General features: G+C 70.8%; 64 protein-coding genes and 5 pseudogenes (1 of these 69 cut by a window edge). 48 read left to right on the plus strand and 21 right to left on the minus strand.

Features of this window, described 5'->3' with window-relative positions; translation table 11 throughout:
- Positions 1–134: 134 nt before the first annotated feature.
- From ACSIH6_RS19420 to ACSIH6_RS19430, 3 genes and pseudogenes are all read left to right on the plus strand, one after another.
- Positions 135–602: a MarR family winged helix-turn-helix transcriptional regulator gene (locus ACSIH6_RS19420; protein ID WP_150251661.1), complete on the plus strand. Its 468-nt coding sequence runs from the start codon at positions 135–137 to the stop codon at positions 600–602.
- A gap of 64 nt (positions 603–666) precedes the next feature.
- The gene (locus ACSIH6_RS19425; protein WP_435109720.1) at positions 667–1,095 is read left to right on the plus strand and encodes an organic hydroperoxide resistance protein; all 429 of its coding nucleotides are present in this window, start codon (positions 667–669) and stop codon (positions 1,093–1,095) included.
- A gap of 108 nt (positions 1,096–1,203) precedes the next feature.
- Positions 1,204–2,316, plus strand: a pseudogene (locus tag ACSIH6_RS19430) (IS701 family transposase); the annotation flags it as partial.
- Between the two features lie 522 nt (positions 2,317–2,838).
- On the opposite strand, the pseudogene tnpA reads toward ACSIH6_RS19430, so the two are convergent.
- Positions 2,839–3,099: pseudogene (gene tnpA / locus ACSIH6_RS19435) on the minus strand (IS200/IS605 family transposase); the annotation flags it as partial.
- Between tnpA and ACSIH6_RS19440 the strand changes: the two are divergent.
- Positions 3,098–3,503: pseudogene (locus ACSIH6_RS19440) on the plus strand (RNA-guided endonuclease InsQ/TnpB family protein); the annotation flags it as partial. The pseudogenes tnpA and ACSIH6_RS19440 sit on opposite strands and share 2 nt — an antisense overlap.
- A gap of 284 nt (positions 3,504–3,787) precedes the next feature.
- On the opposite strand, the gene ACSIH6_RS19445 reads toward ACSIH6_RS19440, so the two are convergent.
- From ACSIH6_RS19445 to ACSIH6_RS19460, 4 genes are all read right to left on the minus strand, one after another.
- Positions 3,788–4,798, minus strand: coding sequence for a hemolysin family protein (locus tag ACSIH6_RS19445; RefSeq protein ID WP_435109721.1), 1,011 nt, complete (start codon positions 4,796–4,798; stop codon positions 3,788–3,790).
- Positions 4,795–6,177: a hemolysin family protein gene (locus ACSIH6_RS19450; RefSeq protein WP_435109722.1), complete on the minus strand. Its 1,383-nt coding sequence runs from the start codon at positions 6,175–6,177 to the stop codon at positions 4,795–4,797. Before ACSIH6_RS19450 ends, ACSIH6_RS19445 begins: the two co-directional genes overlap by 4 nt.
- A gap of 237 nt (positions 6,178–6,414) precedes the next feature.
- Positions 6,415–6,975, minus strand: a complete 561-nt coding sequence (locus tag ACSIH6_RS19455; RefSeq protein ID WP_150251657.1) for a TrmH family RNA methyltransferase — start codon at positions 6,973–6,975, stop codon at positions 6,415–6,417.
- Positions 6,976–7,098: 123 nt separating this feature from the next.
- Positions 7,099–7,773, minus strand: a complete 675-nt coding sequence (locus ACSIH6_RS19460; RefSeq protein WP_435109723.1) for a class I SAM-dependent methyltransferase — start codon at positions 7,771–7,773, stop codon at positions 7,099–7,101.
- Positions 7,774–7,913: 140 nt separating this feature from the next.
- Between ACSIH6_RS19460 and ACSIH6_RS19465 the strand changes: the two are divergent.
- The 3 genes and pseudogenes from ACSIH6_RS19465 to ACSIH6_RS19475 form a co-directional block, all read left to right on the plus strand.
- Positions 7,914–8,081: pseudogene (locus ACSIH6_RS19465) on the plus strand (DUF1918 domain-containing protein); the annotation flags it as partial.
- 60 nt (positions 8,082–8,141) lie between these two features.
- Positions 8,142–8,420 carry a DUF1876 domain-containing protein gene (locus ACSIH6_RS19470; protein WP_435109820.1) on the plus strand — a complete coding sequence of 93 codons (279 nt, stop codon included), beginning with the start codon at positions 8,142–8,144 and terminating at the stop codon, positions 8,418–8,420.
- Positions 8,421–8,839: 419 nt separating this feature from the next.
- A complete protein-coding gene (locus ACSIH6_RS19475; protein ID WP_435109724.1) occupies positions 8,840–10,111 on the plus strand; it encodes an APC family permease in 1,272 nt (423 codons plus the stop codon).
- A 127-nt stretch (positions 10,112–10,238) separates the two neighbouring features.
- Here the strand turns inward: ACSIH6_RS19475 and ACSIH6_RS19480 are convergent, their stop codons facing one another.
- Positions 10,239–11,018: a TioE family transcriptional regulator gene (locus tag ACSIH6_RS19480; protein WP_435109725.1), complete on the minus strand. Its 780-nt coding sequence runs from the start codon at positions 11,016–11,018 to the stop codon at positions 10,239–10,241.
- A 58-nt stretch (positions 11,019–11,076) separates the two neighbouring features.
- On the opposite strand from ACSIH6_RS19480, the gene ACSIH6_RS19485 reads away from it, so the two are divergent.
- A complete protein-coding gene (locus ACSIH6_RS19485) occupies positions 11,077–12,342 on the plus strand; it encodes an erythromycin esterase family protein (protein ID WP_435109726.1) in 1,266 nt (421 codons plus the stop codon).
- Between the two features lie 38 nt (positions 12,343–12,380).
- Here the strand turns inward: ACSIH6_RS19485 and ACSIH6_RS19490 are convergent, their stop codons facing one another.
- From ACSIH6_RS19490 to ACSIH6_RS19510, 5 genes are all read right to left on the minus strand, one after another.
- A complete protein-coding gene (locus ACSIH6_RS19490) occupies positions 12,381–13,148 on the minus strand; it encodes an NUDIX hydrolase (protein ID WP_435109727.1) in 768 nt (255 codons plus the stop codon).
- Entirely contained in the window at positions 13,145–13,879 is a 735-nt protein-coding gene (locus ACSIH6_RS19495) for an HAD family hydrolase (RefSeq protein WP_435109728.1), read from the minus strand. The genes ACSIH6_RS19490 and ACSIH6_RS19495 overlap by 4 nt, the downstream gene beginning before the upstream one ends.
- A 140-nt stretch (positions 13,880–14,019) precedes the next feature.
- Positions 14,020–14,967: a VWA domain-containing protein gene (locus ACSIH6_RS19500; RefSeq protein WP_435109729.1), complete on the minus strand. Its 948-nt coding sequence runs from the start codon at positions 14,965–14,967 to the stop codon at positions 14,020–14,022.
- 82 nt (positions 14,968–15,049) lie between these two features.
- Positions 15,050–16,018 (minus strand): DUF58 domain-containing protein, encoded by a 969-nt coding sequence (locus tag ACSIH6_RS19505; RefSeq protein WP_435109730.1) that lies wholly within the window; start codon positions 16,016–16,018, stop codon positions 15,050–15,052.
- Between the two features lie 4 nt (positions 16,019–16,022).
- The gene (locus ACSIH6_RS19510) at positions 16,023–17,084 is read right to left on the minus strand and encodes an AAA family ATPase (RefSeq protein WP_013152988.1); all 1,062 of its coding nucleotides are present in this window, start codon (positions 17,082–17,084) and stop codon (positions 16,023–16,025) included.
- 150 nt (positions 17,085–17,234) lie between these two features.
- Between ACSIH6_RS19510 and ACSIH6_RS19515 the strand changes: the two genes are divergently transcribed.
- The 5 genes from ACSIH6_RS19515 to ACSIH6_RS19535 all read left to right on the plus strand — a co-directional run bounded on the left by ACSIH6_RS19515 (position 17,235) and on the right by ACSIH6_RS19535 (position 23,390).
- Positions 17,235–17,954 carry a protein kinase family protein gene (locus tag ACSIH6_RS19515; protein WP_435109731.1) on the plus strand — a complete coding sequence of 240 codons (720 nt, stop codon included), beginning with the start codon at positions 17,235–17,237 and terminating at the stop codon, positions 17,952–17,954.
- Between the two features lie 356 nt (positions 17,955–18,310).
- On the plus strand, positions 18,311–19,078 hold the full coding sequence (locus tag ACSIH6_RS19520; protein ID WP_435109732.1) for a HipA family kinase: 768 nt from the start codon (positions 18,311–18,313) through the stop codon (positions 19,076–19,078).
- Positions 19,075–19,512: a DUF3037 domain-containing protein gene (locus ACSIH6_RS19525; protein ID WP_013152991.1), complete on the plus strand. Its 438-nt coding sequence runs from the start codon at positions 19,075–19,077 to the stop codon at positions 19,510–19,512. Before ACSIH6_RS19520 ends, ACSIH6_RS19525 begins: the two co-directional genes overlap by 4 nt.
- 144 nt (positions 19,513–19,656) lie before the next feature.
- The gene (locus ACSIH6_RS19530; RefSeq protein WP_435109733.1) at positions 19,657–20,982 is read left to right on the plus strand and encodes a multidrug effflux MFS transporter; all 1,326 of its coding nucleotides are present in this window, start codon (positions 19,657–19,659) and stop codon (positions 20,980–20,982) included.
- A 278-nt stretch (positions 20,983–21,260) separates the two neighbouring features.
- Entirely contained in the window at positions 21,261–23,390 is a 2,130-nt protein-coding gene (locus ACSIH6_RS19535) for an AMP-binding protein (RefSeq protein WP_435109821.1), read from the plus strand.
- A 266-nt stretch (positions 23,391–23,656) separates the two neighbouring features.
- On the opposite strand, the gene ACSIH6_RS19540 is transcribed toward ACSIH6_RS19535, so the two are convergent.
- From ACSIH6_RS19540 to ACSIH6_RS19550, 3 genes are all read right to left on the minus strand, one after another.
- On the minus strand, positions 23,657–24,304 hold the full coding sequence (locus ACSIH6_RS19540) for a LuxR C-terminal-related transcriptional regulator (protein ID WP_017567411.1): 648 nt from the start codon (positions 24,302–24,304) through the stop codon (positions 23,657–23,659).
- Complete coding sequence (locus ACSIH6_RS19545) at positions 24,256–25,590, minus strand: sensor histidine kinase (protein ID WP_435109734.1); 1,335 nt, start codon at positions 25,588–25,590, stop codon at positions 24,256–24,258. The genes ACSIH6_RS19540 and ACSIH6_RS19545 overlap by 49 nt, the downstream gene beginning before the upstream one ends.
- Positions 25,591–25,767: 177 nt before the next feature.
- Positions 25,768–26,715: a hypothetical protein gene (locus tag ACSIH6_RS19550; protein ID WP_435109735.1), complete on the minus strand. Its 948-nt coding sequence runs from the start codon at positions 26,713–26,715 to the stop codon at positions 25,768–25,770.
- 147 nt (positions 26,716–26,862) lie between these two features.
- Here ACSIH6_RS19550 and ACSIH6_RS19555 point away from each other — a divergent pair, with 147 nt between their 5' ends.
- From ACSIH6_RS19555 to ACSIH6_RS19570, 4 genes are all read left to right on the plus strand, one after another.
- Positions 26,863–27,306 (plus strand): SMI1/KNR4 family protein, encoded by a 444-nt coding sequence (locus ACSIH6_RS19555; protein WP_013152997.1) that lies wholly within the window; start codon positions 26,863–26,865, stop codon positions 27,304–27,306.
- A gap of 20 nt (positions 27,307–27,326) precedes the next feature.
- Complete coding sequence (gene def / locus ACSIH6_RS19560; RefSeq protein WP_435109736.1) at positions 27,327–27,986, plus strand: peptide deformylase; 660 nt, start codon at positions 27,327–27,329, stop codon at positions 27,984–27,986.
- Between the two features lie 216 nt (positions 27,987–28,202).
- Positions 28,203–28,676: a ribonuclease HI gene (rnhA, locus tag ACSIH6_RS19565; RefSeq protein ID WP_150251642.1), complete on the plus strand. Its 474-nt coding sequence runs from the start codon at positions 28,203–28,205 to the stop codon at positions 28,674–28,676.
- A gap of 179 nt (positions 28,677–28,855) precedes the next feature.
- Complete coding sequence (locus ACSIH6_RS19570; RefSeq protein WP_435109737.1) at positions 28,856–29,284, plus strand: hypothetical protein; 429 nt, start codon at positions 28,856–28,858, stop codon at positions 29,282–29,284.
- A 182-nt stretch (positions 29,285–29,466) separates the two neighbouring features.
- On the opposite strand, the gene soxR is transcribed toward ACSIH6_RS19570, so the two are convergent.
- Together soxR and ACSIH6_RS19580 are read right to left on the minus strand one after the other, a co-directional pair.
- Complete coding sequence (gene soxR / locus ACSIH6_RS19575) at positions 29,467–29,934, minus strand: redox-sensitive transcriptional activator SoxR (protein WP_435109738.1); 468 nt, start codon at positions 29,932–29,934, stop codon at positions 29,467–29,469.
- A gap of 4 nt (positions 29,935–29,938) precedes the next feature.
- Entirely contained in the window at positions 29,939–30,649 is a 711-nt protein-coding gene (locus ACSIH6_RS19580) for an ABC transporter ATP-binding protein (protein WP_435109739.1), read from the minus strand.
- 195 nt (positions 30,650–30,844) lie between these two features.
- On the opposite strand from ACSIH6_RS19580, the gene ACSIH6_RS19585 reads away from it, so the two are divergent.
- The 3 genes from ACSIH6_RS19585 to ACSIH6_RS19595 all read left to right on the plus strand — a co-directional run bounded on the left by ACSIH6_RS19585 (position 30,845) and on the right by ACSIH6_RS19595 (position 33,610).
- Entirely contained in the window at positions 30,845–31,792 is a 948-nt protein-coding gene (locus tag ACSIH6_RS19585) for a GlxA family transcriptional regulator (RefSeq protein ID WP_435109740.1), read from the plus strand.
- A 54-nt stretch (positions 31,793–31,846) separates the two neighbouring features.
- Entirely contained in the window at positions 31,847–32,488 is a 642-nt protein-coding gene (locus ACSIH6_RS19590) for a DJ-1/PfpI family protein (RefSeq protein ID WP_435109822.1), read from the plus strand.
- A 135-nt stretch (positions 32,489–32,623) separates the two neighbouring features.
- Complete coding sequence (locus ACSIH6_RS19595; protein ID WP_435109823.1) at positions 32,624–33,610, plus strand: DUF2332 domain-containing protein; 987 nt, start codon at positions 32,624–32,626, stop codon at positions 33,608–33,610.
- Positions 33,611–33,662: 52 nt separating this feature from the next.
- Here the strand turns inward: ACSIH6_RS19595 and ACSIH6_RS19600 are convergent, their stop codons facing one another.
- Both ACSIH6_RS19600 and ACSIH6_RS19605 read right to left on the minus strand, forming a co-directional pair.
- Entirely contained in the window at positions 33,663–34,652 is a 990-nt protein-coding gene (locus tag ACSIH6_RS19600; protein WP_435109741.1) for an adenosine deaminase, read from the minus strand.
- Positions 34,653–34,805: 153 nt separating this feature from the next.
- Positions 34,806–35,120 carry an SHOCT domain-containing protein gene (locus tag ACSIH6_RS19605; RefSeq protein ID WP_435109742.1) on the minus strand — a complete coding sequence of 105 codons (315 nt, stop codon included), beginning with the start codon at positions 35,118–35,120 and terminating at the stop codon, positions 34,806–34,808.
- 305 nt (positions 35,121–35,425) lie between these two features.
- Here ACSIH6_RS19605 and ACSIH6_RS19610 point away from each other — a divergent pair.
- Both ACSIH6_RS19610 and ACSIH6_RS19615 read left to right on the plus strand, forming a co-directional pair.
- A pseudogene (locus ACSIH6_RS19610) lies at positions 35,426–35,596 on the plus strand (response regulator transcription factor); the annotation flags it as partial.
- A 59-nt stretch (positions 35,597–35,655) separates the two neighbouring features.
- On the plus strand, positions 35,656–36,822 hold the full coding sequence (locus ACSIH6_RS19615; RefSeq protein ID WP_435109743.1) for an aminotransferase class V-fold PLP-dependent enzyme: 1,167 nt from the start codon (positions 35,656–35,658) through the stop codon (positions 36,820–36,822).
- Between the two features lie 10 nt (positions 36,823–36,832).
- Here the strand turns inward: ACSIH6_RS19615 and ACSIH6_RS19620 are convergent, their stop codons facing one another.
- From ACSIH6_RS19620 to ACSIH6_RS19630, 3 genes are all read right to left on the minus strand, one after another.
- The gene (locus ACSIH6_RS19620) at positions 36,833–38,605 is read right to left on the minus strand and encodes a site-specific integrase (protein ID WP_435109744.1); all 1,773 of its coding nucleotides are present in this window, start codon (positions 38,603–38,605) and stop codon (positions 36,833–36,835) included.
- A 106-nt stretch (positions 38,606–38,711) separates the two neighbouring features.
- Positions 38,712–38,990, minus strand: a complete 279-nt coding sequence (locus ACSIH6_RS19625; RefSeq protein WP_435109745.1) for a hypothetical protein — start codon at positions 38,988–38,990, stop codon at positions 38,712–38,714.
- Positions 38,991–39,136: 146 nt separating this feature from the next.
- Positions 39,137–39,664 (minus strand): helix-turn-helix domain-containing protein, encoded by a 528-nt coding sequence (locus ACSIH6_RS19630; RefSeq protein WP_435109746.1) that lies wholly within the window; start codon positions 39,662–39,664, stop codon positions 39,137–39,139.
- 186 nt (positions 39,665–39,850) lie between these two features.
- Here ACSIH6_RS19630 and ACSIH6_RS19635 point away from each other — a divergent pair, with 186 nt between their 5' ends.
- The 26 genes from ACSIH6_RS19635 to ACSIH6_RS19760 form a co-directional block, all read left to right on the plus strand.
- Positions 39,851–40,126, plus strand: coding sequence for a hypothetical protein (locus ACSIH6_RS19635; RefSeq protein WP_435109747.1), 276 nt, complete (start codon positions 39,851–39,853; stop codon positions 40,124–40,126).
- Positions 40,126–40,452 (plus strand): hypothetical protein, encoded by a 327-nt coding sequence (locus tag ACSIH6_RS19640; protein WP_435109748.1) that lies wholly within the window; start codon positions 40,126–40,128, stop codon positions 40,450–40,452. Before ACSIH6_RS19635 ends, ACSIH6_RS19640 begins: the two co-directional genes overlap by 1 nt.
- 71 nt (positions 40,453–40,523) lie before the next feature.
- Positions 40,524–40,910: a hypothetical protein gene (locus tag ACSIH6_RS19645; protein WP_435109749.1), complete on the plus strand. Its 387-nt coding sequence runs from the start codon at positions 40,524–40,526 to the stop codon at positions 40,908–40,910.
- Positions 40,910–41,191, plus strand: coding sequence for a hypothetical protein (locus ACSIH6_RS19650; RefSeq protein WP_435109750.1), 282 nt, complete (start codon positions 40,910–40,912; stop codon positions 41,189–41,191). The genes ACSIH6_RS19645 and ACSIH6_RS19650 overlap by 1 nt, the downstream gene beginning before the upstream one ends.
- Positions 41,188–41,814, plus strand: a complete 627-nt coding sequence (locus tag ACSIH6_RS19655) for a hypothetical protein (protein ID WP_435109751.1) — start codon at positions 41,188–41,190, stop codon at positions 41,812–41,814. Before ACSIH6_RS19650 ends, ACSIH6_RS19655 begins: the two co-directional genes overlap by 4 nt.
- Complete coding sequence (locus ACSIH6_RS19660) at positions 41,811–42,182, plus strand: hypothetical protein (protein ID WP_435109752.1); 372 nt, start codon at positions 41,811–41,813, stop codon at positions 42,180–42,182. The genes ACSIH6_RS19655 and ACSIH6_RS19660 overlap by 4 nt, the downstream gene beginning before the upstream one ends.
- Entirely contained in the window at positions 42,179–42,760 is a 582-nt protein-coding gene (locus tag ACSIH6_RS19665; RefSeq protein ID WP_435109753.1) for a hypothetical protein, read from the plus strand. Before ACSIH6_RS19660 ends, ACSIH6_RS19665 begins: the two co-directional genes overlap by 4 nt.
- A complete protein-coding gene (locus ACSIH6_RS19670; RefSeq protein ID WP_435109754.1) occupies positions 42,760–43,281 on the plus strand; it encodes a WhiB family transcriptional regulator in 522 nt (173 codons plus the stop codon). Before ACSIH6_RS19665 ends, ACSIH6_RS19670 begins: the two co-directional genes overlap by 1 nt.
- Positions 43,259–43,621, plus strand: coding sequence for a hypothetical protein (locus ACSIH6_RS19675; protein WP_435109755.1), 363 nt, complete (start codon positions 43,259–43,261; stop codon positions 43,619–43,621). Before ACSIH6_RS19670 ends, ACSIH6_RS19675 begins: the two co-directional genes overlap by 23 nt.
- Positions 43,618–43,893: a hypothetical protein gene (locus ACSIH6_RS19680; protein ID WP_435109756.1), complete on the plus strand. Its 276-nt coding sequence runs from the start codon at positions 43,618–43,620 to the stop codon at positions 43,891–43,893. The genes ACSIH6_RS19675 and ACSIH6_RS19680 overlap by 4 nt, the downstream gene beginning before the upstream one ends.
- 96 nt (positions 43,894–43,989) lie before the next feature.
- Entirely contained in the window at positions 43,990–44,211 is a 222-nt protein-coding gene (locus tag ACSIH6_RS19685) for a hypothetical protein (RefSeq protein ID WP_435109757.1), read from the plus strand.
- Entirely contained in the window at positions 44,204–44,965 is a 762-nt protein-coding gene (locus ACSIH6_RS19690; RefSeq protein ID WP_435109758.1) for a hypothetical protein, read from the plus strand. Before ACSIH6_RS19685 ends, ACSIH6_RS19690 begins: the two co-directional genes overlap by 8 nt.
- Entirely contained in the window at positions 44,965–45,120 is a 156-nt protein-coding gene (locus ACSIH6_RS19695; RefSeq protein ID WP_435109759.1) for a hypothetical protein, read from the plus strand. The genes ACSIH6_RS19690 and ACSIH6_RS19695 overlap by 1 nt, the downstream gene beginning before the upstream one ends.
- Positions 45,117–45,350 carry a hypothetical protein gene (locus ACSIH6_RS19700; protein WP_435109760.1) on the plus strand — a complete coding sequence of 78 codons (234 nt, stop codon included), beginning with the start codon at positions 45,117–45,119 and terminating at the stop codon, positions 45,348–45,350. The genes ACSIH6_RS19695 and ACSIH6_RS19700 overlap by 4 nt, the downstream gene beginning before the upstream one ends.
- The gene (locus tag ACSIH6_RS19705; RefSeq protein ID WP_435109761.1) at positions 45,350–45,574 is read left to right on the plus strand and encodes a hypothetical protein; all 225 of its coding nucleotides are present in this window, start codon (positions 45,350–45,352) and stop codon (positions 45,572–45,574) included. Before ACSIH6_RS19700 ends, ACSIH6_RS19705 begins: the two co-directional genes overlap by 1 nt.
- A gap of 71 nt (positions 45,575–45,645) precedes the next feature.
- Complete coding sequence (locus ACSIH6_RS19710) at positions 45,646–46,632, plus strand: phosphoadenosine phosphosulfate reductase domain-containing protein (protein ID WP_435109762.1); 987 nt, start codon at positions 45,646–45,648, stop codon at positions 46,630–46,632.
- The gene (locus ACSIH6_RS19715) at positions 46,629–47,192 is read left to right on the plus strand and encodes a DUF6248 family natural product biosynthesis protein (protein WP_435109763.1); all 564 of its coding nucleotides are present in this window, start codon (positions 46,629–46,631) and stop codon (positions 47,190–47,192) included. The genes ACSIH6_RS19710 and ACSIH6_RS19715 overlap by 4 nt, the downstream gene beginning before the upstream one ends.
- Entirely contained in the window at positions 47,189–47,788 is a 600-nt protein-coding gene (locus ACSIH6_RS19720) for a hypothetical protein (protein WP_435109764.1), read from the plus strand. The genes ACSIH6_RS19715 and ACSIH6_RS19720 overlap by 4 nt, the downstream gene beginning before the upstream one ends.
- Before the next feature lie 54 nt (positions 47,789–47,842).
- On the plus strand, positions 47,843–48,421 hold the full coding sequence (locus tag ACSIH6_RS19725; protein ID WP_435109765.1) for a hypothetical protein: 579 nt from the start codon (positions 47,843–47,845) through the stop codon (positions 48,419–48,421).
- Between the two features lie 824 nt (positions 48,422–49,245).
- A complete protein-coding gene (locus ACSIH6_RS19730) occupies positions 49,246–49,815 on the plus strand; it encodes a helix-turn-helix domain-containing protein (RefSeq protein WP_435109766.1) in 570 nt (189 codons plus the stop codon).
- Positions 49,812–50,183: a hypothetical protein gene (locus ACSIH6_RS19735; RefSeq protein WP_435109767.1), complete on the plus strand. Its 372-nt coding sequence runs from the start codon at positions 49,812–49,814 to the stop codon at positions 50,181–50,183. The genes ACSIH6_RS19730 and ACSIH6_RS19735 overlap by 4 nt, the downstream gene beginning before the upstream one ends.
- Positions 50,180–50,572 (plus strand): hypothetical protein, encoded by a 393-nt coding sequence (locus tag ACSIH6_RS19740; protein WP_435109768.1) that lies wholly within the window; start codon positions 50,180–50,182, stop codon positions 50,570–50,572. Before ACSIH6_RS19735 ends, ACSIH6_RS19740 begins: the two co-directional genes overlap by 4 nt.
- Positions 50,556–50,954, plus strand: coding sequence for a hypothetical protein (locus ACSIH6_RS19745; protein WP_435109769.1), 399 nt, complete (start codon positions 50,556–50,558; stop codon positions 50,952–50,954). Before ACSIH6_RS19740 ends, ACSIH6_RS19745 begins: the two co-directional genes overlap by 17 nt.
- A complete protein-coding gene (locus tag ACSIH6_RS19750; RefSeq protein ID WP_435109770.1) occupies positions 50,951–51,613 on the plus strand; it encodes a nucleotidyltransferase domain-containing protein in 663 nt (220 codons plus the stop codon). Before ACSIH6_RS19745 ends, ACSIH6_RS19750 begins: the two co-directional genes overlap by 4 nt.
- Positions 51,614–52,519 (plus strand): phosphatase domain-containing protein, encoded by a 906-nt coding sequence (locus tag ACSIH6_RS19755; protein ID WP_435109771.1) that lies wholly within the window; start codon positions 51,614–51,616, stop codon positions 52,517–52,519. It abuts the gene before it with no gap.
- A gap of 65 nt (positions 52,520–52,584) precedes the next feature.
- A protein-coding gene (locus ACSIH6_RS19760) for a hypothetical protein (RefSeq protein WP_435109772.1) crosses the window boundary here: on the plus strand, positions 52,585–53,005 show its start. It continues 521 nt past the right edge of the window; the window shows 421 of its 942 coding nt (coding positions 1–421); it begins with the start codon at positions 52,585–52,587; its stop codon lies off the right edge, out of view.

Below are 53,005 nucleotides of genomic sequence, written 5' to 3' on the forward strand. Positions count from 1 at the left end.
CCGGCGGGACGGGCTGTGGCACCCGGCCCCCGCGCGACACATCGAAAAAGTTGCACGCGATCATGTTGTGTGCAACTGAATTCTGTTACGGTGGTGCCGACCGAACGGTCCCGCACGCGGCAGGAGGGAACACCGTGGCCGAAGAGCAAGGGGAGAATCCCCTCGCCCTGGACAACCAGCTGTGCTTCTCCCTCTACGCGGCCTCCCGGGCCATGACCGGGCTCTACCGGGAACTGCTGGGCGACCTGGAACTGACCTATCCCCAGTACCTGGTCATGCTCGTGCTCTGGGAGCGCGGCACGCTCACCGTCAAGGAGCTCAGCCGGGCCCTGCACCTGGACTCGGGCACGCTCTCGCCGCTGCTGCGCCGCCTGGAGTGCGCCGGACTCCTGACCCGCGAACGCAGCGCCACAGACGAGCGCGTCGTCGAGGTCTCGGCCACCCCGAAGGGCGACGAGCTGCGCGCACGCGCCGAGGAGGTCCCCGAACGGGTCCTGTGCTCGGCCGGACTGCCCCGGGAGCGGGCCCAGGAGTTGCAGGAGGCGCTCGGTCTGCTCACGCGCTCGGTGGAGACCGCCTCCCGCAGGCGCAGCCCGTGCTGAACGGGGCCGCGGACCTTCGCCGGACCACCACACCGATCACGGAACACGAACGAAAGAGGCAACCATGGCCTACGACGTGATGTACACCGCCAACGCCACCGTCACCGGTGAGGGCCGCAAGGGCAACGGCCGCACCGACGACGGCCGCCTGGAGGTCGACCTGTCCGTGCCCAAGGGCATGGGCGGCGACGACGGCCCCGGCACCAACCCCGAGCAGCTCTTCGCCGTCGGCTACGGCGCCTGCTTCCACGGCGCCCTCAAGGCCGTCGCCCGCAAGGAGAAGGTCGACGTCGACGGCTCCACCATCGACGCCCAGGTCAGCCTGGGCAAGGCCGACGACGGCATGACCCTGGCCGTGGCGCTCACCGTCACCATCCCGGGCGTGGAGCAGGCCAAGGCCGAGGAGCTGGTCGAGGGCGCGCACCAGATGTGCCCCTACTCCCGCGCCACCCGCGGCAACATCGAGGTGACCCTGACGGCCAGGACCGCCTAGTACTACAGCGGTACTTCGTTCTGCTGGTCACGATCAGGTGAAACCACGCATGACAAACGGCCGCCACGTGCATCCTTCGCAGGTGTGAACCAAAGCGAGAACAACGACGTGGCGGCCGCACCGGCCACTGTAACCCCCCACCCCACACCTGCGGGCCTGAACGAGCTCACCTCACGGATCGCGCCCCTGTTCAGCCGCCGAGAGCCCCGCCTGACCGCCAACGCCTACATCACCGCTCTCCTATCGGACCTGGAACGCAAGAACGGTTGGAGCGTGGCCGAATTCGCCGGGAACTCCACCCCTGACGCCGTCCAGTGCCTGCTCAACCGCGCTGTGTGGGACGAACACACCGCAGCCGACCACCTACGCGACTACGTCACGCACCACCTGGGCCACCCCGAAGGGGCGCTCATCGCCGACGAGACCGGTTTCCTCAAGAAAGGCCGGGCCTCAGCCGGAGTGCAACGCCAGTACTCCGGCACCGCCGGGCGGGTGGAGAACTGCCAGATCGGCGTGTTCGTGGCCTACGCCTCCCCCCGAGGACACGCACTCATCGACGCCGAGCTGTACATGCCCGACAAGACCTGGATGGCTGATCAGGCCCGCTGCGCGGCGGCCGGGGTGCCCGCCCAGCGCGACTTCGCCACCAAAGGCGAGCTGGCGCGGCAGATGATCGAGCGTGCCTTCGAGGCGGGAGTGGCCTTCGCCTGGGTGCTGGGCGACACCGTCTACGGCGAGTCTGCGCACCTGCGCGTCTGGTTGGAGGAGCACGGTCTGCGCTACGCGCTGGCCGTTCCGCGCACGTGGAGGGTCCGCCCGGCCCAGGGCACCGGCCCCCGCACCGCTGATGAAGCGGCCCAGGGCCTGGAGAAAGCGACCTGGCGCAGGTTGTCGTGCGGGGCCGGGTCCAAAGGTGAGCGGTTCTATGACTGGGCCACCGTTGAGCTCGAGGGCGGGGCGCACCAGCTGGTTGCGCGGCGGCGTATCAGCGACGGCGAGGTCGCGTTCTTCCTGGTCTTCGCTCCGGATCAGGTTTCGATGGTGCGCGTGGTGCGGGCGATCGGGATGAGGTGGCCGATCGAGGAATGTTTCCAGCGGGCCAAGAACGAGGCTGGGCTGGACCACTACCAGGTGCGGCGTTATCGGGCGTGGTATCGGCACGTGGTGCTGTCGATGCTGGCCGCGGCGTTCCTTGCGGTTGCGGCCGCGGCCGCACGACGAACGTCGAGCGGTGGTGGCGTGTGCATCATGGCGGGCGTCGCAGAGGCCGGGATGATCGCGCTGACGTGCGCGGAGATCCGGCGTATGGCGGCCCGGTCCTGGAACCGTTCTCGTCATCTGGACGCCCACCATGACCGATGGTCGCGGTGGCGAAGGCGTCACCAGTACATCGCCCGCCGCTGCCACTACAAGCGCCGAAACGAAGTACCGCTGTAGTACTAGGCGACACCTTTCCGGGGGGGAGGGCGCGCACCGCGTCCTCCCCCCTTCGCGTGTCCACGGACCCCGGCGTTCGCGTTCGGGCCGCGCGACGGGACCCCCTCAGGCTGGGGACCGAGGGCCCACCCCCCGACTCCGAATGGTTCTTGTACCTGCAAGTGAACATGGCACGTGCGGGCTCAGTGGCCACCTCGGACGAAACGGCTTTCCGTGCCCTGAGACCCGGGTCCGCGGCTTCGTGCCCTTCTCCTCCCCGGTCCTCACGCGGCCGGGAGGAATCGCTTCCCTCACACGGCCGGACGGTCAGCCCGGGCGTTTTTGCTGGTCGATGTACTCCGCGATCACCGACAGCGGTGCGCCCCCGCACGAGGCGGCGAAGTAGGACGGCGACCAGAAGTGGTCGCCCCACAGGAACCGTCGCACGTGGTCGGGAAACTGCTTGCGCAGGTAGTGCGCCGAGGTGCCCTTGAGCCGGTTGACCAACGTCGAGACAGGGAGTTTGGGCGGGTAGTGCACGAGCAGATGGACGTGGTCGTCCTCGCCGTCGAACTCGCGCAACCATGCCAAGGACGTTAACCACCGCATTTCCAAGCAGGATCGTGACCGAGGCTCAACGCCCCTCACGGGGTGTCGCCCTGGAAGACCTGGGCGGCATCCTCAAGAGGGCACGGCTACGCAAGCCCCAGCGGGTCACACTGCACTCCTGGTCCTTCGCCCAACTGGGCGATTACATCGCCTACAAGGCGAAACGGGCCGGGGTGCCGGTGGTGTACGTGGACCCGGCCTACACCTCCCAGGGGTGTAGCGCGTGTGACCACGTCGACAAGAGGAACCGGCCGAACCAGGCCACTTTCCGACGCACGTCGTGCGGCTTCGCTGAGCACGCCGATGTGAACGCAGCCCACAACATCTCCTCCAGGGGTGTGGCGGGCTGGGCAGTGAGTCACGCTGCCGACGACGCGGCCTGAAGCACACCTGCCAGGTGCGTGGAAGAGCTGCAAGCTCGGCCCCCTTCAGGGCCGAGAAGCTGACTGGTGACCATGATGCGTAGAACGTCATCCACCGCCGTCGTCGCCGCTGCCGTCACCGTCGTGCTCGCCGCTCTCACGTCGTGTTCCTCGGATTCTCCGGTGTCACGGAGCGGCGGAGGCCGAGCGTTGGACCCTCCGCGAGGACCACCGGGACCCCGCGACGCACGAGGGGCCGGGAGGGGACGTGCCCCTCCCGGCCCCTCACGGCCTCACGGCCCCGGTCAGGCGGCCGTGTCCAGCAGCAGCAGGCGGTCCAGGATGTCCTGGAGGGTGACCAGCCCGATCACCTCGCCGTCCGACTCCACCAGGGACAGGTGGCTGCGGCTCTCCCGCATGATGCCCATCGCCGCGTACATCGGCGTCTCCGAGGCCAGGGTGAGCACCGGCCGCATCAGGTCGGCCGCGGTGGTCCCCTCCGGGCTCGTCAGCGCCTCGCGCACGTGCAGCACGCCCACGGGCTCGCCCCCGTCCATCACCACCAGGCGCAGGTGCGTGGTCTCCCGCGACACCTGCTTGATGTCGTCCACCGTCGAGTCCGGGGACACCGACGCGATCTCCTCGCGCGGCGTGACGATCTCGTTCAGCGGACGGGAGTTGACCTCCAGCGCGGTAGCCAGCTGGGCGCGGCGCTCGGGGTCGAGCGCACCGGCCTTGGCCGAGTGCTCCACCAGTTCGCGCACGTCGTCGGGGCCGTGCCCGGACGACATCTCGTCCACCGCCTCCACGCCCAGCCGGTGCAGGCACCAGTTGGCCATGCCGTTGAGCATCAGCAGCAGCGGACGGGTGAACCACATGAACGCCCGCATCGGCACGGCCAGCATGATCGCCGACTTCTCCGGGTGCGAGATCGCCCAGGACTTGGGCGCCATCTCACCCACCACCAGGTGCAGGAAGGTCACCACGATCAGCGACAGCACGAAGGAGACCACGTAGCCGACCGCCGCCGGCAGGCCGCCGAACAGCGGCTCCAGCAGGTGGTGGACGGCGGGCTTGGAGATCGCGCCCAACGCCAGTGCGCACAGGGTGATCCCCAGCTGGGATCCGGCCAGCAGCAGCGACAGGTCGCGGGCGCTCTTGACCGCGGCCCGGGCCGAGAAGCTGGACTCGGCGGCCTCCTCCAGCCGGTAGCGGCGCGCCGCCACCAGGGCGAACTCGATCGCCACGAAGAAGGCGCTCAGCGCGATGATCACGGCGGTCAGCGTGAGCGCCACCCACACGTTCATGTCACTCATGCCGACGCCTCCTGCGACTCGTTGCCCTGGGTCTCGTACAGCCGCAGCTCCACGGTGTGCGGAACGTGCCTCTGCACCGCGCTGACGACCATGGTCAGCCCCATGTCGGGATCCTCGTCGTGCGCGCTGGGCGGACGGGGCAGGGCGATGGAGACCGTGTCACCGGCCTTGGGGAGCCGGTGCAGCTCGTGCACGACCAGACCGCCCAGGGTCTCGTAGTCCCCCTCGGGCAGGTCGTGGCCGAGCAGCCGCTCGACCTCGTCGATGTGCAGCGCGCCCGGGACCAGGTAGGAGCCCTCGCCCTCCAGGTAGGAGGGAGACTCCTCCGCGGGGCTGTGCTCGTCGGCGATCTCGCCGACCAGCTCCTCGGCCAGGTCCTCGGTCGTGATGACCCCGGCCAGGCCGCCGTACTCGTCCACCACGCAGGCGAACTCCTCGCCCGCCTCGCGCAGCTGGCCCAGCGCGGAGGGCAGCGGCAGCGACGCGGGGAGCATCACGGTCTGCCGGGCCACCTCGCTGACCTTGGTCTGGGTCAGGTCGCGGTCGCCCATCGCGAGCACGTCGCGCAGGCAGATGACACCGACGATGTCGTCCACGCCGTCACCCAGCACCGGGAAGCGCGAGTGGTCGGAGGCCATCAGCTCCACGACCCGGCTGACCGGGTCGCCCTCCTCCACCGTGGTCACCTCGGGGCGGGGGATCATGGCGTGCCCCGCGGTGCGCTCGTGGAAGTCCAGGGTGCGGTCCAGCAGGGTGGACAGCTCCGGCGGCAGGTCGCCGCTGGCCTTGGACTCGGCGATGATGCTCTCCAGGTCGCGCGGGGTCGCCGCGTGCTGGACGTCCTCGACCGGTTCGATCCGCACGGCCTTGAGCAGCAGGATCGCCGCCTGGTCGAACAGCCAGATGACCGGGCCGAAGATCTTCAGGTAGATCCCCGTGGACAGCGCCAGCCAGCGCGCGACCGGCTCGGGCCGGGCGATGGCCAGGTTCTTGGGGAAGAGCTCTCCGAAGACCATCTGCACGACGGTGGAGAACAACAGGGCCAGGGCGATGCCGATGGCCACGCCCACTCCCGTGGGGACCCCGGCGAGGCCGAGCAGCTCACCGACGCCCTCGCCGATCATGGGCTCGGCCACGTAACCCACCAGCAGGGCGGTCACGGTGATGCCCAGCTGGGCACCGGAGAGCATGAAGGACGTCCGGTTGGTGATGCTCAGGGCCCTCTCGGCCCCGGCGTCCCCGGCTGCGGCCTTCGCCCGCAGTCGCGAGCGGTCCACGGCCATGTAGCCGAACTCCTGGGCGACGAAGTAACCCGTCGCCACGGTGATCAGGAAGACCACCAGGACCCCGAAGGCGATACTGAGGATGGTGCTCATCATCGGGCACACACCGCCTGGTTCCGCTTCGGGCTCGGACTCCTACGAGGGTGCGCACCCTTCGTAGAAGGGGGCTCGTCGTCTGTGTCACAGCATCCGTTCAGGACGCTGCCGGTACTTCGGGACGGGTCCACTGTTCCTCTCTCTGCGCCTTTTGCGCGTTGTGGTGATATGGAACTACTGGGGTAAGGACGATCGGCCTGGGGCGATTGTTCCCCGGCGGCCGGTGTTTCCGGGCGGTCAGCTCCCGGCGGGGGCGTCGGCCTCCCCGCCGAGCCCGGCCCACTCCCGGCGGCGGGCCTCGGCGAGCGCGATCGCGGTGGCCACGGCCACGTTGAGCGATCCCACCCGTCCGATCTGGGGAACGTAGGTGACGGCGTCCGCGCCCGCCAGCAGGGCGGGGGAGCAGCCGTGGTCCTCGGCTCCCACGGCCAGGCACACGTCGGGCTCCAGGGGAGCCGCGTGCAGCGGGAGCGCGCCGGAGGCCAGCTCGACCGCGACCACCCGGTACCCGTCCGCGCGCGCGGCGGCCAGGGCATCGGCGGTGGAGGCCATCCGGGTGTGCTCGACCTTGGCGGCGGTGCCCAGGGCGGTCTTGCCGACCTTGGGATCGTCCGGGTCGGCGCTGTTGCCGGTCAACCAGAGCCGGTCGACACCGAAGGTCGCAGCCGTGCGCAGGATCGAGCCCAGATTGTAGGGCTGGGTGACCGATTCGACGAGAAGGGCGAGTCGCCCCTCGGTGCGCCTGCGCCACTGGCGGTTCAGGCGTTTGACGTCCGTGGGACGCAACTGCGTGCTCAACTGCGGTGTTTTCCTCGGCGGGTGTTCCCGGGCTGGTCCCGGAGGCCATCTGTTCGCCACAGAGTACAGGTCACCGTGCGTGGGCGCACGCATGACCCGTGACACATCGCGGCAAAAGCCGCCTCAAGCCACGGAACGCCGCACCGCGAGCACCCGGAAACCCGCCCGGGAGGACACCCGCTCGGCGGGCAGTCCCTGCTCGTCCAGCCACTTCTGCAACGAGTCCGAACCCAGGTGGCGCTGGACCACGAGATGGGCGACGCCCTCGGGGGTGAGCCGCCCCAGCCACGTGCGCAGCATGGCGTGCAGCACGCCCTTGCCGACCCGGATGGGCGGGTTGGACCACACCGCGTCGAAGGGTCCCAGCAGGTCCTCGACGGAGACCGCGCCCTCCTGCGCCTGCGCGCCCTCTCCGGCCGGGCCCTGCTCCACCGACAGCCCGCCCCCGGGTCCCACCACCGCGAACCGCGCGTTGCCCAGCCCGTGCTCGGCGGCGTTGCGCCGCGCCAGCCCCACGGCCCGCGCGTTGACGTCCACGCCCAGCACCCGCGCCCCCGGCGCCCGCGAGGCCATCGTCAGGGCGATGGGACCGTAGCCGCACCCCAGGTCGAGCAGGCGCCCGCCCTCGGGAGGAGCCGGGACCGACTCCAGCAGCACCCGCGTGCCGAGGTCGACCTTGTCGGGGGAGAACACGCCCCGGTCGGTGCGCAGCCGCAGGTGCAGGTCCGGCAGGACCAGGTCGGCGGTGGAGGGGCGGCTGGCGGCGCCCGGATCGGAGTCGAAGTAGTGCTGAGCCACGCCGTGACGCTACCAGGGGCGGCCCCGACCACGGCACACGGCAAAAACCTCCCAGCCCCACGCCAACAAAGGGCCAACCCCGGCGCCCCCCGGCGCCGCAGTGCCGAAGATGGAGGTATCCGACGTTTGCGGGGGAATCCATGCGAGCACACGTAGGGGACCGGTTGGTGGTCGAGAGCCCGTGCGCCGAAGCCCACCGCAGGACGGGCGTCGTCACCGGGGTCGGGGGGCCCGGCGGGGCGCCCCCGTACCGGGTGCACTGGGCCCACGCCGAACAGGGCCACGACGACCTGGTCTACCCGGGACCGGACGCGCACATCGAACACCCGCCCGGCGGCACGGGCGCGAACGCAGAGGGGGCCGATGCCATGCAGACGACGAAGCGCTGGAACGTCGACGTCGTCGTCGCCGAGGAGAACGAGGGCGACAGCGCACGCACCTGGGCCGAGGTCGGCCTGGTCGCCGACGACGGGACGGCGCTGCGGGGACACGGGATGGCCCGCAAGCACCCCACGGACCTGGACATTCCCGAGATCGGCGAGGAGCTCGCGGTCTCGCGCGCCCTGTCCGACCTCTCGCGCCAGCTCCGCCAGGTCGCGGCCGAGGACATCACCGACAACACCGGAACGCCCTGGCGCCCCACCTGAGCCGGTGGCGGCCCCGCGGCCGACCGCGGGGGACCAGGAGTGGCCGCGGGCCCGGACCGGACAGCCGGTCCGGGCCCGCCGCGCTGCGCCGGGGCGGCCCGCGCCACCGCGTGGACACCGTACGGACCGGTACCGGCCACCTTCGTCATGGCGGGACTGCTCCCGGTGGTCACCGGGATCGGGCACACTCGGAAGTCGGACACGACCGCCGCCCCGGCGGCGTGGCGACGTTTCGGCCCCCGAAGGGCCGGGACCTCCGTCGTGTCCGGTCAGGCCGCGACGGAGGAGGGTGCGCCAGCCGGGCACACGAGGTCCGCCGTCACGTCCCGAGGTACCGCTGTGCTTTTACCGGAGGCGTCCGGGGAAGGGAGCGTTGCCGCCCGGCGCGAGCCGGGAGTACTCACGCAAGGGAGACCCCGTTGACCACCTCCTCCTCCGGCCCCCAGGCCAGACCCGCCCGCGTCCTGGGCACCGTCGACGCCGTCGCCATCGGCGCGGGCGCGATGCTCGGCGCCGGGGTGTTCACCGTCTTCGCCCCGGCCGCGCTCGGCGCGGGCGCCTGGCTGCCCGTGGCCATCCTCATCGCGGGGATCGTCGCCTACTGCAACGCCGTCTCCTCGGCCAGGCTCGCCGCCCGCCACCCCGAGTCCGGCGGCGCCTACGTCTACGGCCGCGAGCGCCTGGGCGAGCTGTGGGGCTACCTGGCGGGCTGGTCCTTCGTGGTCGGCAAGACCGCCTCCTGCGCGGCCATGGCGCTGACCTTCGGCGCCTACCTCCTCCCCGGCTGGGAGAAGGCCCTGGCGGTGGCCACCGTGGTCGCGCTCACCGCGCTCAACTACCGCGGGATCCAGCGCTCCACGCTGGTGGTCAAGATCCTGCTGGCCGCGGTCCTGGCGGTCCTGGCCGCCGTGTGCGTGGCCATGCTCCTCAGCGGGCGCCTGGCCGCCGTCGCCCAGGTGGAGGGCCTGGGGCCCTGGCCAGGCTCCTTCGGCGTGCTCGGCGCCTCCGGGATGATCTTCTTCGCCTTCGCCGGATACGCCAGGGTGGCCACCCTGGGCGGCGAGGTCCGCGACCCCCAGACCACCATCCCCCGCGCCGTCCACATCTCCCTGGGCGGCGTACTGGTGCTCTACCTGGTCATCGGCACCGGGCTGCTGATCGTGCTGGGCCGCGAGCGCCTGTCCACCACCGACACCCCGATGGTCGACGCCGTCCGGGTGGCCGGGTTCGACTGGCTGGCCCCCGTGGTGGTCGTGGGCGCGGCCGTGGCCAGCCTGGGCGCCCTGCTCTCCCTCATCCTCGGGGTCTCGCGCACCACCGCCGCGATGGCCGCCGACGGGCACCTGCCCCGCTCCCTGGCCTCGGTCCACGAGCGCCACGGGGTGCCCCACCGCGCCGAGCTGCTGGTCGGCGCCGTCGTCATCGCCCTGGTCCTGGTCACCGACCTGCGCGGCGCGATCGCCTTCTCCGCCTTCGGCGTGCTGGTGTACTACGCCATCACCAACGCCTCGGCGCTGCGGCTGGGCCCCGACGAGCCCCGCCCGCCGCTGCTGGTGCCGCTGACCGGGCTGGGCGGCTGCGTCGTGCTGGCGTGCAGCCTGCCGCTGCCCACGGTCATCACCGGCATGGCGGTCCTGGCGGCGGGAGCCGGGCTGTGGTGGCTGCGCGAGCGCTTCGACCTGCGCTTCTAGCCCGCGTCGGTCAGGAGGCCGCCGCGCGCCGGAAGCGGGCCCCTGTTCGCCGCAGGTCGAAACCCTGGTGTCACGCCGGCCACGTGTCCGGCCAGTCCGGACCCGACACCGGTTGGCGGCCGGGGCCTCATCCGCGTTCGCGCAGGTACGCCTCCAGTTCGGCGGCCCCGGACAGCATCGCCCGCCCGCGTACGGACAGCCGGGCCCGCCAGTCGCGCAGCGCGCCCTCCAACGGCTCCAGCCCACCGGCCGAGCGCACCTGGGTGATCAGCGGGGCGATCTGCTCCAGCAGGTAACCGCCCCGCCTGAGCTGGTGTGTCAGCAGGGCGTCGCGCACGTCTGCCTCGTCGTAGACGCGGTACCCGGTCCTCGGGTCGCGGCGCGGGTGCACCAACCCGGCGCGCTCCCAGGCGCGCAGCGTCGCGGGCCGGATGCCGAGCCTGCCCGCCAGCGGCCCGATGAACGTGCCGCCGGGCTCCGCCGCCGCCCCGGCCTCGCCGCCGGTTCGGGAGGGCGGGGTTGCCCCGGCCCGCCCCCCGGGTTCGGGCGGCGTGCCCGACTCCAGCCTTCGCAGGGCGCCCTCCACGGCCCGCAGGGTCCGCCGGTCGTCCAGGAGTTGGGCGTGGCCCTCGTCGATGAGGCGGAACGCCTCCTCGGCCCCGTCCCCGTTCACCGCCCGCATGATCGAGGCCGCCGCCTGGTGGCCGTGTCCGGGCACCAGGGCCATGAACGCGCGCAGGGCCTGCGCGTGCAGCGGAGTGTAGGTGCGGTAGCCGTGGCGCGTGCGCTCGGCCGCCGGAAGGATGCCGTCCTCCTCGTAGTTCCTGACCGCCTGCGTGGACAGACCGTGCCCGCGTGCCAGGTCGATCGGCCTGAGCTGATCACCGCTTTGAAGGTTCTTGGCCATATCCCCGCCGCTGTAATGAAAAAGTCTCAACCGTTACTTCAACGATACCGTTGAGGACATGGTTACTGGCACCAAGAACACCGCACACACCTTCGAGGCCGCCGCCGTCATGGGGATGCTCCCGGCCCGGCCGCGACTGCTCGCCCTGGGCGAGCCCACCCACGGCGAGGACGCTCTGCTCGACCTGCGCAACGAGCTCTTCCGCCATCTCGTGGAGCGGGAGGGTTACCGGACGATCGCCGTCGAGAGTGACTGCCTGGCGGGCCTGGTCGTGGACGAGTACGTCACCTCGGGCACGGGCACCCTCGACGAGGCCATGGAGCACGGGTTCAGCCACGGGTTCGGCGCGTCGGCGGCCAACCGCGAACTCGTGCGCTGGATGCGCGCCCACAACGAGGGCCGGCCCGCCTCCGAGCGGGTGCGCTTCGCCGGTTTCGACGGCCCGCTGGAGATCACCGGCGCCGAGAGCCCCCGGCGGGCCCTGAGCGCGCTCCACGACTACCTCGCGCACTGGGTGGAGGAGGACCTGCTCCCGTGCGACGCGCGGACGCTGGACCGCCTGATCGGCGCGGACGAGCGGTGGACCAACCCCGACGCGATGCTGGACCCGGCCGAGTCGGTGGGACGGTCGGACGAGGTCCGGGAGCTGCGGATGCTCGCCGACGACCTCGCGGCGCTGCTCGACGCGCAGACGCCGCACCTGCTCTCGGCGACCTCGCGCGAGGACTGGGACCGGGCGCGCCTGTACGCGCGCACCGCCACCGGCCTGCTGCGTTACCACTTCTGGATGGCCGACACCTCCTCGCGTCACATGACGCGGCTGGAGGAGGTGGGGATGACGGTCGACACCTCACCGAGCCGCATGACGCGGCTGCTGGGCCTGCGCGACCAGATGATGGCCGACAACCTCTTCTCCCTCGCCGAGCGGGGGCCGGTGCTGCTCCACGCCCACAACGCCCACCTCCAGCGCGGCATGAGCACGATGCGCATGGGCGGACCGCCGCTGGACTGGTGGGGCGCCGGGGCGATCGTGGGCGCCCGCCTGGGGGAGGGGTACGCCTTCCTGGCCACGGCCCTGGGCACGATCCGGCACCGGGGCGTGGACGCCCCGCCCCCGGACACCGTCGAGGGCGTCCTGTACGCGCTCGGGGAGGAGTGCTGCGTGGTCGACGCGCCCCGGCTGGCCACCGTCCTCGGCGGCACGCGCCCCGCCCCCCGCGTGTCCCCCTGGTTCGGCTACGCCCCGCTCGACCCGGCCCGCCTGGCCGACAGCGACGGGATCGTGTTCGTCAGGGACCTCCCACAGGGCGCTCCCCGGACCTGACGCCGACGCCGCACGCACCGCACTGCCTGGCCGGATGCTCAGACCGTGCCGGAAGGGCCCAGGTAGGCCAGACCGCGCCGGGCCGTGGTGGACAGCCGCAGCCCGGCGACCTCACCGGGGGCGAACCAGCGCGCGTCGGCGGTCGAGCCGTTCTCCTCCAGCACCCGGGCCGGGCCCGGGTCGGACACCAGGACGCGGAAGAACGCCCACACCGCGTAGATGTCGTGGCCGCCGGAGCGCTCACGGCGGTGGCTGGACACGGTGACCAGCTCCCCGACCAGGCCGTCCTGGCCGGTCTCCTCGACCACCTCGCGGCGCAGCGCGGCCCGCACGTCCTCGCCCGCGTCCACGCCGCCGCCCGGCAGGTGCCAGGTCCCGGCGCCGGGGAATCCCTCGGCGATCAGGCTCAGCAGCACGTTCCCGCCGGGGTCGGTGACGATCCCGTAGGAGGCGAACCGGCGCAGCGGCGTCAGCCCGTTCCCGGGCGCGGCCTCCTCCTCGGCCAGCTCGGCGGGGAAGGGCCGCAGACCGGCGCCTCCGGCGGAGGGCCAGGACGCCTCCGCCCCGGCCTCGGCGAACACCACCCGGTCGATGTGCAGCGGGCCGCCGTCGGGCGCGGACGCCAGCTCGGTGAGCACGTCCAGCGCGCGCAGGGGAGCGCCCGGTGCCAGGCCGCCCAGGCCGCGGACCACCTCTGCGGGGTCCTGGCCGAACAGCACGCGCGCCCCGAGCACCGCGGGCGCACCGGCGGTGACCAGGTGCGCGGTGACGCGCCGCCCCGGAACGCCCCGGGAGGCGGCGGTCACAGCGATCCGGCTGCGGGGGCCGCGCTGGGCAGGCCCACCAGACGCAGCAACTCGTCCAGGTTGGTGATGGTGGTCACCGACTCGAAGCGCTGGTGGCCCCGGCGGTCGATCATGATCGGGCGCATGCTCGCGGCGGCGGCGCCCACACCGTCGGCCTGGATCTGGTCCCCCACGTGCCAGCACGCGGTGGGATCCACGCCCAGGCGCTGAGCGGCGGTGTGGAAGATGCGCGGGTCCGGCTTGCCCGTTCCGACCGTGTCGGTGCACACCACGGCGTGGAAGTAGGGGGCCAGCTCCATGGACTGGAGCTTGGCGTGCTGGAGGGACTCGATGCCGTTGGTGACCACGGCCAGGCGGTATCCGGCCGAGGCCAGCGCGTTCAGCGCCGGGACCGCGTCGGGGAAGACCTGCCAGGCGGAGCGGTGGGCCTCCAGGTAGAGCCGGTACAGCTCGTCGCAGTGCTGGTCGGCGATGTCGGGGTGACCGGCCTGGACGGCCAGGGCGCGGATGCGCTCGCGGCGCTGCTGCTCCAGGTTCAGGCGTCCGCGCATGTAGGAGCCGAAGGAGATCTCGGTCTGCACGTCCCACAGACTGCGGGCGGCCCCGAAGTCCGGGTGGCCGAGCCGATCCATGACCGCGCGGAGTCCCGTGGACGACGCGGCGAGATCGTCGATCAGGGTGTCGTCCAGGTCAAAGCAGATCGCCGTCGGCACTGCGGGTGTGTTCGGCATCGTTCCTCAAGTGGTGGGCAGGACAAAACATGCCAACGCTAACCCGTGGACATAACAGGAACGGTGTAAACCCCACCTAAAGGGATGTGTCCCACGTCACCCGAGGTCTGTGTGGAGGGGCCCGCGAACCCCCTCACCACTCACGGAAGACGCTGGAACCACAGGAGTGACGTCACCGCGGTGGCCATCGCCAGCACGATCGCCACCAGCACGAAACGTGTGACGATTTCCTCGTGCACCAGCTCGGTGCCCAGCGACGAACCGATGTCCTCGTAGACGTCGTCCAGCTCCGTCTCGCTCTCCGCCTCGTAGAAGTGCCCCCCGGTGTCCGAGGCCAGACCGCGCAGCGCCTCCTTGTCGATGTCGGCGGGCACCTGGTAGCCGTCGATCTCGATCATCGCCGCGCCCGTGCCGAACGCGATCGTGGACACCGGCACCTCCTGCTCGGCCGCCACCGCCACGGCCTGCGAGATGTCGCGGCCGCTCGTGTTCTCCCCGTCCGAGAGCAGCACGATCGCCGACGGCGGCGGGTCCACGTCGGCGTCCTCGTCGAAACTGCTGATCGACTCCAGCGAGGCGAACACCCCCTCGCCGATCGCCGTGCCCGGACCCAGCTGGAGGTTCTGGATCGACCCGATCACCGCCTGGTGGTCGTGGGTGGGCGAGGAGACCACCGTCGCCGTCGAGGAGAAGGCCACCAGACCCACGTTGAACCGGTCCGGCAGCGTCTCCACGAACCCCTGAGCCGACTTCTTGGCCGCCTCCAGCCGGTTGGGGTCGATGTCGTTGGCCGCCATCGACAGCGACACGTCCACCGCCACCATGATCGTCGCCCGCTCGCGCGGCTGCTGCACCGGCATCGCGGGCAGCGCCATCGAGGCGATCAGCACCCCGATCGCCATCGTGAACAGCACCGCCGGCACGTGCCTGCGCACGTCCGGTCGGTGCGGCGCCACCTGGTCCAGCAGCGCCAGGTTGGTGAAGCGCATCGTGTACTCGCGCCGCCGGGTCTGCGCGAACACGTACGCGGCGACCAGTACGACGACGAGGATCAGCCACCACAACCGCTGGGGCTCCAGGAAGGTCATGACTCAGTCCCCCGTGCCTCGGCTCTGTCCCGCGGGTCCGCGCCCGCGCCCTCGTTCGGTTCCTCGGTGGGGTCCGCCGCGCTCACCGGGGCGTCCCCGGAGTGTGGCGGGCCAGGTGGTGCGCGGTCCGCCTCTGGTGACGGACGAACCGTGCCGTGTCCAGTACCCAGTCCCGGTCCGTCCGTAGCACCAGGTGGTGCACCCCGCACCGACGCAGCGCGTCGCGCACCGCACGGCGCTGCCCCTCGGCCGCCTGACGGTAGCGCTCGCGCACCGCCCGCGTCAGCCGCACGTCGCGCACCATGCCCGTGCGGGGGTCGCGCAGCGTCACGTCGCCCACCTCGGGCACGTCCAGCTCGCGTGGATCGACCACCTCCACCACCAGCACCTGGTGGCGCGAGGCCAGCTGGCGCAGGGGGCGCTCCCAGGTGACCTCGCCGCCGAAGGCGGGGGTGTCCAGGAAGTCGGAGACCACCACGCGCAGGCCGCGCCGGCGGCGCACCCGCACCAGGTCGCCGATCGCGTCGGCCAGGGTGGCCCGGTGCGGCGAGGGCTCGCGTTCGTCACCGGTCGGCGCCGCGGCCACCGTGGCCAGCAGCGCCAGCAGCGCCTCCTTGCCCGAACGCGCGGGCCAGCGCCGGATCGTGCCCTGGTGCAGGAAGTGGGCGCCGAAGCGGTCCCCCACCCGCTGGGTGAGGAGGTTGGCCGCGACCATCGCCCCGACCGCCACCTCGCGCTTGGAGCGTAGGCCCGTGCCGAAGTCCATGCTCGGCGACAGGTCCAGCAGGGTCCAGCTCTCCAACTCGCGGTCGGCCACCAGGTCGCGCACGTGCGGGGTGTCGGTGCGCGCGGTCACCGACCAGTCCATGAGCCGCACGTCGTCCTCGCCCGGCTGGTAGAGGCGCGCCTCGGCCGCCTCCGAACCGGGACCCAGGCGCAGACCGAGGTGCTCACCGTGCAGCAGCCCCTCCAGGCGGTGCACGATGCGCAGGTCCAGGCGGCGCAGCGCGGCGCGCAGCCTGGGGTCGGTACCTATGGCGGGTGCGTTCACCGGCTCACCTCGCGGAGGCGAAGGAGGCGGTCTCCCCGCTGGGCGGCTCGTCCCAGATCACCCGCGGCGCCAGCACGGTCGACAGGATGCGGTCCACCACCTGCTCGGCGGTGATCCCGTCGGCCAGGGCGTCGAAGGTCAGCACCAGGCGGTGGGCGATGACGTCGTGGGCGAGCACCCGCACGTCGTCGGGGAGCACGTAGTCGCGCCCGCGCAGCAGGGCCAGGGCCCGCGCGGCCGAGACTAGGCCCAGGGTGGCACGGGGGCTGGCCCCCATCTCCAGCACCTGGCGCAGGTCCGGCATCTGGTGGTTCTCCGGCTCGCGCGTGGCCATGACCAGCCGCACCACGTAGTCGGCGATGAGCTGGTGGACGTGGACGCGCTGGGCGTCGGACTGCAACTCGCTCAGGGTGACGGGGTCGAGCACCTGGTGCGCGGTGGGCGGGGTGGTCGACATCCGGCGCAGGATCTCCATCTCCTCGTGCGCGCGCGGGTGGCGGACGTTGACCTTCATCAGGAACCGGTCGCGCTGGGCCTCGGGCAGCGGGTACACGCCCTCGGACTCGACCGGGTTCTGTGTGGCGATGACGATGAACGGGGAGGGGAGGGGGTGGGTGGTCCCCCCGAGGGACACCTGCCGCTCGGCCATGACCTCCAGCAGGGCCGACTGCACCTTGGCCGGAGCCCGGTTGATCTCGTCGGCGAGCACGAAGTTGGCGAAGACCGGCCCCAGCTCCACGTCGAACTGCTCGGTGGAGGGATGGTAGATGCGCGTGCCGACGATGTCGGAGGGCACCAGATCCGGGGTGAACTGCACGCGGGCGAACGAGCCCCCCGTGACCTTGGCCAGCGTGGACACCGCCAGGGTCTTGGCGATGCCGGGCACGCCCTCGATCAGGCAGTGCCCTCCCGCGACCAGGGCGATGAGGGAGCGCTCCACCATGCGCTCCTGGCCCACGATCACCCTGGACACCTCGTGCAGCGCGGCGCGCAGCAGCCGGGTCGGTTCACCCGGAGCGCTGTCCGGGCCCGCGGAGGGCGCTGAGCCGTTTCCGCTCTCTGCCATGTGCCGCCTTCCTAGCAGGGAGCCCCGACGCGGGGGCACCGGATAGGTTGTGGATCACTCACCTGTGGTGACACTACCCGTTTCGCGGGCACCAGTCCGGTACACAACGCGGCGAAGCGGACGGCCGGTGTGGAGGGCAAGGGGGATGACATGGCGGTTCCCACGATGGGGCTGAACGAGGGTGATCCGCGTCAACTGGGCGGCTACCGCCTGTTGGGGCGGGTGCGCGACTCCTCCCTCGGCGTGGTCTACCTGGGCAGGGACGGCTCCGGGAACCAGGTGAACGTCGCCGTGCTCGACTCCGGGGCCGCGGGTGACGGCGGCGCGCGCGAGCGGTTCGCCCAGGCGGTGCGCCGCAGCCCCGACGTGGTCGCGGCCCGTACGCACGGGCGCTCGGCTCTGTGGGTGGCCCTCGCCCATGACGGGTCGGGTGCCGCGGCGGAGGACTTCCTCAAGGTGGCGGCGCGCTCGGGCCGGACGGCCGCGCGCGGCCCGGTGGTGATGCCGCACTGGGCGGGCTCGCGCGGCCCCGTCTCGGTGCGGTGGGCGCCCTGGGCGGGGCGCAGGGACAGCGCCGTGGCGGCGGGGGAGAGCAACTGGTGGCTGATCGGCGGGCTGGGCCTGGTGCTGGTGCTCATCCTGCTGCTGGTGTCGCTGCTGTACTGGTGGATGCTCCAGTTCCCGCCGCCGGAGATGCCCAGCCCGGCGCAGCCCCCCGAGGCGCAGGAGAGCCCGGAGAACCCGTCGGGGCCGGTGACGGTCCCGGGCGAGGGGGACGGTGAGGACGGGGGAGCGGAGCCGACGCCGGTCGTGCCCACGCCGGGGGAGGGCGAGGGCGAGTGGGGCGACAACCCCGAGGACAACCTCTAGCGGGGGAGCGCGCGGCCGAGGGAAGCGCGGGAGGGGTCCGGTTCCGGCACTGGACCCCTCCCCTTGTACCCGTTATAAATCTACGTTGTACAGGTGGTGGTTTCTTTCTCTCAACCCAAGAAACAAGAAATAGATCGTGCGGCTACGCCGCACAGTCCTACCCATCTCCCTCTCGGGAGCGCTTCGGCGTGTCTCGGCGGACGGGGACGTTGCCTAGAACGTGTTCAGCGCCGTTTAGCGGCGACGGCGAGAGGTGGCTGCGGTGCGGCCGAGGGGCGGAGGGCCGCTGCCCTCTGCGTCCGGCTCAGCGGCGGGCCCGTCGCGGCGGCGGTGCGCGTGCGCTCCGTGCGCTGCCTATGCTGGTCCGCGTGCTGAGAAAGGTGGTCGCGACGCGGTACGTGCTGCCGCTGCGCGAAGGAGGTTCGCTCCCGGGGTTGGTCGAGGCCGACGACCTGGGAATGTACGTGGTCAAGTTCCTCGGGGCGGGTCAGGGGCGCAAGACGCTCGTGGCCGAGGTCGTCGCGGGGGAGCTGGGCCGCGCCCTGGGTCTGCCCGTTCCCGAGCTGGTCACGGCGGAGTTCGACGCGGTGATCGGCCGCAGTGAGCCCGACCCCGAGGTGCAGGAGCTGCTCAAGGCCAGCGGCGGACTCAACCTGGGGATGGACTTCCTCCCCGGTTCGCTGGGCTTCGATCCGCTGACCTTCGAGGTGGACCGGGGGTTCGCCGGACGGGTGCTGTGGTTCGACGCCCTGACCGGCAACGTGGACCGGTCCTGGCGCAACCCGAACATGCTGCTGTGGCACGGGCGCCCCTACCTGATCGACCACGGTGCGACGCTGATCTTCCACCACAACTGGACCAACGCCGAGCGGTTCGTCCACCGCGTCTACGACGCCTCCGACCACGTGCTGTCGGGTGCGTCGCCGGACCTGGCCGCCGCGGACGCGGACCTGGCGCCCTTGGTGGACGAGGGTCTGCTGCGCCGTGTGGTGGAGCTGGTGCCGGACGAGTGGCTGGTGGACGAGCCCGGGTTCGACGGGCCCGGGGATGTGCGTGAGGCGTATGTGCGGTACCTGCTGGCCCGGGTGGCCGAGCGTTCCTGGCTGCCGGAGGTGACGGGATGAGCGCCCCGAGGCGTTACAGCGACGCGGTGACGACCGGCCGTGTGGGTGAGCGGCGTGAGCGCGCGGTGTTCGAGTACGCGCTGTTGCGGGTGGTGCCGCGGTTGGAGCGCGGTGAGTGTGTGAACGCCGGGGTGATCGTGTACTGCCAGGAGCGGGGGTTCCTGGGGGCTCGTTCGGCGTTGGATGAGCGGCGGTTGCTGGCGGTGGACGCGGAGGCGGACGTGGCCGGTGTGCGGCGTGCGCTGGAGGCGGTGGAGGTGATGTGCCGTGGCGGCGCGGGGGCGGGTGCGGCCGGTCGTGAGCGCCCCGGTCAGCGGTTCCGGTGGTTGACGGCTCCGCGGAGCACGATCGTGCAGCCGGGGCCGATCCACGGTGGTCTGACGGAGGATCCGGAGGGTGAGGTCGTACGGTTGCTGGACCGGCTCGTAAGGTAACCGTCCGGGTCGTAACGGACATCACAGGCGTTCTGGCGGATAAAGAGGAGGCGATTCCCGGGGTCGGGATGTTGGGATGGGTGTGTCCATCGTCGGCGGGGCTCTTCCTCCCGGCGCTTTTCCCGTTCCTGAACTGGAGTGCCTGTGCAGTCCCCGAACTCCCCCTCCGCGACCCCTGACCAGGGGGCGGTGGGGCGGTCCACGTCCCCCGTCCCGGATTCCTCCCCGGCTTCGGCCTCCGCCCCGGCACCGGAGACGGGCGAGCGCTGGACGCCCTCGCGCAAGTCGGTGGCGCTGCTGGTGCTGGTGCTGGGTGTGCTGACGGCGACCGGGCCGTTGGCGACCGACATGTACCTTCCGGCCTTCCCCCAGATCACCCGGGATCTGGGGACGAGTGAGGCGCAGATCCAGCTGACGCTGACGGCGATGATGCTGGGCCTGGCGGTGGGCCAGCTGGTGATCGGGCCGCTGAGTGACGCCGTGGGGCGTCGAGGTCCGCTGCTGGTGGGCGTGGCCCTGTTCACGGTGACGTCGGTGCTGTGCGTGTTCGTGCCGGACGTGACGTTGTTCATCGTTCTGCGGTTCGTGCAGGGTGTGGCCGGTGCCGCGGGTGCGGTGATCGGTCGTGCGGTGGTGCGTGACCTGTTCGCGGGTGATGACGCGGTGCGGTTCTTCTCGCGTCTGGCGCTGGTGATGATGCTGGCTCCGCTGTTGGCTCCGTTGGCGGGTGCGCAGTTGTTGCTGGTGGGTCCGTGGCAGTTGAGTTTTTGGGTGCTGGCGGTGATGTCGGCGCTGAGCTTCGTTCTGGTGTTGGTGTGGTTGCCGGAGAGCCTGCCGGTGGAGGACCGTCGTCGGCAGGGGCCGCGGCAGTTGGTGGCGACGGTGGGTGGTCTGCTGCGTCAGCCGCGTTTCGTGGGTCCGGTGCTGACGATGGGGTTCAGTTTCGGGATGCTGTTCACGTACGTGTCGGCGTTCTCGTTCGTGTCGCAGACGGAGTTCGGTGTCTCGCCGCAGTTGTACGCGGGGCTGTTCGCGGTGAACGCGCTGGGGATGATGGCGGGTACGCAGCTGAACGGTTTCCTGGTGGGTCGTGTGGAGACGCTGCGGCGGCTGGGGATGGGGCTGGTGCTGGCTCTTGCCTCGGTGGGTGTGCTGGTGGTGCTGGCTCTGCTGGGTGTGGCCCAGTTGTGGATGGTCGTGGCGTTGCTGGCGCTGATGATGCTCAGTGTCGGGTTCATCATGCCGAACGCGACGGTGACGGCTCTGGACGGGCAGCCGGCGGCGGTGGCGGGTACGGCCTCGGCGTTGATGGGTGCGTTGCAGTTCGCGCTGGGCGGTGGTGTGGCGTCGCTGGCGGGGCTGACGGAGACGGGTGAGCCGTCGTTGGTGAGTATGGCGGTGGTGATGGTGTCGGTGGCGGTGCTGTCGCTGCTGGCGTATGTGTGGTCGGTGCGCACGAAGGTGCGGTGACCGTTTTCGGTGGTGTGGGCCCGGGTGCCGTGGGTGGGGTGCCTGGGGCCCTGGGGTTGTGGTGCGCTGCGGGGTGGTCGCGGTCGTGTGGTGCCGGGTCGGGTGGGTGGGCAGGTGGTGTGTGCTGGGGCGTTGTGGGTCTGCGTTCCGGGTTGCCGTGTGGTGGGGAAATGGGCACAGTAGGTCGCAATCCCCCGATTGAGGTGGGCCGGTCCGGCCTGTCTTCCGATGCGGCAAGAGGATGAGTGGGTATGGGCGATCCGAGTGTCACTCCTGGTATGTGGGCTCGGGGTCTTTCCGGGTTGAGCGACCTGGTGTACGGGGTGGCCACGGAGGAGGCCCATGCCGAGGTGTTCTCCGTGCGCGGTGAGCGCGGCCGGTGGGAGCGGGTGAAGGCCGGTGGGTTCGCCACGGAGGTGACGGCGGTCGCCAAGGGTTTGGTGGCGGCTGGTGTGGGTGAGGGCGACCGGGTTCTGGTGGTGTCGGGGTCGCACCAGGAGTGGGTGCGGTTGGCGTTCGCCGTGTGGTCGGTGCGTGCGGTGTTGGTGCCGTTGCCGGAGTCGGTGTCGGCGGAGCGTTTGGTGCATGTGGTGCGGCAGACGCGTCCGGCTGCTGTGGTGGTTCAGGGTGAGCGGTTGTTGCGCACGGTGTCGGGTTTGCAGCGTGAGTTGCCGGACCTGGGTCGGGTGTGGCGGATGGATACGGGTCTGGCGGATGTGGTGACGCTGGGTGCGTACATGGATGCGTCGTCGGTGCGGTTTCGTCGGGATGGGGCGGTGGCCGAGGACATGGCGGTGGTGCTGTATCCGGTGAGTACGGTGTCGCGGTCGACGCGGGGTGTGGTGTTGTCGCACGGGGCGTTGTTGTCGGCGGCGGCGGATGTGGTGGACCGGATGTGGCCGCGGTTGTCGGAGTTGCCTGAGGGTCGGGCGAGCACGTTGTTGGATCTGCCGTTGTCGCAGATCTCGGGGTTGGCTTCGTTGGTGGCGTGCATGGTGGGGCGTGTGCGTGTGGGGTTGGCCGGTGCGACCGGGTTGATGCGGCAGGTGGAGGCGTTCAAGCCGACGGTGCTGGTGTGTTCGGCCGGGGTGTTGCAGGGTGTCTTCGCCGTTGAGCGGGGGAGTGCGCGTTCGACGGGGTGGGACTCGTTGGGCACGTTCAACGCCGCGGTGGAGTCGGCGGTGCAGTTCGACCGGTCGCCGCGCAGGAGTGCGTGGCGGCGGTTGTCGCGGTCGATGTATGACTGGCAGTTCTCGCGGGTGCGGGAGTTGTTCGGTGGCCGGGTGCATCTGGCGGTGTGCTGGGGCGGTGGGTTGTCGGACCGGTTGGATTCCTTCTTCGGTGGTGTGGGGATTCCGGTGGTGCAGGCGTTCGGTACGGCTGAGGTGGCGGGTGTGTTCGTGGCCGGTGCTGTGGGGGATCGGGTTCCGGGGACGGTGGGGCGTGCTCTGGAGGGTCGTGAGGTGTGGGTCTCGCGTGAGGGTGAGATCCATGTGCGCGGCGGTGCGGTGTTCTCGGGGTACTGGGGTGAGGGTGAGGCCTCGCGGAGTGCGTTCCGTGAGGGGTGGTTGGCGACGGGGTACGCGGGTGAGGTGGACGCGGACGGGGTCGTGAGTGTGGTGGGCCGGTTGCGTGTGCAGGCGGCGACGGAGGAGTTGGCTGGGCGGTTCGTGGCGCGTGGGGCGGATGATGTGCGCGCGTTGGAGGGCCGTGTGTTGGAGGGGTCTGAGGGGCGGGGGCGTGCTCTGGAGGGTCGGCCGGTGCAGGAGCAGCGTGGGTCTGAGGGGCGCGGGGCTGTGGAGGGCGTGTCGCGGCGTGGGTCGGACGCGCGTGCTGTGGAGGGGCGTGCATTGGAGGCTCCGGTGGAGCAGGAGCCCGGTGCGGTCTCGGGTGGGGGTTCGGGGGAGATGTTGGCGGTGACGGCCGCGTTCGCGGCGGTGGATCCGCTGGGGGGCGGGGAGCCGGCTGTGGTGGAGCCGCAGGAGCAGCGTGTGGAGCGGGGGGATGCGGAGCTGGTGGCGGAGTTCGAGGCGCGGTTGCGCGCTCATCCGTTGATCAGTCAGGTGTTGGTGATCGTGGAGGGGCGGCCGTTCGCGAGTGCGTTGGTGACGTTGGTGCGTGACCAGTTGGAGTACTGGCGGTTGGTGAACGGTCGTCCGTTGGCGATGGCGGCGGAGGAGATCGCGGGGGACCGTGATCTGCTGCGTGAGGTGCAGGGGTTGGTGTACGAGGCTAATCGGAGTGTGCCGCGTCATCTGGCGGTGCGGTCGTTCCATGTGTTGGCGGAGGAGTTCACGGTGCAGTCGGGGTTGCTGCACGCGTCGGGGGAGTTGCGTCGTGAGGCGGTTCTGCGGGCGTTCGCGGAGGAGATCGACGGGTTGTACCGGGTGCGTCGTGAGCAGCAGTAGGTAGTAGCGGGCGGTGTTGGGGGCCGTGGTCCGGACCGGGTGGTCTGGGCCGCGGCTTTTGGTGTATGGGGTGGGGGCTCGGTGCTGGAGGCGGTGGGTGCCCGTACTGGTCGGGGGTTGCTCGGTGTGGCTGTGGCTGTGGTGGTGCTGTGGGCGCTGGACACCGTGCTCTTGGAGCGGTGCGGTGCGGGTCCGGCGTGCCCTGGCCGTCGCCGGGATCCTGGGTGTCGCGCCGAGCCCGTGTGATCGGCCGGTGGTCGCCGGGGTTACTGGCCGTTGAGGAAGGCCAGGACGGCCAGGACGCGGCGGCTGTCGTCGGAGGAGGGCGGCAGATCGAGTTTGGTGAAGATGTTGTTGATGTGCTTGCTGACGGCTTTTTCGGTGATGTAGAGGCGTCCGGCGATGGCGGAGTTGGAGCGTCCTTCGGCCATTTCGGAGAGGACCTCGCGTTCTCGGGGGGTGAGTTGGGCGAGGGGGCCGCTCTGGTCCTGGCGGGCGAGGAGTTGGGAGATGACGGCGGGGTCCATGGCGGTGCCGCCGTCGGCGACGCGGCGGACGGCTTCGATGAACTGGCCGATGTCGAAGACGCGGTCCTTGAGCAGGTAGCCGACGCCGCCGGTGTCGTCGGAGAGCAGTTCGCGGGCGTAGAGCTGTTCGACGTGCTGGGAGAGCACGAGGATGGGCAGGCCGGGGATCTGGGTGCGGGCGGCGATGGCGGCTTGGAGGCCTTCGTCGGTGAAGGTGGGGGGTAGGCGCACGTCGACGACGGCGACGTCGGGTTTGTGGTCGGTGAGGGCGGTGTGCAGGTCGGGGCCGTTGTCGACTGCGGCGACGACGGTGAAGTCGTGTGCTTGGAGGAGGCGGATCAGTCCGTCTCGGAGGAGGGCAAGGTCTTCGGCGATGACAACGCGCACGGGATCTCCAGGGTCACGATGGTGGGGCCGCCCGGTGGGCTGGTGAGGTTCATCGTGCCATCGAAGGCGTCCAGGCGCCTGCGGATACCGGCCAGGCCGCTGCCGGGGGCGGGGTTGGCGCCGCCGGTGCCGTTGTCGGTGACGGTGATGACGAGGCGGTTGCGGCCGTGGTTGATGTGGATCCAGGCGTGGGTGGCGTGGGCGTGTTTGGCGGTGTTGGTGAGGAGTTCGGCGATGGCGAAGTAGGCGGCGGACTCCACGGGGTCGGCGGGGCGGCCGTGGAGGTCGATGGTGACGGTGATGGGCAGGTGGTGGGTGAGGGCGAGGGCGTGGACGGCGCCGTGCAGGCCGCGTTCGACGAGGACGGGCGGGTGGATGCCGCGGACGAGGTCGCGGAGTTCGGTGAGGGCGTGGCGGGTGGTTTCGCGGGCCTCGGTGAGCATGGCGCGGGCGGTTTCGGGGTCTTTGTCGACGATTTGTTCGGCCATGCCGAGGTTCATGCCCAGGGCGACGAGGCGGGCTTGGGCGCCGTCGTGGAGGTCGCGTTCGATGCGGCGGATCTCGGAGGCCTGGGTGTCGATGGTGTGGGCGCGGCTGGTGGCCAGGTGGGCGACGCGGGCGGTGAGGCGGGCTTTTTCGGAAGGGGCGAGCAGGAGGCGGTTGAAGCGTAGGTAGGTGTCGGCGGCCAGGGGGATGAGGAGCCAGCCCAGGGTGATGAGGGAGAGGGCGGGGATGAGGATGATGAGTTGGTTGAGGGTGGTGGTGGGGGTGTAGGTGTCGTAGAGGGTGGGGCCGGTGAGGTTGAGGGCGAAGAGGAGTTGTTCGATGCCGTGGGCGATGAGGGTGAGGGGGATGGCGACGAGGAGGAAGCTGGCGGCTCCGGAGATGAGCCAGAGCAGGTCTCTCCAGGTGGCGGGGTCGGTGATGATGGCGGTGCCGCGGCGGGTGATGCCGGTTGGGGGGATGGGGCGGTAGGCGGAGGCGATGGGGCGGTGGAGGGGGCGGGGGGCGGGGCTGGGTAGGCCTGGGGTGGCGGTGCGGTCTCGGGGGGTTTTGCTGTTTTTGATGAGCAGGTGGCTGAGGGTGCGGCGTTGGCTGTCGGCGAGGGTGCGCAGGAGGGTGCCGGTGAGGATGACGAAGGGCAGGCCGATCCAGGTCAGGGTGAGCACGGCTGAGACCAGGACGAGGGGGAGCAGGAGGAGGGCGGCGATGTTTTGGGAGAGCAGGAGGAAGAGGTAGGCCAGGGTGGTGAGGCGGCCTGCGCGGTGGTGGGGTGCGTTGGCCATGGGTGGTTCTTCCGTTCCTGCGTGTGCGGGTGCTGGTGTCTATTGTGTCCTGTTCGTGGGTGTGGGTGCGGTGGTGAGGGCTCCCCTGTCGGGTGGTGGTGGCGCGGGGTCGCACGCACCGGTGAGGAGGGCTCCCGTGGTGCGCGGGGGCCCTCCTGTCGGGTGTGTGGGGGTCTTTCAGGGCCAGCGCATGTCGGTGGCGGGGCCCAGGTCGTTGACGCGGGTGGTGGTGTGGGCGTCCAGGGCCTTCTTGAGTTGGTCCCAGGACTGCTGGGGGGTGTTGTCGGTGTTGGTGCAGCTGCGTTGTTGGCAGGCGGTGTGCTGGGACATGGCTCCGGCGAAGCGCAGGGGGTCGTTGGCGTTGGTGTGGCCCCAGCGGCTGATGTTGGCCCACTGGGTGGCCTGGATGCCGTCGGTTCGGTAGATCTGGGGGATGACGTGGACGCGGGGGTTGCCTCCGCCGGCCATGTGGTGGACGTCGGCCAGGCTCCAGCCGTTGGCGCAGTTGCCGGAGCCGGTGGTGGGGCAGGAGTCGGCGGAGTTGGCGGCGTAGAGCGGTGTGGTGGTGGCCTTGGTGTAGGCGGTGAGCCAGTCGCGGGCCCAGGTGGGGGTGGACCAGGAGGGTTCGGCGTCCAGTGCGGCGGTGATGGTGACGGCGTCGGTGGTGGAGGCGTCCTGGACGGTGGTGACCAGGTCGGCCCAGCGCTGTCCGGCGTGGGTGCCGGTGACGCCGCCGTCATCCTTGTTGTTGACGCCCAGGGCCAGGTGGGCGCTGGCCTGGTCGGTGCGGCACTCGGTGAAGCCCTGGGCCCAGTGGTGGGCGTAGGCGGCGGCTTTGGTGTAGGCGGAGCGGGGTGTGGTGGAGTTTCCCGCTCTGCCGGGTTCTCGTAGGGTGTCGTTCTTTTCCTGGGTGCCGAAGAAGAGGATGCGCGGGCCGGTGGCGCCGGTGCGTCCTTCGGTGCATCCGGCTTGGTGGGCGTGGGTGGAGGTGGCGTCGGTGAGGGGGACGTAGCGGCTGGTGGTGTGGCCGGGGTAGGTGGCGGTGGTGGCGTGGGCTGGGACGCCCAGGGTGGTCAGGGCGGCGGCGAGTGCGGTGGTGGCGAGCAGTCGTGCGGTGGAAGCCATGGGGTCATTGTGTGGGAGAGTGACTGATTGCGCACGCATAGTGATATGGGTGGCGTGTTCGGTGTTTGTGGTGGTGCGGCGGCCGCGGGTTCGGGTTTTTGGCGCAACTCGCCGCCGACGATTTCCCGTGGGTTGCCACGACCTGTGATGATCAGGAGTGTGTGGCGTGAACTGATCCTGGAGATGTATCCCGAGGCCGATCTGAGCGATCCGGCCGATGAGGTGACCCTGGCCGAGGTGGAGAAGCACCTGATGCTGCCTTTGCCCTTCGAGTTGGCCTCGTTGCTGCGCGAGACCGACGGGGTGACCAACGAGTACGGGGACGCGGTGGTGTGGAGTGCGCGGCGTCTGGTGGAGGACAACCTGGCGATGCGCCGGGAGCCGGACTATCTGGAGTTGTACGCGCCCTTCGACGAGATGATCTTCTTCGGCGACTCCGACATGGGGCCGCAGTTCGCCTACGTGCACACCGACTACGGTCCGGGGATCGTGGTGTGGGATCATGAGAGCGACCGGCGACGCCTGGTGGTGGTGTCGTTGCGCGACTACCTGGCGCGGTGTCTGATCCAGGGCAACTCCTGGTTTCGTTGAAGTGTGGTGAGAGTAGGACCATGTCGGAGCATGGCGGGGTTGGCGTCGTCGTTCAGGGCCGGGAGGTCGCGGATTTTCCCGAGTGGGCTCCGGAGGCGGCGCGCGGCCGGGTGCGGCGGATCACCGTGACGGGTGAGGAGGTGCTGCACCGGCGGGGTGTGGATGTGGCGCCGGGGATGCTGGGCGGCGCGGAGCTGGCCGAGCTCATCGACGACATGTTCGTGACGATGTACGCGGCCGAGGGTGTGGGGTTGGCGGGCAGCCAGGTGGGGGTGGACCTGCGGGTGTTCGTCTATGACTGCCCTGACGATGACGGTGTGCGCCATGTGGGGCACGTGGTCAACCCGGTGCTGGACGAGCGTGACTTGGATGACGCGGTGGTGGTGGAGTCCGAGGGGTGTTTGTCGGTTCCGGGGCCGCACGCGGACCTGGGGCGGGCCGAGCACGCCACGGTGCGGGGGCTGGACCGGGACGGCAGTCCCGTGGTCGTCAGCGGCAGCGGTTACTTCGCCCGGTGTTTGCAGCACGAGACCGATCACACGCTGGGGCGGTTGTACGTGGACCGGTTGAGCGTGCGCGAGCGCAAGCGGGTGCTCAAGAAGATGAACGAGATGGCGAACGACGTGTTCGCGCGTCGTGAGGAGCGGGCCGAGGAGTTGGCGCGGGAGTTCGCTGGCTGATCGGGGTCGCGTGGGGGTGTTCCGGGTGCGGGACGCCCCCTTTTTTTGTTGTACGGGGGTGGTTGGTTTGGGTGGGTGTGGGAGGTCCTTTGGCTGGGTTGGCGGGCCGAAGTGGTGGGCGTGGGGGCTCCATTGGGGGCAAATGGCTCCTTTTATGGCCCTGTTGGCGGGGGTTGTGGCCTTTTCGTGACCGTGGAGGGCGGTAGATTGCCCGGCATGCGTAACGGGGACGAGGTCGGCCAGGAGCCGACGCAGCGTGTGGTCATCTACACCGACGGGGCGTGCAGCGGCAACCCCGGTCCGGGCGGATGGGGGGTGTGGCTGCGCTACGGCGGCCACGAGAAGGAGCTGTACGGGGGCGAGGAGCAGACCACCAACAACCGGATGGAGCTGATGGCGGCGATCCGGGCGCTGGAGAGCCTGCGTCAGCCGCTGCCGGTGCTGGTGCACACCGACTCCTCCTACGTGCGCAACGGGATCACCTCGTGGCTGCACAACTGGAAGCGGCGGGGATGGCGCACGGCCGACAAGAAACCGGTCAAGAACGTGGACCTGTGGCAGCGCCTGGACGAGGTCGCCTCGCGCTATGAGGTGGAGTGGCGCTGGGTGCGCGGGCACAGCGGGGACGAGGGCAACGAGCGCGCTGACGCGTTGGCGCGGCGCGGACGCGACGAGGCCGCCGGGGTGTAGGGGCGGCCCTGCCGCTTGCGGGCGGGCCGCTGTCCCTGCCGGAGCAGCGGGGAGTCGTCGCGGGGGTGGCGGGTGCGAGAGCGGCGACAACCCCGTGTCCACCCTGGACGGGGGCCGGGCTCCTTCGCCAGCCGGGGTGAACACATCAAGGTAGGGCACTGGGAGCGGGAGGAAGCGCGATGGAACTTGCCCGGCAGCAGGAGCTGGTGCGTGAGATGGTCCTTGAGCTGGTCGAGGCCGCCCCGGAGGGCTGGACCTCGATGAGTTACCGGTATGAGTACATCGGCGGCGTCGCGGCGATCGAGAACCTCGTGACCTTCGAGGACGGGGAAACGAAGAGGAAGCGCCATCCGCGCTCCGTCGACAAGAAGGCCGACACCCTCAAGAGTGAGATGTACCAGGAGGGCAGGGGGACGTGGCTCGCCATGTCGGTTTTGGTGACCGGGCCCGGGAAGTTCGAGGCGAGGTTTCATCACGACAGGGATCTGGGGGTCCACCCGATTCCTCCGTCGCCGGAGAGCTACGTCTTCGAGCTGAGGAAGTTCCCCCGGGATGAGGACGCGATCTCCGACTGGCTCAGGGAGAGGATCGGCCAGGCGCGGAGCTAGGGCCCGTTCTTCGAACGGTTTCCTGTGCCGCTGGGGCCGCTGGGGCCGGTGGGACGGGGGTCGAGGAGGGTCACCACCGGATACCGCCCCCTGTACCGGTGTGGCGCGGGCGGGACGAGGCAGCCGGGGCGCGGGGGGCGTGTGGGCGGCGAACGCGGGTGTTCGCCGCCTTCGTCGTGTGTTCAGCCCGTCTCGCGCGCCAGGGCGTTGACCATCAGGCGGCGCGGGCCTGGGCCCGCGGCGGCCAGGGTGTCGTCGGGGTTGGACAGGGTGCAGGTGTCCAGGGACAGGCAGCCGCAGCCGATGCAGTTGGTGAGGTCGTCGCGCAGGCGGATGAGTTGGCTTATGCGGGCGTCGAGTTCGGTGCGCCACTGCTGGGACAGGCGGGCCCAGTCGTCGCGGGTGGGGGTGCGGTTGTCGGGCAGGGTGTCCAGGGCCTGGCGGATGCGCGCCAGGGGCATGCCCACGCGTTGGGAGATGCGGATGAAGGAGACCCGGCGCAGGGTGTCGCGGCGGTAGCGGCGCTGGTTGCCGGCGGTGCGGCGGCTGTGGATCAGGCCCTGGCGTTCGTAGAAGTGCAGGGCTGAGACGGTGACTCCGGCGCGTTCGGCGACCTGACCGACGGTGAGTTCCTTGACGATGGGTGCCACGTCCTCATCCTAGGGCGTGGCCGGTGGTGCGGTGGATGCCGGTGAGGGCGTACAGGCGTGCGTAGGCGCCGCCGCGGACCAGGAGTTGGTGGTGGGTGCCGGTTTCGGTGACGCGTCCCTTGTACAGGAGCAGGATGCGGTCGGCGGTGCGGGCCAGGGTGGGTTGGCGTGTGAGGGTGAGCAGGCCGGTGTCGGGTGTGGTGGGCGGGCAGGCGTGGTCGTGGACGGGCGGGTCGGTGAGCACGAGCAGGCGGGTGTTGGTGCGCTGGGCGTAGAGGGCGCGGGCCTGGTGGACGCGGGGGAGCAGGGCGGGGGGTAGGGCGTCCAGGGGTGTGTGCAGGCGGTGCGTGTCCAGGCGGGTGTGGGCCAGGGCGTGGGCCAGGTGGGGGTCGTCGGTGTCGGGTGTGCTCTGGCCGGTGATGGTGTGGGCCAGGGTGGGGCGGGGGGTGAGGATGTGGGCGCGGGTGTGGGTGGCCAGGCGTCCGTGGGTGGGGGCGGCCTGGCCGGTGAGCAGGCGGGTCAGTGCGGTGGTGGCCTCATGGGTCAGGCCGACCAGGGCGACGTGTTCGCCGGGGTGCAGGGTCAGGTCGAGGTGGTCCAGGTGGCGGGTGCGGTCGTGGGTGAGGGACACGTCGTGGAACTCCACCAGGGGTGGCAGGGGGGCGGTGCTGTGGTCGGTGGTGCGGCGGAGTTTGCCTCGGTTGGAGATCCTCACGGGTGTCCGTTCGTGTGGTGTGGTCGTCACCAGCCTGGGATTGTCCTGCGCGGGTGAGAGTTCTCGTGATCTGTTCGTGTCCTTGGTCTCGCTGGGTGGAACGGCTGGTGGGGCTGGTTGGTTCCCGGGCGGTGGCAGGAAGGGTGGGGTGGGCGACCTTGCGGCCGTGGGGTGGGGGGCGCTGGGATGGGTGGCATGGGGCACGAGGTGGTCATCGTCGTCTTCGACGGTGTGCAGAGTCTGGACGTGACGGGGCCGTTGGAGGTGTTCTGCGGTGCCGCTCAGGCGCCGGGGGCGCGTTACCGGGTGCGTACGGCGTCGTTGGGCGGTGGGGCGGTGACCTCTTCCAGCGGGTTGGGGTTGGTGCCGTCGGTGGCGTTGGAGCGGGTGGGGCGTGTGGACACGCTGGTGGTGCCGGGGGGTGAGGGGGCTCGGTGCCCGGACGGGGAGTTGGTGGAGTGGTTGCGGGTGCACAGCGGCGGCGCGGGGCGGGTGGCATCGGTGTGTACGGGGGCGTTCCTGCTGGCGCGGGCGGGGGTGTTGGACGGGTTGCGGGCCACAACGCACTGGGCGCACTGTGAGCGGTTGGCGCGGGAGTTTCCGCGGGTGCGGGTGGAGTCCGAGCCGATCTTCGTGCGTCAGGGGCGGGTGGTGACGTCGGCGGGGGTGTCGGCGGGGGTGGATCTGGCGTTGGCGTTGGTGGAGGAGGATCTGGGGCGGCAGGTGGCGTTGGCGGTGGCGCGTCATCTGGTGGTGTTCCTGCGCCGTCCGGGGGGTCAGGCGCAGTTCTCCGCGCAGTTGTCGGCGCAGGTGGCGCAGCGCCCGGCGGTGCGGGAGGTGCAGCACTGGATCGCCGAGCATCCCGAGCGTGAGGCGTCGGTGGAGGCGTTGGCGCGGCGGGTGGGGTTGTCTCCGCGTCAGTTCGCGCGGGTGTTCGCGCGGGAGGTGGGGTGTACGCCGGGCCGGTACGTGGAGCGGGTGCGGTTGGAGGCGGCGCGGCGGTGGTTGGAGGAGGGGGAGGCGTCGGTGGTGGCGGTGGCGCGGCGGTGTGGGTTCGGTACGGCTGAGGCGATGCGGCGGTCGTTCGTGCGCAATCTGGGGTGTCCTCCGGCGGAGTACCGGGCCCGTTTTCGGGGTGTGTGAGCGAGGTGTCCTCGCCGGTGGCGGTGGGGGTGCGGAGAAAGGGTGTGGTGTGTGGTGCGTGCGGCGATCGTGCTGTTCGAGGGTGTGACCCTGTTGGACGCGGTGGGCCCCTATGAGATGTGGGCGGGGTTGCCGGGGGTGGAGGTGGTGTTCGTGGGTGCTGAGCGCGGGCCGGTGCGCGACAGCGGTGGTCGGGGAGCTCTGGTGGCCGACGCCGCGTTCGGGGAGGTGGGGGAGGCCGATGTGGTGTGTGTGCCGGGCGGCCCGGGGCAGGCGCGGCACATGCGGGGCGGTCCCCTGGTGGAGTGGGTGCGGAGGGTGGATGCCGCCAGCAGGTGGACGACGTCGGTGTGCACGGGGTCGCTGATCCTGGCCGCGGCGGGGTTGTTGCGGGGCAGGCGGGCGACCTCGCACTGGTTGGCGGTGGAGCAGTTGGGGCGCTGGGGTGCGCTTCCGGTGAAGGAGCGGGTGGTGGTGGATGGCAGGTACGTCACCGCCGCCGGGGTGTCGGCGGGCATCGACATGGGGTTGATGCTGGCCGAGCGGATGGCGGGGCGGGAGATGGCGCAGCTGGTGCAGTTGGCCACCGAGTACGACCCGCGGCCGCCTTGGGAGGCGGGGTCGCCGCGGACCGCTCCCGCGGAGCTGGTGGCGAGTGCGCGTGCGCACTCGCGGTTCCTGTTGGAAGGCGCGTGAGCGCTCTCCTCGGGTGCCGGGGTGCCGGGGTGCCGGGGTGCCGGTGAGGGGGTGAGCACGGTCACGGGGCGGCGGGCGCCGGGAGGGGGTAGGAACACCACACCTGTTTCCCCCGAGGTGAAGGAGTGTGTGGCCGTGGAGCATGTCGCCACCGTGGACGCCAGCGTGCGCAGCATCGTGAGGCAGTACCGGAATTTCGCGGACGGCTACGCCCAGGACGCGGCTCCTGCGTACGCGCGTATCGCCCGGGCCCTGGCCGGGGACGAGCGGGTGCTGGAGCTGGTCGCCTCCCTGCCCGCGGGCAACAAGCGCCAGCCCAACCTGTTGCTCGGCGCGGTGCGGTTCCTGGGCGGGCCGGTGGGCGAGTGGGAGGACTTTCGCGCCTGGCTCCTGGAGCACTGGGAGGCGGTGCGCGCGGTGGTGCTGGAGCGCCACACCCAGACCAACGAGGTGCGCCGGTGCGCCACCCTGCTGCCCGTCCTGTCCTTGTTGGAGGGGCCGTTGGCGCTGGTGGAGGTGGGGGCGTCGGCGGGGTTGTGCCTGTACCCGGACCGGTACCGCTACTCCTTCGACGGCGGGGCGCCCATCGGCCCGGCCCAGAGCCCGGTGCTGTTGGAGTGCGCGACCTCGGGTGCGGTTCCGGTGCCCGAGCGGGTGCCGCGGGTGGTGTGGCGGGCGGGGATCGACCTGAACCCGTTGGACGTGCGCCGCGAGGAGGACGTGCGGTGGTTGGAGGCGCTGATCTGGCCGGGGCCCTATGAGGACCAGCGGCGGGAGCGGCTGCGGGCGGCGGCGCGGGTGGCGGCGGTCGAGCCGCCCGTGTTGGTGGCCGGTGACCTGGTGGAGGAGTTGGGTGCGGTGGCGGCGCGGGTGCCCGCGGGGGCGCGGTTGGTGGTGATGCACAGCGCGGTGCTGGCCTACCTGGATGAGACTTCGCGGGATGCGTTCGTGGAGGCCGTGCGGGGGTTGGACGGGCATTGGGTGTCGAACGAGGGTGCGCGTGTGCTGCCCGCTCTGGAGGGTCCGCGCCCGCGGGTGGGCACCGACTTCGCGTTGGCGTTGGACGGGCGTGTGGTGGCCTTCGCCGGTGAGCACGGGCAGCGGTTGACCTGGGCGGGCTGAGGCGGCCGGTGTGTGGCCCCACCCCCGGGCGCCGGGGGTGGGGCCGTTGTACTTACCAGGGGTGGGGGTGGGCGTCGACCTCGGCGATGAGTTGGGCCTTGCGTTCGGGGGGCAGGAAGGAGGCGGTGAAGGAGTTGCGGGCCAGTTGACGCAGCTGGTCGGCGTCCAGGCCCAGGTGGGTGTGCAGGGCCTGGTAGTTGTCGTGGACGTAGCCGCCGAAGTAGGAGGGGTCGTCGGAGTTGACGGTCACCAGCAGTCCGGCGTCCATCAGGGCGGGCAGCGGGTGCTGGTCCAGGGCGGGTACGGCGCGCAGGCGCACGTTGGACAGCGGGCACACGGTCAGTGGGATCTGGGTGGCGGCCAGGTGGGAGACCAGGCCAGGGTCCTCCAGGCAGCGGATGCCGTGGTCGATGCGTTCGACGCCCAGGAGGTTGAGGGCCTGCCAGACGTAGGAGGCGGGGCCCTCCTCTCCGGCGTGGGCGACGCGGCGCAGGCCCAGGTCGCGGGCGGCGGCGAAGACCTCGGTGAACTTCTCGGGCGGGTGGCCGACCTCGGCCGAGTCCAGGCCGACGGCGCTGATGTGTTCCAGGTGGGGTCGGGCCTGGTGGAGGGTGTCCAGGGCTTCGGTGGCGGGGCGGTCGCGCAGGAAGCACAGGATCAGGCTGGTGCTGATGTTGTGGGTGTGTTCGCTGGTTTTGAGGGCGGTCATCAGGCCGTTGACGACGGTGTCCAGGGCGATGCCGCGGCCGGTGTGGGCCTGGGGGTCGAAGAAGATCTCGGCGTGGCGTACGCCCTGGGCGGCGGCGCGGTCGAGGTAGGCGTTGGCCAGGTCGGTGAAGTCGGCTTCGGTGCGCAGGACGTCCATGAGGGCGTAGTACAGGTCCAGGAAGGACTGTAGGTCGGTGAAGGAGTAGGCGCGGCGTAGGGAGTCGACGTCGGGGTGGGGCAGGGTCAGGCCGTTGCGTCGGGCCAGGGTGAAGGCCAGTTCGGGTTCCAGGGTGCCTTCGATGTGGACGTGGAGTTCGGCCTTGGGGATGGGCATGGCGGTGGTCGTTGCCTTTGCGGTCGGGGTTGTGTGTTGGCCATTGTGGCTGATGGGTGGGGGTGCCCTGGCCGGATCGGCGTGGGTTGTGGAGCACATGTGAGGGCCCGGCCCGCGCGGGGTTGCGGGGCCGGGCCGGGTGGGTGCGCGAGGTTACTTGCGGCCTGGGCGGTCGTCGCGGCCGGGGGTCCAGTTCAGGGCGCTGGCGCGTTCCATGAACTCCTCGACGGTCAGGTCGCCGCGGGCGAAGCGGTCGGCCAGGGTGCGGCGGGCCTCCTCCTCGGGTGAGGCGGGGCGTGGCGCCCAGGGCGGGCGGTGGCCGCGGCGGGTCAGGGCGAGGGCCAGTGCGCCGATGAGGGCGATGGTGAGCAGGCAGAACATCAGGGCTCCTGGGAAGAGGAAGGCGGGCGGTCCCTGCTCCCAGTGGGGGTGGGCGGCCAGGGTGGTTGCTGCGGTGATGGTGTTCATGGGTTCACTGTGTCCGGGGCGGGGGTCGCGGTCGTCACCCCGGTGTCGACACCTGTGCTGCGCCCGGGTGCGTAGGGCGCCTACGCCTGTGGTGCCACGACAGGGCGGGGCGGGCGGCCTAGGGTCGTGGTGTGAGTGGTGACAGGCGTGTGCGCCGGGTGGTCGGGGATCTGGCGCTGGGTGTGGTGCTGGGTGCGGTGGCGGTGGGGTTCGTGCGCGGCGAGTTGGTGTGGCAGCGGCGCGGGGGCGGGCACGGTCCGTGGCGGGGCGGGCCGCCTGCGGGGTGGGATGTGGACTGGGGTGCGGAGGTGGTGGGGTTGGTGGGTGAGGGGTTGAGCAACGAGGAGATCGCGGCCCGTTTGGTGGTCTCTCCGGCGACGGCGCGCACGCACGTGAGCCGGGTGATGGTGAAGTTGGGGGCTCGGGACCGGGCGCAGTTGGTGGTGTTCGCCTTTCGGGCCGGGCTGGTGCGCTGAAGGGGGCGCCGGGTAGGTTCGGCGGCGACCGTGTCGGGTGCGTCGAAGGGGTTGGCTGGATGGGCGTGGATGTGGCTGCGGTGCGGGCGGATACTCCTGGGGCTGAGGAGGCGGCGCATCTGGACAACGCGGGGTCGTCGCTGCCGCCGGATGTGGTGGTGGAGGCGGTGGTGGAGCATCTGCGTCTGGAGGCGCGGGTGGGGGGTTATGCGGCGGCCGAGCTGGCGCAGGCGGGGGTGGAGGGGTTCTACACCGCCGCGGCGCGGTTGGTGGGTGCGCGTCCCGAGGAGATCGCGTTCACCGAGAGTGCGACGCGGGCGTGGGAGTTGGCGTTCGGGTCGGTGGTCTTCGCCGAGGGGGAGCGGGTGCTGACCACGGCCAGTGAGTACCCCAGTAACGCGTTGGGGATGGTCAAGGCGGCCCGTGAGCGGGGTGTGCGGGTGCAGGTGGTGCCCGATGACGCCCACGGGGTGATGGACGTGGGGGCGTTGGAACGCGAGTTGGAGCGGGGCGGGGTGCGGGTGGTGGCGCTCAACCACATGCCCACGCACAACGGGTTGGTCAACCCGGCCGAGCGGATCGGGGCGCTGTGCCGCAGGTTTGGGGTGTTGTTCGTGTTGGACGCGTGCCAGTCGGCGGGCCAGTGGGATCTGGACGTGGAGCGGCTGGGATGTGACGTGTTGGCGGTGACGGGGCGCAAGTTCCTGCGCGGGCCTCGGGGGACGGGGTTTGTGTACGCGCGGTCGGGGGCGGATCTGGGGGAGCCGCCGGTGGTGGACGTGACGTCGGCGCATTGGGAGGGGCAGGGGTATCGGGTGCGCGCGGACGCGCGTCGTTTTGAGAGTTTTGAGCGCAACGTGGCCGGTCAGATCGGGTTGGGTGTGGCCGTGGACTACGCGTTGGCGGTGGGGATGGAGTCCGTCCGGGAGCGGGTGGGCGCGTTGGCCGAGCAGGCCCGGGACCGGTTGGGGCGCCTGGCGGGGGTGCGTGTGTTGGACCGGGGGCTGGTGCGGTCGGGGATCGTGACCTTCGCGGTGGAGGGTGTGGCGGCCGAGGGGGTGCGTGCGGCGCTGGGGGAGGCCGGGGTGCGGGTGAGCGTGTCGCGGTTGTGGAACCAGGTGTGGGAGGACGGTGTGGGGGTGGACGAGGCGGTGCGGGCCTCGGTGCACTACTTCAACACCGATGAAGAGATCGAACGTTTGTCTGATGTCGTAAAGGCGTTCTAATAACCTACTCTCACGTGGCTTTCCTTTGGCTTGCTCCGCGGCTGCGAAGTGGGAGAACCACGTTGTTGGGAGAAATCTGGGAGAGGGCCTTGGTTGGTTCCGAGCGACGGGGAAGGTGGATCACCTTGGTGGCGTTGGTGATCATCTCCGTCAGCGGCACCGCCGTGGTGTAGGGGTAGGCCGTGCGGTAGGGCTCCAGAAGGTGATCGAGCAGTGCGACGGGGGAGTGCGGGTGCAGGTCGGCGCGCAGCCTCATCGAGTTCTCCCAGCGGACCGTGAGCGCCCCCAGGAGCTCCTGGCGCATCATGGCGGTGACGTGGCTGTAGACGCCGCCGATGCCCGGCATCTCGTGCCCCAGCCGGTCGTACTGCAAGACCTCGGGGATGCGATCCTCCTGCATCCAGGTCTTGTGGCTGTGCCGGTTGCCGTGGGGGGTGTAGCCCGGTGCGATCGGCAGCCAGTGCGCTTGGGCCACCTTGTAGCCGTTGTGCCCGCGAATGGGTCTGCCCGGCCAGCCGCCAGCCTCCAGGGGGACGGGCTTGGGGGAGGTCCCCTTGTGGCGCACCGGGGTAATCCCGGTGGCTGCCGGGGCGAAGATCTCGCTGCGCATGCTTCCTCGAAAGTGGTGCGGTGATTGCTGGCCACGGAAGACGAAGACGCCACCCTGGTGAGGGAGGGCGCGCGGGCGGCGGGTGAAGGTGTCGGCGAACCGCTCGATCAGCTCGTCGTCGTCGACGACGTCAGCCAGCTCGGCCGCGGAGAGCAGCGCCTTCTCCATGTCCTCGTCCCACTGCTCGCGGCGCTTGAGGGCCGCCACGAGGTAGCGGTCCACGCGCTTGTGCTTGAGGCACAGGCACCGCTCGCGAACGGGCTGCTTCGTGGTCTTGGCCTGGTGCGCCAGCAGGTCGGCCAGAAAGGGCGGCAGGTCAACGTCGCGGTAGGAGTCGTCCTTGGGCGGCACGCGGTGGAACTCGGCACGCACCTCATGCAGCTGGTGCTCGACGCGCAGTGTGTCGCCGCGCAGGTACTCGCGCTCCAGCCCCACGAGCTCGGCGAACCGGATGCCGGTGTAGGCCAAGGCGATCCCGAAGACGAACTCCTCGCCCCGGCCGGTCAGGAGCGCCATGCGCTCGGCGTGCAACAGCGCCTCCAGAGGGGGCACGGTCACCTTCTCGGAGGCGCGGCGGCCGTAGCTCTTCTTGGCTTTGCCGGCGCGGCGGCCGCGCCCATGGCGCCTTGCAGCCGGGTTCGCCTTCAGCAGCTCAGCGTCGACCGCGTCCTGGAGCATCAGGTGCAGTATGGCCCGAAAGCTCGCGATGCTGGTCTCCGCGTACCCGCGGGCCGCCAGGTTCTTCAGCCAGGTGGTGATGTCCTCGCTGGTGATCTCTGTCAGGGGCGTGTCCGCCCAGGTGCGCGCTTGCTCTGGGGGACAATACGGCAGGATGTGCAGCTCCAGATAGGTGCGATAGCTCTCCTGGGTCGAGATGGCGAGCTCCTGTTCGGGGTACCACCTGCCCGCATATTCGCCCAGAGTGAGGGCTCCGTCCTTCTGGCGCAGGCGCCGGGCGGCCTCGACGACGGAAGGGGCGGACTCGGCGTCCAGGCCCATCCGGATCAAGGCCTCCTTGTTTTTCCCCCAGGTCTCGGCTGCCGTGCGGGTGCGAAAGCGCGTGCCGTCGTCGTCCCAGGCGCAGCTTCCGTAGTTGATGCCGTCGGCCAGCAGGTAGCGGACGCGGAAGTAGGTGCCGTCCTTCTTGCTCGTGTACTTATCGGCGTAGGCCATTCATCAATCCTTGTGGTCTGGTCACAGGGAACGAAGGCCTCTCGCCAGAGGCGAGAGGCCCTTATGGTTGCGGTCGGATGCGGGGCGGTGGGCAAGGCCCTATCCCCTAGGCGGCAATATCGAGCAGCTCCTGGAACAGGCTGATCACAGGCCGTTCTGAGAGCAGTTCAGGGTAGACGGTCGCCAGCGGCGTGGGCCAGGAGGGCAGACCCAGGCTTCCCCGGAGTGCGTTCTGCTCAGAGGGTTTGAGTAGGCGCCCGCACTCATGCAGAGCTACACGCACGGGGGCGAGTGCGGCCGCGAGGATGGTGATGCGGAGCGGGTCGCGTTGGACGTGCGCGGTCAGCGGCTGTCCACACGGAAGTTCGTCTACCACGTAGATCACGTGCCCTGATCCTACGATTCGCTTGTAGACAATCTTCGGTTGTTGCACAGCGTCCCCCCTTTGGAACGGCTGGGCAGGGGGTTAGACCGTATCCCCCAAAAGAGTCATACCGCTACTGCGCAGGCGAAACGCTTCGTAGAGGGTAGCTACTGGCGCGTAGAGTTACCTTTCTCTGTATTCTCATGGGGTTCGAAATCTCCCAAAAGGGATAATTCGGACTTTCTGTCACCATTGTCGTTCGAGGCGTCCTGATCGACCAGGCGCTCCACGAACCCCAGAAACCCCTGCATCACCTCTCGCGCGGCATCCTCTCCGCGCTCATCGGAGAGTTGCTTGAGCGCGTCGGAGAGCTGCTTGCCGATTCTGGTCTCGATCGGATCGGAGGGTGCGCCGTGGTCGATGACCTCAGCGGGTTCGTGATCCACCGGTATCTCGTGGCCATCAGCGATGCGCAGGATCGTACCCAAGGGCCAGTCCAGGGCGTTGTCCAGGGCGCGTAGCTTCTCCGCCTGGTAGGGGAGGGGGCCGTCCTTCTTGGCGTTCTCAATCTGGTACTGGAGCGCGGGACTGGGTCCGCCGCGGGCAGCGACGTCCTGCTGTCGCAGGCCCTTCTTGGCGCGTCGGGCCGACACAGCTTCAGCCACACGGTGCCAGTCGCGGCGGAGCTCGGTCATGGGCCCATGATGCCGGACAGGCTGAGACAGGCGCCACCCGGGTAAGGAAAACCTGGCCTTATTTTATCTTTATCTCAACCTTATCCCGTTTGCCCCAAGGCATCTTGACCTGCGTCTTTGTGGAATATCCCTAGAAAATCACTAGAACCTCTTGTTCTCACCTGAGCCTGTCCCTACTCTAGCCCTATGGCAGGGATCGCACCTCACGTCAGTCTTCGCACACTCCGTCTGAGCAAGCGGATCGAGCTGGAGCTTCTCCACGAGCGCATCTGCGAACTGGGCGAGCGCAGCTGGGACATCGACCACCTCCGCAACGTGGAGCTGGGTCACAAGAAGCCCTCCGAGGCACTCATGGCCGCGTGGGCCATGGCCCTGGGCATCGAGCGCGAGGAGATCCGGACCGACCGGCAGTTCCGCGACCTGCTGGCCGCGAAGGACCTGGCCGCGAAGGCGGTGGCCTGATGGCTGACGAGGCGCTCATCTTTCGTGCCGAGGAGGCCGCGGCCCGCCTCAAGCTCAACCCCGACTGGCTACGCCGCAAGGCCGGCAGGCGTGAGATCCCCGTGCGGATCATCGGGGGCGAGTACGGGTGGACCGCGGAGGACCTCGCCGAGATCGTCGACCTCTTCAAGAAGCCGATGGTCGCCAGCGCGCAGTCGCCCCTGCGCCGCCAGAAGAAGCCCCGCCCCCCGCGCGCCAGCGTGACCGTCCCCGGGTCGGTGTCGACCACACGTGCCGACGCCCGCCCGCTCCGGCCGCGCACGCCCTACCGGGGCGGCGCCGCATAAAACAGCCCCCGCCGGAGGACACCCGGCGAGGGCGATGACCCCGTATCACTGACACGCGAAAGGACGGGACCGTGGACCAGAATACCCAGGTCTCCGACACCCCACACGTACCGACCGCTCCGGCGACGCCGCGCAGGGAGGCCCCGCGCCACCTGTTCGACGGCAACGGCGAGGTCATGAAGACCATCTACGGCACCGAGTCGATGTGGGTCGCGCTGGACCGCGTCGCCACCGGCCGCGAGGGCGCCACGGTCGTGACCTACATGGCCGCCCGCCACACCGAGGACGCCGTCCACCTCACCGGCAAGACCGGCGCGCTCGCCGCCTGGACCCAGGCGCTGAGCGGGCCCGTCACCGCCACCGAGGAGCACGAGGGCGTGCAGACCTACATGATCACCGGATCCCTCAACGCCCGCACGGTCACCATCGTGGCGAGCATCGCCGGAGGGCAGGAGTGATGGCGGCCCAACTTCGCACCCGGCGCGGAGCGGTGGGCCGTCACCACCGCCGCGCCTACGCGGCCGAGGACCTGCACAAGGGCATGTTCGTGGTCGACCCGGACGGGCGCCTGGGCCTGCACGCCGCGAAGGTGCGCGTGGCCGAGGACTCCCACCCGTTGGACCGGTACGACACCAGCAACGTGGTCGTGGACTGGGAGATCCCGGGCACGAACGTGACCGGCCGCTTCTCCGCGCCGCGCCTGGCCCCCGTGTGGGTCGTGGGCGGTGACGGCCGATGAGCGCCTACGTCAAGCCCGAGACCAGCTTCACCAACCCCTACCTGGACTGGACCCCTGCCGAACACGGCGAGGGGTGCACCCAGCAGGGGTGGCAGGTCCGGACCTACGAGCCGACGATGCCGAGGGAGCACGAGCACACCATCGCCCTGCGCGCGGTGTGCACCGAGTGCGGCGTCAGCTACGAGCTGGCTGCTCGCACCGGCGGGCAGGACGAGCACGGCGACCAGGTCGGGCCCTACATCGTCCGCTTCGAGGACCGGCACGAGGGGTACCGGGCCACGCCCGTGAAGGTCGGGGGTCTGTGGCTGCACGCCTGGCGCGGGGTCACCAGACGTTTCGACCCCGATGCGCCCGCGCGCGACTACGCGGCCTACTACCTGACCGCCTCCTCCGCGCCCCCGGCCGACCCGGTCGACGTCATCGGCCTGGTGCACTTCGGCCTGAGCAAGCGGGGGCGCCAGCGCTGGCGTGCCTCGCTGGCTGGCCCCGTGCACACCACCGCCTCCGGGGCGCGCTGGTTCACCGCCCACCAGACGCCCGGAGACGAGCGCCTGTACACCACCCCGCAGGCCGCTGCGCGCTGGATCGCCCGCACCCATAAGGCCCACCAGGAGACCTCATGAAGCTGTTCCCCAACGAGTTGTTCGTGGCCCCCGGCGAGGGGGTGCCGACCGTGCTCATGGTCGTTGAACGCGGGGGCAAGACCGTCTTCGGTCGCATGGTGGTGACGGAGACGCTCACCCCCGAGGAGGTCCAGGAGCGTTACGGCTGGGCCAGCCCGGTGTGGCACTACGCCGCCACCGAGGGCGACCGGGACAAGTTCGCCGCCGAGCCGCGCCAGTTCGCCGACGAAGCCGCGGCCGACGACGTCCCCCTGGAGCTGTGCGTCGAGGGGGAGGACGTGGTCACCCGCAAGCGCGGCTCCCGAGCGCGAGCCTTCGCCCTCCTGGTCGGCGCCTTCCGACACCGCAACGGTGGTGACGCGGCATGAGTGCGCCGAACATCCCCGTGCGCCTGGCCGACCGGCCCACGGTCGGCGGGCTGGTGGTCCCCTGGATCAGCGCCCGCACCGACCGTGGGTACCACCTGGGCAAGGTCTCCAACGTGCGTCGCGAGAGGGCGATCCGCGGGCACCTGTGCCAGTTGGACGGCGAGCTGCTGGACGAGAAGTTCGTCCTGCTGGCCCGCCCCAGCGACCAGGTCGCCGAGTACGTGGCCGAGCCCGCCCTGCACCCCGAGTGCGCGGCCTACTCCATGAAGGCCTGCCCCATGGTGGCCGGACGCATGGAGCATTACCACGCGACGCCGATGGACCTGTCCCAGCGCACCTGCGCGGACCCGGAGCGCCGGTGTGAGGTCGTCTCCGGCCCGGACGCCGCGTTGCGCGCGGGCGCCCCGGCCGAGCCCTGGTTTGCGGTGTGGGCGGACCGGTCGCAGTACCAGCTGGCGGTCGGCCCCGACGGCGCGCTGCTCGGCCTGGTCTACCCGCAGGAGCCGCTGAAGGTGCGCCCGGTCCCCGGGACGGTCTACGCCACCGCCCTGGAGCTGCTCACGACGGGGGGCGCGTGATGATCCTGCTGCGCGAGGAACTCCCGCTGCTCTCCGAGGCCGCGTGCGTGGGCTACCCGCCGGAGTGGTGGTTCTCTCCGAGCCATCACAAGGAGACGACGTGGGCCAAGTCCATCTGCGGGGGTTGCCCTGAGCGCCTGCGCTGCCGGGACTGGGCCGAGACCCACCGCGAGCAGGGCGTGTGGGGCGGCGTCATCCGCGCTCTGGGAACCGAGGACGACGATCCGGCGCCCCTGCCGCCGCTGGCCGAGGGTGAGAAGCGCTGCGACGGCTGCGGCAAGGGCGTCACGAGGCGGCGCAAAGGTCTGTGCACGCCCTGCTACGGGCGGGCCTACCGCTCGGGGCAGTGGGACGACCCGCCGCCCCCGGGTCAGGCCCGCACCGAGCGCGTGGAGAGCTACAAGACCCTCGCCGCGCGCGGTCTGGGCACCGCGGAGATCGCCCTGGAGATCGGCGTGGACGTGCGCACCGTCCGCGAGTACGCCCGGGAGGTGCGCGATGCAGCCTCGATCCCCGCGTGAGACCCCGGCCTTCTCCAACGGCACCGAGGGCGCGGCCTGGATGGGCACGTGGTGCGACACCTGCGTGCACGACGTCGATGCCCGCCGCATGGACGGTCCCGGCTGCGAGCTGGTGTTCATCGCCCTGGAAGGCAAGACCCCGGCCGAGTGGATCGAGACCGCTCCCTTCAGCCTGACCGACCGCTACCAGTGCCTGATGTACCGGCCCGAGGGGGGCGGCGGCGACACCGAGCCGCGGCCGCTCCCCGAACCGCCGGGCCAGATCGGACTCTTCCCGCGCGAGCCCTTCACGGGCACGCGCATGCTCACCCCGCTGCACACGGAGGTGCCAGCATCATGACCGCCTACCTCATCACCTGGCGCGACCCCGGAGGGGAACACGCCACCAAGCGCGACACCTGGTCCGAGGCCATCGGACTGGAGGCCGCGCACTGGGCCGAGAACCCGCACCTGGAGATCGTCGACCCGCGCGTGGACGCGTGCCTCCACTGCCACGCGACCATCACCCAGGCCCTCACGCCCGGCCGGTGGAACGACCGGTTCGGCGACGACATGTGCACGAACCCGGTCGCGCGCTGGCACGAGCCGCCGACGAGGGGGTGGCTGCGGTGATCACCGTGTTCGCGCTCGCGCTTGCCGCGGCCCTCTGCACCCTCGGCGCCGTCCTGCTGGCCCGAGCCCCCGCGTCGCTCCGCGAGGAGGCGCGCCATGTCCACAGCTGAGCAGGACATCGCCACGGCGGCACCGACTCCGGGGATCGAGATCGACTGGCGCGTCTACGGTCGCGGCCGGAGCTACCGGGTCACCTGGCCCACCGGCGGCCGCGCCGAGACGCGCACACCCGAGGAGGCCCGGCTGATCGCCTACGCGCTCACCAAGGTCTACGGCTGGCCGATCACCGACACGACCGAGGAGGATTCCGGTGGCTGAGAAGATCAGCTTCCCTCAGGCGGTGGTCAACGACGTCGCCAAGGCGATCGACGCCCTGGGGCCTTCGCCCGCTCCCGAGGCGGCGAGCCACGCCGTCGCCCAGGCGTTGACCGGCCAGAGCCTGGTCATCAGTCGCACCGTCTACGAGCACGACGACGCCCAGTTCGACGTTGTCGACGGACGCGTCATCACCGAGATGTCGTTCGGGACGCGCTACGCCTGGATCACCAAGCGCCTGGGCCCGCACCACGACCGGCTGTGGGAGGAGGTCCTGCTCGCGCCGGACCTCATCAGCCGTACCCGCTCCGTCCTGAAGGAGGCCAGGGTTCGCTCCGACAGCGGCACCCTGGGTGGCAAGGAGGCCGTGGAGCGCCTGGAGGTCGCCCGGATCGCCGGGCAGATCAGCCAGCTCGACTACCACGAGCGCCGTGCCGAGCTCTACGCCAAGCAGGTGCGCGGGGTCCGGTTCGCCACCATGCTGCACTACCGCGCGCACCAGCTCGGTGAGGCTTCGATGGAGATGGGCCGCCAGCGCGCCCGAGCTCGGGAAGCCACCTGCCAGGCGACGCTCGGACGGTTGGCCCGGGCCGTGGCCGCCCACCGCGACACGGTCACCACGGCCTTCGAGTCTGCCGAGTGGGACGAGCGGTTGTGGGGAGTCCTCGACCAGGAGCAGGTCTCCCTCCCGGGGGCTCCCGGCCAGATCACGCTGACCGAGGCCCTCGCCGAGGGCCGATGGTCCACAGACGGCTGATGCCCCGCCGCCACGGCGGCCGAGACACCGGCCCTCCCCCCTGGGAGCCGACGTGCGGCCAGCTCCTGCTGGCCGCACTCGTCTCCTTCCTTCTCACCCTGGCGGCGCTCCTGCCCGCCGACGCCCCCACCTTGCTACTGGAGGTCCTCCCGTGACCAGTCCCTCCCCCCAGGACCGGCTCGAAACGCTCTTCGCCCAGTTGGGCAGTACCGGACGCCTGATCCTCGACGCCACTCGGTGCGTCCGCGAGGCCACCGACGAGACCGGCGCCGTGATCAACCCCGACGACATCCGCCGCGCCCAGGAGATGCTCACCGAGGCCCAGATGGCCCTCGGCCGCAGCCGCTCCACCCTGGCCGGCATCAAGCGAAACGGAGATACGTGATGCCGCGCACCCTCGCCGAGTGCGGAACTCTCGGCGCCTACCAGCGCCACGTCCGCAACAAGGAGTCCATCGACCGCCTCTGCCGGGTCGCCGGCCGCTTGCAGCGCCCGGTCACACCCGCCGACCTGTGCGACTGCGCCGCCTGCTGCTGCGACCAGGGCGGGGAGCACTGCCGCCAGCGCGGCTGCCGGTTCTGCCTGGACCGGGCGACGCTGATCGGCTAGCCGCCCCACGCAGGGCCCGCCCGGACCGCCACCCGGGCGGGCCCCACCGACCGAAGGAGAGGGAGAGGACCGTGACCGTACTGCTGGAGGCACTCGCCGCGCCGGATCTGGGCATCGCGGACCGGATCATCCTCCTCCACTCCGGAGGCAAGGACTCCGGGGCCATGACCGTCGATGTCGCCGCGGCGGCCGAGCGCGCGGGCGTCCTGGACCGCATCGTGGTCCTGCACAACCCCCTCGGCCTGCTGGAGTGGCCTGGCTCGGACCTCATCGCAGCCGAGCACGCCGCCCACTTCGGGCTGCGCTACGAGGAGAGGGCCTCCGACAAGGACCTGCTTGACCTCGTGCGCGCACGCGGGATGTGGATGGGTCCTGGCCTGGGGCGCTACTGCACCCCCGCCATGAAGCGCAACCCCGGCCACAAGTTCATCACCGAGGCTGTGAGCGAACTCGGCCCCATCGGCCGCCAAGCCCAGGTTCTCTACTGCCTGGGCCTGCGCGCCCAGGAGTCGCCTGCCCGTGCCGAGCTGGCGCCCGTCGCGCCCAACGCCGCCACCTCCGGGCGCCGCCGGGTCACGACCTGGCACCCCATCCTGCACCTGACCGAGGAGGAGGTCTGGGAACGGCACCGCCGCGCGGGCCTGCGCTGGCACGCCGCTTACGACGCCGGAATGAGCCGTTTGTCCTGCTCGCTGTGCATTTTGGCCTCTCTGTCCGACCTGATCCTGGCCTGCCAGCTGCGCCCCGCCCTGGCCACCGAGTACGCGAACGTGGAGTGGGAGATCGGTGACGCCTTCCGCTCCGACATCAGCATGATCGAGCTGATCGCTCGGGCCGACGGCTTCCCCGTTGACACCGAGCGCGTCGCCGTGCTGAAGCTGCGCTCGAGGCACAACCGCGCCGCACGCCGCCTGACCAAGCTGGCCACCGAGTCCAGAACGTTGGCCGAGTGGGCCGAGCGCCACGCCGCCCTGACCAAGCAGTGCCGTGACCTCCAGGCCCGCATGCGCGCCGCCGGGTACGACGGCAGCCTCGACAACTGGAAGCTGGCCTCATGACGGCCGCCCGGGCCCAGCGGATCCTCACCGAGGACGAGTGGGCACACGTGCGCCGGACCCCGCACCTGCGCCTCATCGGGTCTCTGATCATGGGGATCGTCGACCCCGTGGACCTCCCCTCACCGCTGGACGAGCCCATGTCGGAGGAGGACGCCGCGTGGGTGCGCGAGCACGCCTGGACCCCGGGCCTGCGCGCCATCGAGCGCGTCTACCCCTGGGGCTTCCACCGCTGGTGCTCGTGTCAGCGCGGCACCTGCTGGAACTGCCTGAACTACCGGTGCGACATCTGCGTTCACCGCCAGCTGGGCGGTGCCCAGGTGGACACCGGCGCCGGGGTCATCACCACCGGCGCCGGCTATGTCGCGGGCGAGCTGCTGCACCACGAGAAGCAGGCGCCCTGCCGATGGCTGTGTCGCTGCCCGTGCGACAAGACCTCCTCGGCGGACCCCGCGCCTGAGGCCGCACCGCCGGACTCCGACCCCGAGCCGCGGCGTCCCGCGCGCGGCCGCCGCGCCATGCCCTCCACTGCCACACCTCTCTTCGACCTGGAGGACCTGTGATCGACCGCTACGAAGTGCGCCGTCAGGCGCGAGCCCGACACCGCGCCGAGGGCACCCCGCCGTGGATCACCGGCGAGACGCTGCCCTCCGGATGCAGACAGTGCAGCTACGCACGCCACGAACACGGCGAGGGCGGACGCCACCAGCACGCCTACGAGGTGCCGACCGACAAGGACATCAAGGAGCGCCTGCGCAGCCGCCGTCGCGCCCGGGCCGACTGGTTCCGCGTGCGCGGCTTCGGCGGCTGCGCCTACTGCGGCAAGCCGGACGGCAGGGGTGAGCACGCCACCGGCGGCTGCTACCACCCCCTCTTCGAGGGCCCGGAGGACGCCAGGCCCTACGCGGAGTCCTCCGACGACCAGGTGCTGGACCGCGTCCCCTGGTGGCGGTCGCTCCGCTGGCGCGCGCTGGACATCAGTCCGGAGGAGGCCGAGTTCGAGGCCGAGTTCGACGAGGGCGCCCCCACCACGTGGGAACTGGAGCCGGACCCCGACTACGGCAAGGACCTGGACGAGGACGACTTCATCCCCGAGGAGGCCGAGTTCGACGACGGCGAGCTTGACCCCCACGACGAGTTCGACATGGCCGATGACTAGACCCGCATCGGCCGCGAGAAGCCCACGCCTGACCAGCAATCACACGGAGATCTCATGAAGGTCCGCATCACCTGCACCGGCACCCGTCCGCTGCTGCTGCACAACGTTCAGTTGGCCAGCCCTCTGAACCCCTACGCCAAGAAGCTCAAGTCCCTGAACTCCAAGCGCACCAAGACCGACGAGGACCGCATGGAGATCGCTCGCGTGGAGTTCGAGGGATCCCTCTACTTCGACGCGGAGCTGGGGCCCTACCTGCCCGCGCAGAACCTCTTCCAGTCTCTGATCGCGGGGGCCCGCTTGAACAAGGCCGGCAAGAAGATCGAGCGCGGCGTCGCCATCACCGATTTCATGCTCCCCCTGGTCTACGACGGGCCGCGCACGGTCGATGGCCTGTGGGGCGGAGGGGAGTCGCCGTTCGTCGACATCCGCCCCGTCACGGTCCAGCGGATGAAGGTGGACCGCTGCCGCCCGGTCTTCCGCGAGTGGCTGGTCGAAGCCGAGGCGTTGATCGACCCCAAGGTCATCGAGTTCGAGGAGTTCTGCGACGTGGCGAAGAACGCCGGAGCGCTGGAAGGGCTGGGCGACTTCCGGAAGATGTACGGCCGCTACGCCGCGGAGATCGAGCGGCTGTGAAGACCAGCATGGCGTGGCCTGGAACGGCGAGCCGGGGCTTGGTGAGGCGCGGCCCGGATGGGCACGGCGAGGGCCGGTGACGGCGGTTGGTTCCGGAGCTTCTCCGGGGCCTTCCCCCACCACCGGTGGGACACGGCTAGGACCGGCCCGGAGGGGCTGGGACGGGCTAGGAAAGGCAGGCCTGGGTCAGGCCCGGCAAGGCAGGGAGTTGGAGATGGGTGGCCGGCAGACACCGAGGTTCGAGTCCTCGGCGCCCACTGTCCACGGCCAGGCGGGGCATGGTATGGCCCGGCTCGGTAGGGCACGGCGCCGCAGGGCTGGGCGAGGCAAGGCATGGAGCCCGACTGGCAGGCGCTGGGGTTCGAGCCCCCAGCGGGCGCACCATGTGGCAAGGCTGGCAGGGGCTAGGCGTGGCTCCGCGGGACATGGGGCGACTGGGCTTGAAGGGCGGGCGGTCTCCGGTGGGGTTCGACTCCCCACCGCCCACGCTTCGTGGCTCCGCGAGGCAGGGCTGGATGTGGCACGGCGGGACATGGCGTGGCACGGCTCGGCGAGGGCCGGTGACGGTGGTTGGTTCCGGGGCTCTCCCGAAGCCTTCCTCCACCACCGGTGGGTCGCGTGGCCAGGCGGGGTCTGGAACGGCAGGTCCAGGCATGGCTGGGCGCGGCAAGGCGCGGAGGGCGACCAGCAGCCACCGGGGTGCAAGGCCCCGGCGTCCACGCCACAAGGAGCGGCATGACACGGCTAGGCGCGGCACGGCCGGAAGCGGTGCGGTGCGGCAGGGACTGGCAAGGCAGGGACCTCTCGGACGAACAGGAGGAACGGTGTTTGAACCCAAGGGTGAACGCCCTGAATGGCAGATGATCTACGACCACGTGGTACTTCTCGCCCCTGGTGACGTCTTCACCCATGGCGAGCTGGACCAGCTGCTCGGCAGGGATTTCCGTTCCAGCCGTTCGCCCATCTACGACGCCATGCGACGTCTGGAGCAGTCCAACCAGCGCACGCTCGCCACCGTGGTCGGGGTTGGCTACCGGGTCGCCTCCGCCAGTGAGCACGAGGGCCTCGCGCGGTCCCACCAGAAGCGCTCGCGTCGGCAGTTGGGCAAGGCCGTGTCCAAGGCTTCCAGCGCGGACCGATCGGCGTTGGCCCCCCAGGAGCGCCAGCGCATCGACGCCTTGGAGATGTCCCTGCGCCAGCAAGCCGACATGATCCAGCGCCTGGACACGCGCACGGCCAAGCAGGCCGAGGAGCTCAAGAAGCTCCGGCGGGAGACCTCCGAGGACGTTGCCGAGGTCAGCGCGAAGGTTGACCGAATTGCCGAACTCCTGGACAAGCACGGAATCAACCCGAACGCCTCCCGCTCGGTCGAAAAGGAGGTGTCGAAGGCGTGAGTACCCAGAACACGCAGACGCCCGACCCGCTGGCGGTGATGCGCCAGCTCGGCCGGCTCTCCCACGAGCTCGACCTGGGCAACGCCAAGCTGGCCGAGCTCGACGAGCTCCGCATCGAGGCGGAGGGCGACTACAGGTTTGCCTACAGCAAGGCCTACGAGAAGGCCACCGGGAACATGGAGAGCCGCAAGCAGCAGGCCGTCCAGGAGTGCGACGGGATGTGGCGCACCTGGCAGCGGGCCGAGTCCGCGGTCAAGCTCCAGCAGCGGAACCTCAAGGCGCTCTACGCCCGCATCGACGTCGGCCGCTCGATCTTCTCCGTCCAGAAGGCGGAGCTCACCCTGGCCAACAGCGGGATGACGACGTGAGCGCGGCCATCCTCGTCCTTGGCATCCTCCTGGGCCTGCTCGCCTACGGCACGGTCGGCCTGCTGTGGGCCGCGCCCCGGCGCGTGGACGTCCGCCTGCGTCGCCGCGGTGACTTCTACCGCTCCTGGGAGGACATCGTCACGCTGCGCAAGACCGTGGCGCGCGAGGAGATCCCCGGAGCGGTGATCGGCTGGCCCGCGGACCTGTTCGAGATCATCGCCGACGCACTCGGCGAGGTCATGTCCCGGGCGGTGGAACGGCGCACACCGATCCGCGAGAGCGAAGCCCGCGCCCGCCAGCTCATTCGCGAGAAGCAGCTCAAGAGGCTCCAGCAGGACACCGACCGCCTGCGTGCCGAGCAGGAGGGGGCCGATGGTCAAGACCGCTGAGGGCCAGCTCGATCTGTTCACCGCCCTGGAGGAAGAGGAGGAGGCCCGGGCCGCGCGTCAGGCCGGTGCCCAGCGCGCCGCCCGCGAGCGCGGCAGGCGCGGCATGGAGCGCGCGGCCCAGGCGAAGGGCGGCCAGGACGGCGCGATCATCGACGAGGTCATCCTGCGCTTCGCCACCACGGGGCAGGCCTTCTCGGCGAACGATGTCCGGCCCTGGCTGCCGGACGTGCGCCGCCCCGCCATCGGCGCGCGGTTCGGCGCGCTGGCCAAGGCCAAGCGCATCGTCGCCATCGGCATGGTGCGCTCCACCGACCCCGGGACGAACGGGCACCGGATCATGCTCTGGCGCGGCGCCGACCCGGCGCCGGAGGCCGACTCATGAGGACGCTGCTGTCCGGGATCGTGGGCTCGGTCGCCTACGGCCTGGCCGGACCGGACTCCGACGTCGACCGCCTGGGCGTGTTCGCCGTGCCCACCACCGAGCTGCACGGCCTACGTCGGCCCGAGAAGACCCACGTCCACGTGGCGCCGGACCGCACCCTGCACGAGGCGGCCAAGTGGTGTCGCCTCGCGCTCCAGGGCAACCCCACCGTGCTGGAGCTGGTCTGGCTGCCCGAGGAGCTGTACGAGGTCCGCACCGAGCTGGGCCAAGCCCTCATCGACATCCGGCGCGCCTTCGCCTCGGCGCGCCGGGTGCGCGCCGCCTACCTCGGCTTCGCCACCTCCCAGGTCAAGAAGCTGGGCCGAGAAACCGTACCGCGGAGCCGCCGCGCCAAGTCCGCGCGCCACCTCGCGCGCCTGGTCCATCAGGGCCGCGAGCTCTACACCACGGGCCGCTTGCCGGTCCGTCTGGCCAACCCGCAGTGGTTCCGCGACTTCGGCGAGCGCGTCGCCGACGGCGACCTCTACGCCGCCCGCGTCCTCCTGGCCCAAGCCGAGGACGACTTCGCCGCGACCCGCACCCCCCTACCCGAGCGGCCCGACGAGGCCGCCGTAGAGCGCTGGCTGCGCGCGATGCGCGCCGCCCACCTGGAGGACTAGATGAGCACCCTGTACATCATCCGCGGTCTGCCCGGCAGCGGCAAAACGGACTGGGCCCGGCGCTGGACCGCGGCCGACCCCGAGCGCCGCGCCCGGGTCAACGGCGACGAGTTGCGCGCCATGGCCAACAACGGCTGGTGGGTCAAGGACGTCGCCGAAGGACGCACCCGCGCCACGCGCGACGCGGTCATCGGCGCGCTGCTCGGTCGCGGCCTGGACGTGGTGTGCGACGACACCAACCTCCAGCCCCGCGTCGTGCGCGCGCTGGCCCGCCTGGCCGAGCGCCACGGCGCGGAGTTCGAGGTACACGACTTGACCGACGTCCCCGTGGACGAGTGCGTGGCCCGCGACGCCCGCCGGGGCCACCCGGTGGGGGAGGAGACGATTCGCGACCTGCACGCCCGCTACGTCGCCGGGAACAACCACCCCCTACCCCTGCCCGTCGACGACGCCGAAGAGGAAGGGCCGCGCTGGTACACCCCGCCCGGTGACGCCCCGGCCGCGGTCATCGTCGACGTCGACGGCACCGTGGCGCTGCACGGAGATCGCAGCCCCTACGACGAGTCCCGCGTCCACGAGGACCGCCCCAACACCGCGGTGGTTGACGTCGTGCGCGCGCTGGCGGCCGCGGGGAACCGCGTGCTGTTCGTCTCCGCGCGCACCGACGCCTGCGAGGCCGAGACACGGGCCTGGCTGGAGCGGCACGTCGGCGTGCCGATCGAGGCCCTGCACATGCGCAAGGCCGGAGACTTCCGCAAGGACTACCAGGTCAAGGCCGACCTCTTCGACGCCCACATCCGCCACGCCTACGCCGTGGCCTGCGTGGTCGACGACCGTCAGCAGGTCGTGCGGATGTGGCGCTCCATCGGCCTGACGGTCCTGCACGTGGCGGAGGGCGCCTACTGAGCGGCGCCGAGGCGCGCGGTCCGCCGACGACCGCCCTGTGCAGCGAGGCCGGATAGGGGCCGTGGGTGACCAAGGGGGAGACGTTGATCGAGGGTGGTGGGGGCGGGACGCTGCGCAGCACCTGGGTGCGCCAGCTGTTCCGGACCAAGCGCGTGGGCGATGCGGTGCGCGTGCTGCTGCTGCGCATGGCCCAGGACATGGACGACGCCGGGCGCGTCCAGGTCGCGCGCGAGGAGCTCGCGGAGGACCTGGGCACGACCGAGAGGCGCGTCTCCGGGCGCATTAAGCAGGCCGTGGACGCCGGGCTCCTGGAGCGGGTCAAGGCAGGCAACCGCGGGGGAGCGGCGATCTTCGGCGCGCTCCTCGTTGAGGGCCAAAGGGTGACACCTACAAGCACCCTTTCCGGCTCCGAAAGGGTGACGGAGCCAAGCACCCATTCGGCCGGAAAGGGTGACGGCGCCAAGCACCCTTCCGCCGAGGCCAAGG

Origin of the sequence: Nocardiopsis synnemataformans, from assembly GCF_965343085.1 — a bacterium.
In the GTDB taxonomy this organism is placed as follows: domain Bacteria; phylum Actinomycetota; class Actinomycetes; order Streptosporangiales; family Streptosporangiaceae; genus Nocardiopsis; species Nocardiopsis alborubida.

Bases quoted from the DNA above. Each gene is read 5' to 3' on its own strand.
- ACSIH6_RS19425 (WP_435109720.1), top strand. From the start codon at position 667: ATGGCCTACGACGTGATGTACACCGCCAACGCCACCGTCACCGGTGAG.
- ACSIH6_RS19445 (WP_435109721.1), bottom strand. From the start codon at position 4,798: ATGAGTGACATGAACGTGTGGGTGGCGCTCACGCTGACCGCCGTGATC.
- ACSIH6_RS19450 (WP_435109722.1), bottom strand. From the start codon at position 6,177: ATGATGAGCACCATCCTCAGTATCGCCTTCGGGGTCCTGGTGGTCTTC.
- ACSIH6_RS19470 (WP_435109820.1), top strand. From the start codon at position 8,142: ATGCAGACGACGAAGCGCTGGAACGTCGACGTCGTCGTCGCCGAGGAG.
- ACSIH6_RS19480 (WP_435109725.1), bottom strand. From the start codon at position 11,018: ATGGCCAAGAACCTTCAAAGCGGTGATCAGCTCAGGCCGATCGACCTG.
- ACSIH6_RS19485 (WP_435109726.1), top strand. From the start codon at position 11,077: ATGGTTACTGGCACCAAGAACACCGCACACACCTTCGAGGCCGCCGCC.
- ACSIH6_RS19495 (WP_435109728.1), bottom strand. From the start codon at position 13,879: ATGCCGAACACACCCGCAGTGCCGACGGCGATCTGCTTTGACCTGGAC.
- ACSIH6_RS19500 (WP_435109729.1), bottom strand. From the start codon at position 14,967: ATGACCTTCCTGGAGCCCCAGCGGTTGTGGTGGCTGATCCTCGTCGTC.
- ACSIH6_RS19510 (WP_013152988.1), bottom strand. From the start codon at position 17,084: ATGGCAGAGAGCGGAAACGGCTCAGCGCCCTCCGCGGGCCCGGACAGC.
- ACSIH6_RS19515 (WP_435109731.1), top strand. From the start codon at position 17,235: ATGGCGGTTCCCACGATGGGGCTGAACGAGGGTGATCCGCGTCAACTG.
- ACSIH6_RS19520 (WP_435109732.1), top strand. From the start codon at position 18,311: ATGCTGGTCCGCGTGCTGAGAAAGGTGGTCGCGACGCGGTACGTGCTG.
- ACSIH6_RS19525 (WP_013152991.1), top strand. From the start codon at position 19,075: ATGAGCGCCCCGAGGCGTTACAGCGACGCGGTGACGACCGGCCGTGTG.
- ACSIH6_RS19535 (WP_435109821.1), top strand. From the start codon at position 21,261: ATGTGGGCTCGGGGTCTTTCCGGGTTGAGCGACCTGGTGTACGGGGTG.
- ACSIH6_RS19545 (WP_435109734.1), bottom strand. From the start codon at position 25,590: ATGGCCAACGCACCCCACCACCGCGCAGGCCGCCTCACCACCCTGGCC.
- ACSIH6_RS19550 (WP_435109735.1), bottom strand. From the start codon at position 26,715: ATGGCTTCCACCGCACGACTGCTCGCCACCACCGCACTCGCCGCCGCC.
- ACSIH6_RS19555 (WP_013152997.1), top strand. From the start codon at position 26,863: ATGATCAGGAGTGTGTGGCGTGAACTGATCCTGGAGATGTATCCCGAG.
- def (WP_435109736.1), top strand. From the start codon at position 27,327: ATGTCGGAGCATGGCGGGGTTGGCGTCGTCGTTCAGGGCCGGGAGGTC.
- rnhA (WP_150251642.1), top strand. From the start codon at position 28,203: ATGCGTAACGGGGACGAGGTCGGCCAGGAGCCGACGCAGCGTGTGGTC.
- ACSIH6_RS19570 (WP_435109737.1), top strand. From the start codon at position 28,856: ATGGAACTTGCCCGGCAGCAGGAGCTGGTGCGTGAGATGGTCCTTGAG.
- ACSIH6_RS19585 (WP_435109740.1), top strand. From the start codon at position 30,845: ATGGGGCACGAGGTGGTCATCGTCGTCTTCGACGGTGTGCAGAGTCTG.
- ACSIH6_RS19600 (WP_435109741.1), bottom strand. From the start codon at position 34,652: ATGCCCATCCCCAAGGCCGAACTCCACGTCCACATCGAAGGCACCCTG.
- ACSIH6_RS19605 (WP_435109742.1), bottom strand. From the start codon at position 35,120: ATGAACACCATCACCGCAGCAACCACCCTGGCCGCCCACCCCCACTGG.
- ACSIH6_RS19615 (WP_435109743.1), top strand. From the start codon at position 35,656: ATGGGCGTGGATGTGGCTGCGGTGCGGGCGGATACTCCTGGGGCTGAG.
- ACSIH6_RS19620 (WP_435109744.1), bottom strand. From the start codon at position 38,605: ATGGCCTACGCCGATAAGTACACGAGCAAGAAGGACGGCACCTACTTC.
- ACSIH6_RS19630 (WP_435109746.1), bottom strand. From the start codon at position 39,664: ATGACCGAGCTCCGCCGCGACTGGCACCGTGTGGCTGAAGCTGTGTCG.
- ACSIH6_RS19635 (WP_435109747.1), top strand. From the start codon at position 39,851: ATGGCAGGGATCGCACCTCACGTCAGTCTTCGCACACTCCGTCTGAGC.
- ACSIH6_RS19640 (WP_435109748.1), top strand. From the start codon at position 40,126: ATGGCTGACGAGGCGCTCATCTTTCGTGCCGAGGAGGCCGCGGCCCGC.
- ACSIH6_RS19650 (WP_435109750.1), top strand. From the start codon at position 40,910: ATGGCGGCCCAACTTCGCACCCGGCGCGGAGCGGTGGGCCGTCACCAC.
- ACSIH6_RS19655 (WP_435109751.1), top strand. From the start codon at position 41,188: ATGAGCGCCTACGTCAAGCCCGAGACCAGCTTCACCAACCCCTACCTG.
- ACSIH6_RS19660 (WP_435109752.1), top strand. From the start codon at position 41,811: ATGAAGCTGTTCCCCAACGAGTTGTTCGTGGCCCCCGGCGAGGGGGTG.
- ACSIH6_RS19665 (WP_435109753.1), top strand. From the start codon at position 42,179: ATGAGTGCGCCGAACATCCCCGTGCGCCTGGCCGACCGGCCCACGGTC.
- ACSIH6_RS19670 (WP_435109754.1), top strand. From the start codon at position 42,760: ATGATCCTGCTGCGCGAGGAACTCCCGCTGCTCTCCGAGGCCGCGTGC.
- ACSIH6_RS19675 (WP_435109755.1), top strand. From the start codon at position 43,259: ATGCAGCCTCGATCCCCGCGTGAGACCCCGGCCTTCTCCAACGGCACC.
- ACSIH6_RS19680 (WP_435109756.1), top strand. From the start codon at position 43,618: ATGACCGCCTACCTCATCACCTGGCGCGACCCCGGAGGGGAACACGCC.
- ACSIH6_RS19685 (WP_435109757.1), top strand. From the start codon at position 43,990: ATGTCCACAGCTGAGCAGGACATCGCCACGGCGGCACCGACTCCGGGG.
- ACSIH6_RS19695 (WP_435109759.1), top strand. From the start codon at position 44,965: ATGCCCCGCCGCCACGGCGGCCGAGACACCGGCCCTCCCCCCTGGGAG.
- ACSIH6_RS19705 (WP_435109761.1), top strand. From the start codon at position 45,350: ATGCCGCGCACCCTCGCCGAGTGCGGAACTCTCGGCGCCTACCAGCGC.
- ACSIH6_RS19715 (WP_435109763.1), top strand. From the start codon at position 46,629: ATGACGGCCGCCCGGGCCCAGCGGATCCTCACCGAGGACGAGTGGGCA.
- ACSIH6_RS19725 (WP_435109765.1), top strand. From the start codon at position 47,843: ATGAAGGTCCGCATCACCTGCACCGGCACCCGTCCGCTGCTGCTGCAC.
- ACSIH6_RS19745 (WP_435109769.1), top strand. From the start codon at position 50,556: ATGGTCAAGACCGCTGAGGGCCAGCTCGATCTGTTCACCGCCCTGGAG.
- ACSIH6_RS19750 (WP_435109770.1), top strand. From the start codon at position 50,951: ATGAGGACGCTGCTGTCCGGGATCGTGGGCTCGGTCGCCTACGGCCTG.
- ACSIH6_RS19755 (WP_435109771.1), top strand. From the start codon at position 51,614: ATGAGCACCCTGTACATCATCCGCGGTCTGCCCGGCAGCGGCAAAACG.